Source organism: Paenibacillus sp. GYB004 (genome assembly GCF_036577605.1).
In the GTDB taxonomy this organism is placed as follows: Bacteria; Bacillota; Bacilli; order Paenibacillales; family NBRC-103111; genus Paenibacillus_AB; species Paenibacillus_AB oceani.
Map to the genome: position 1 here is coordinate 57,672 of NZ_JARBDB010000062.1, position 54,287 is coordinate 111,958.

The following is a 54,287-nucleotide window of genomic DNA, read 5'->3' on the forward strand; positions in this document are numbered from 1 at the left end:
CATGATCTGGTTGGCGGCCGCGCCCATCTTCTCGATCTCGTCGGAGTCGTACAGCGCGAGCCCATCCTCCAAATCCAGTCGTCCCCCCGCCAGCACTTTGTCTAATATGCGGTCGATCCGGCTCATCCTAATCACTCCTTCGCATGTAATTCTATCGTACCATATCGCCCACCGGAAAAACAGAATGAAACTTGGCAATTCATCGACAGGTGCGGACGCAAAAACGCGGCTTACGACGCAAAGAAGCCGCCCCGGATCGGGACGGCCTCCTTGCATGGGTTATGGGTTTGGATAGCTTTGCAAAGCACGTTTCGAATCAAAACACACTTTTTTTATTTGAACGGCTTCAATTGCTTGTCAGCCGGTCTTACTGAGTTGACTTGGTCGACATACGCTTGGAAGATCTCTTTTCCTTTGTACTTGGTCATCAGTTCTTCCCGGTATTTCGGCCAGTTCGATGCGTCCTTGTCGTCCATTAGAGAAACCATTTGCAGACGAGCCATTTCTTTACGATAGTCGCCGATATTCATGCCTTGAGGCGGAGCCAGAGTTACAGGCTCTCCCTTATGCTTCGGAATCTCTTGAACGAACTTGAGTACGGCACGGTCGCGGTCGGATACGCGCGGATCGATGATCTCGAGGCCATGAACCGTCGGATCGTCGAAGTTCGTGAAGAATCTCCAGATGTCCAGGAAGTTGCCGTTTTTCGTAACGTCGGCTTCGTAAGCGGCCGGGTCGATCGTAATTTTCTTGCCTTCTTTCTTATAGTGCTTGCCTTCTTGACCGTAGTGGGTCATCAGGTAGCCTTCTTCGCTGGCGAGCCAGTCGAGAATTTGAACGGAGCGTTGAACTTTTTCCGGGTTTTTGTCGGCTACAGCTTTCGAGAACAGGAACGGGCTTGCTCCCCCTGGAGTACCTTGCTTCCAGCCGTACGGCTGATCCTTGAACGGGAAGATCGGCTGCCAATCGGCTTTCGGGTCGATCAGCTTCGTACGCGCTTGAATGCTTGTAGGAACGGAGTCCAGAGCGATATTGCGGTCGGTTGCGAACACTACGCCGACTTTGCCTTGAGCCGCTTTGTCGAAATGCTGAGGCGTTTTGTTAACGAACCAGTCCGGATCGACTACGCCTGCTGCGATCATTTCTTTTATGTCCGTAATAACCTGCTGTACCTTCGCATCGCTTTGCACTTCTACGAATTCCAGGTTCTTCTCGTCGATCATAAAGTCGGCTACAAGTCCGTTTTTGATCCATGCCGGGAAGTCAAGCGGAATCCGGTTACCGGCAGCAGCCGCGCTGAATCCGTACGTATCTTTCTTGCCGTTGCCGTCCGGATCTTCGTGCGAGAACTTCTTCATCGCCGTCATCAGCTCGTCATACGACTTCGGAAGCTGCAGGCCGAACTTGTCGAGCCAGTCTTTCCGGATATAGAACGAACCATACGTCCCGCGTTGGAACGGCATTGGCGAACGGGAATGCGTGATGCCCTTCAACTGGTAGTTTTTAATTTCGTCTTCCGTAATCCATTTGAAATAGTTGGGCATCGTTTGCTTGGTTACGAATTTGCTCTGATCTGCCAGCAATCCGTCAACCGCGAACTTTTGGCTCGCTGCACCGTTAGCCAGGAACATGTCCGGATGATCTCCGCCGGTCATGATTACGTTGATTTTCGTATCATAGTCCGTACCGAACGGCAAATATTCTACTTTCAGATTGACATTGAACTTCTCTTCGATCGTCTTCTTGACGAAGTCTTTATCGGCCGAAGGCAAGTTCGCCGTTGCAGGCGCGAACAGGAACCAACGAAGATCCAGCTTCTGATTGTTAGTCGCGTTGCCAGCCGATGCGTTATCCCCGCCGGCAGCAGGCTTCTGCTCTTCTTTCGCACCGCAAGCGGTAAGTACCATCGTGCTGGCGATTACGACCGCCCCTAATACTTTCAAAGTTTTCATGGAATGGAATTCCTCCTCCGATATGATGCCGCAGCAGCTCCGGTATTTTGTAAAAAACGTTGGCGACTGATCCCCTTCATCGTGCCCATTCATTCAAATTCAGACGGTTTCCGGCCGTTAGGCCCATTCCGTGATCGACGGTCTCGCCTCACCTCCTGAATAGAATTCTCCACTAGTTTCCTTGGCATTCGACCAGCAAACGCTTCCACTTGAATTGTAAAGCGATGACAGGATCAAGATCAATTCCTGTCACGCTGGGAAAACTAGGCAATGACGTGAAGGTTCTGCAGGTTCACTTCGCCTTCAAGCGGCTGACCGGCGATAAAGCGCCGAATTTCTTCGACGGCGTGTCTCGCCATACGCTGCTTGCCATTGTTGACCGCGCCAGCGATATGCGGGATCAAGATGACGTTCGGCAGCTTGCGGAACGGGTGGTCCAGACTCGGCGGCTCCGGTTCGGTGACGTCGATGCATGCCGTGAACCGCCCTTTGGCCAGTTCGGCCGCCAACTCGTATTCGTGAACAAGGCTCCCGCGTGCGGTGTTAATCAGAACCGCATCGTCTTTCATAATCGAGAACGCCTTCGCATTGAACATATGGTTCGTCTCCGGGATCGACGGAGCATGGATTGAGATGACGTCGGATACTGCCAGCAGCTCTTCGAATTCGACCTTGCGGCAGCCCAGCTCTACGGCTTCCTGGACGGAAACGATCGGATCGTACAGAACGATATCGACCTCGAACTGTTGAAGCAGACGAATATAATGCCTTCCGGCTTTACCGGCGCCTACGACGCCGATCGTAATATCGAACATTTCCCGGATATGCTCCTTGCCTTCCTCCCAAGTCCCTTCCCGGGTACTTTGGGAAAGCTCCCACATCCGCTTGAGCGATGTGATCGTAAGTGCGAGCGCTGTTTCCGCTACGCCGACTCCGAGCGCATCATTGGCGCTGCTGACGCGTATGCCGCGTTCGATCAGCTCCGGGGTTACAATTCCTTTCACGGTACCGGCCGCATGAGCTACCAGCTTCAGACGTCCAGCGTCTCCCAGAACATCGGCATCAAAGGCGGGGCATCCCCAGGACGTGATCGCAAAGTCCGCATCGCGGATCAATTCGGCAACTCGTTCCTTCGAGGGCGCGCCGGGAAGCGTATTGACGACGAGTTCTCCCATTTGGCGAAGCTGATTTAAGTATTTTTCAGTTACAATACTTTCCCAGACGTCGGCACCGGGCAACAAGGCAATTCGATTCATGCTGTTCCCGCTTTCTAATGTCGTTTTTGACTCACAACTAACTCTGAATAACTTCATGATAACGGATCAAAAACGACTTTGTCAAGAAATAAATCGCTTCCAAGTGTTGATTGTAACTTATTCGTAACTCACAAAATTCGAATTAGAAGTTAGAATGTGTCTCTTATTATTCCGATTGTTTTAGTGAATGCAGACTGTCGAACGTTGTCGCCTGGCGCTTTACGTCGCTTTTGGCCCGCAAAAAAACCGGCCTGATCGAGGACCGGTTGTTTATGCTTCCTGCCGTTTTTTTCGGCGCAGCTCTTCCAGGGCTACGTCAATTTTGGCGCAAGCCGCCTGCTCGGATTCGAGTCCCGACCAGTACAGCTTCATCTCGTTGATGATCGTCACCAGCATCTCGAACGTTACGTTCAGATCGGTGTACATCCTGTAGGTCGGCACAATATCGCGGTGCATCGGATACCTGATCGGCCGGTACATCGTCTCCGGTCCCATCCACTCGGCTGCAGGCTTCAAGGCCGGGATGCTGAGCGTCCGCTGGCGGATCGACAGCTGGGCCTGGTAAGAGGTCATAAAGTCGATAAAGGTCTGGGACGCTTCCTTCTGCTCGGACTTGGCGTTGATCCCAAGACCGATCGAGACGAGCAGCGTTTTCGGATTTTCGAAGGCTGGAACCGGAGCGATGTCGTATTCGAAGTCGGCTTTCCTCAGCTCGTTCAAGCCGAAATAGGTCGTCATGATCATCGACACCTTCTGCTGCAGGAACAGCTTCTCCGCATCCGCCTCCTCGTAGAAAAACGGAAGGTTCGTCTGACTGAGCAGCGTGTCCCGGCACAGCCGAAGCGCCTCCATCCAAGGCGAGCCGTACAGCCGGATCGGTTCGTCTTCGGGCGGCAGCCGCATCCCGCTCTGGAGCAGAAATACCGGCCAACGGTTGCAGGACAGCAGGAAGAAGTAAAAACCGTAACGTTCGCTGGGGACCGACAGCTTCGCCGCGGCCTGCTTCAAATCGTCCCAGGTCCAGCTGCTGTCGGGCTCGTGCAGCTGACTTTCCTGAAAATGCTTCCGGTTATAGCACAATACGACCGGGGAGAACAGGAAAGGCTGCACGGATTGCCGTCCTTCATGCGTAAACGCTTTGTTCAGATACGGGTAGATGTCGCCGCTGGGCCGCTGGTCTTCCAGCAAATGCAAGGCGTCATGCTCGATCATCTCGTTAAAATTCGGAATATTCACCGTGACGACATCCATAATCCCGCTCTCAAGCGATTGGCGGATACTCACATAATGTTCCAGCATCATCGGCTGAACCCGGATACGCGGATACAGCTTGTGGAATTTGGAGATCAGGGTGCCCAGATCGGCTTCTTCGATCGTCGTCTGGTGGCAGCCGAAACGAATCGTTACGGAGTTGCCGTCCGATACGCCGGCGATCCGGTTGCCGACCTTCGGAATTTTCTCGATCAGGCCTTCGGACACGAGCGCGTCGAGACATTGGCGAACCGATTTGTTGCTGATGCAGTACACTTTTCCGAGCTCCCGCTCCGACGGCAAAAAATCGCCCACGTTCAGTTTGCCGGATACGATATCGTCGCGGATCGTTCGCACCATATCATCCATCCGTTTCGAAAGCGTGGCCCGGCTAGGCCTACTCGCCATACCCACCCCATCCTTTCCAAATATTTACACAAATCCTATAAAGAAAAACCCCGTCTCCATGAAGTTAGGCTTGCCGAGTACGCCTCCCATGGAATCCGGGGACTATGCCGTTGCCCTGTCGGACGTTAAGGTCAGGCGCTGCTCACTTGACGCTGGGTCATGATTTTCTCCTTCAGCCGCTGCAGGTGAAGCTGCTCCGAATCGTGCTGCAGCGGAGCCGGCTTGGCAAAATAATAGCCTTGTCCCATCCCAACCCTATGCTTGAACAGAACGTGAGCTTCTTCCTGCCGCTCTACGCCCTCCGCTATAACTTGACAGTTAATATGCTCCGCCATGTACAGGATCGTACGCAGCATCACTTGCTTGACAGCCACCGTATCGATGTCGCGGATCAGCGAACGGTCGATCTTGATCATATCAGGAATAATCTCAGAAATCGACTGTAAACTGGAAAACCCCGTTCCCGCGTCGTCCACGGCAAACCGGAATCCGAGCGCCCGGTACTCCCGCACCAGGCCGGAGAGATGGTCGTAGTCCTGAACTTTATACCGTTCGGTAATCTCCAGCACGATCTGTCCGGGCCGGACTGCCGGATACTGTTCCAGCGTGAGCAGCAGAGCGTCCAGAAAGGCGCGCTGGCCCAGCGAGACGGCCGTAATATTCAGAAAAACCGTTTCCTTCAGCGCTCTGCGCGTCAGTTCCTGAAACACCTTTTTGAACACAAGCTGCTCCAGCCTGGGAAGAAGTCCGGCCTGATAGGCGTACTCAAACAGATCGCCCGGGGAATGAAAAGGCGTATCGTGCGGTCCGCGCGTCAAAAATTCCCACCCGGAGACTTCGCCGTTCTCCAAATTCATAATCGGCTGTGCCAGCACGCGAATATTCTCATCGCGGGTCAGCGCGATCAGCTGCAGACGGGTGGCGCCGTAATCTTCCGGCAGACGTCCGCTCGCGGCCGAAGATGCGTATTGGTAGGCCGTTGACACAGCCGTTTCCGTATCGGGGATATCCGGGGAAAGTAACATGCAGCCCGCTACCAGACGAATTCGTCCGTTCCAGGCGCCGTCCGCCGCGTACAGCGAACCGATCCGGTGCTCCAGTTCCAGCCGGAACTGCCGGGTTGTTTTAAGCAAGCTGTCTTGCTGAACCGAATCCGGCAGCTGGACGAACAGCAGAAACTCGTCATGCCAATGCTTCGCGCCGATCATATCCGATTCCCGGAAAAACAGCGGCAGAACGGTAATCATCGTGTGCTGGACGGCTTGCTGCAAAGTGCGGAACCACTCGGTGGATACCGTCTCCAAAATCGGCAGGGCGCCTTCAAGCTTCACGAGGATCAGCGCACACCTTTTGTTTTTGCGGCGGGCTCCGCTTACCAGCGACAATACCGGGTCCCTGACGGTGAATGACGGGGGGAAATATTTCAACAGCCGATCGGGCAGCGGCAGACGGAGTGCGGCTTTGAGATGCTGCTTAACATTGTGCACGAAGGCCATGGGAACCCCCAAATGGTTGATCGCAAAATACCGGTCGATGGGTACAATACTGACATATTACCACACAATTTCGGCGAAATACAGGCCGTAACCGGACCAAAAAAGGAGCCCGATCCACGGGCCCCTCCGGTCTACAATTTACACAAGCTCGGCCTTGGCCGCATCGAACGCATTCGCCAAATCCCCGATCAGATCGTCCACATGCTCGATGCCCACGGAGAAGCGGAGAAGCCGGTCGTCCACGCCGACTTGTCTGCGGATTTCTTCAGGGATGTCCGCATGGGTCTGCACGGCCGGATACGTCATCAGCGATTCGACTCCGCCCAAACTTTCCGCGAAAGCGATCAGCCGGATATGGCGCAAAATCGGCTCGATCGTCCGGGCATCCTTCATCCGGAACGAAAAAATGCCGGTATTGCCGCTGGACTGTCTGCTTTGAACTTCATAGCCGGGATGCGACGGCAAAGCCGGGTAGTACACCTGCTCGACCATCGGATGAGCCTGCAAAAACTCGGCGATCTTCGTCGCGTTGTATTGATGGCGCTCCATCCGAAGCGCCAGCGTCTTCATGCCGCGCATGAGCAGCCACGAATCCTGCGGGTTGAGCACCGCCCCAATCGAGTTATGCAGGAACGCCACTTGCTCGGACAGCTCCTTGCCCTTGGTGACGATCAGACCGGCCAGCACGTCATTGTGCCCGCCCAAATATTTGGTCGCGCTGTGCACGATAATATCCGCCCCCAGCTCGATCGGACGCTGGAAAAACGGCGTAAGCAGCGTATTGTCGACGATCGCGATATACCCTTTGGCTTTCGCCCAGCCGCACACTTTCTCCAGATCGGTAATCATCATAAGCGGATTGGTCGGGGTCTCGATCAGCACCGCCTTCGTATTCGGCCGGCTGGCGCTTTCCAGTGCATCCAGGTCGTTCGTATCCACATAGGTGGCGGTCACGCCGAACCGCCCCATCACCTTCTCGATGAGCCGGTATGTACCTCCATACAGGTCGAGCGATACGATCAGATGGTCGCCTTGGCTGAACAAGGCGAATACGGTTTGCAGCGCGGCCATCCCGCTGGAACAGGCAAAGCCGGCGTCTCCCTGCTCCAGCTCCGCGATCGCTTGCTCCAGCACGGCCCGGGTCGGGTTTTTCGAACGCGAGTAATCAAAGCCCGTGCTTTGTCCCAGACGCGGGTGGCGGAACGCGGTCGCCTGATAAATCGGGAAGCTGACGGCACCGGTTCCAGGCTCCGACAACGAGCCGATTTGAGCCAAAACGCTTTCTATTTTCATACTCTATTATCCTCCTAGGCATAATGGGAATTATGGGCAAAAGAGAGGCGGTTCCGGGGTATCCCAGTTCCGTCTCGTTCGCGCCGTCTGTTGCGGCACAGCTATATGCCAAGCCGGCGAGGCTTACTTCTGGTTGGGTTGTTCCGTTCGTTCGGTGCGTCCGCTCTCGGCTTAGGCCCGGGAAGCGATCCGTTCCTCGTCCGAATGTCGGCCTTGGAGCGCGCTCAGGTCATACGGCGTTTCCTGGTACACGTAGTAGTTGAGCCAGTTCGAGAACAGCAGGTTGGCATGAGCTCTCCAGGTGACCAGCGGTTCGCGCGTCGGATCGTCTTTCGGGAAATAGTTTCTAGGCACCTCGATCTCCAGCCCTTTGGCCACGTCGCGGTCATACTCCCATTTTAACGTACAGGAGTCGTATTCGGAATGGCCCGTTACAAAAATATGTTTGCCGTCTTTGGTCGCGACCAGATAAATGCCCGCTTCCTCCGATTCGGACAAAATATCCAGCTCCGGCACCTTCTCGATATCTTCCTTGCGCACTTCCGTATGGCGCGATTGCGGTACGAAAAACAGCTCGTCGAAGCCGCGCAGCAGCTTCACATGTTTCGTACTGGTCGTATGCGGGAAAACACCGAACACCTTGTGGTCGACCGGATATTTCGGCACCCCGAAATGGTGGTACAACCCGGCTTGCGAAGCCCAACAAATATACATGGTCGAAGTGACGTTCGTCTTGGTCCATTCCATAATTTGCTGCAGCTCGGACCAGTAGTTCACCTCTTCGAAATCAAGCTGCTCGACCGGCGCGCCGGTAATAATCATGCCGTCGAAGTAATCGCCCTTCACGTCGTCGAACGTTTTGTAAAACGTCTCGAGATGTTCGGCGCTCGTATTTTTGGATGTATGGGTTTTCGGATGCAGCAGAACGAATTCGACCTGGAGCGGCGTGTTGCCGATCAACCGCAAAATTTGCGTTTCGGTCGTCTCCTTCGTCGGCATCAGATTGAGTATCGCTATTTTCAATGGCCGGATGTCCTGCTGAAACGCCACGCTTTCGTCCATCACGAATATGTTCTCCTCGATCAGCACTTCTTTAGCCGGCAGATGGTCAGGTATTTTGATGGGCATTCCGATCACTCCTTCATGAATAGTAAGTAACTTCCGATCGAGAGACGGGTGAACGAAGCAGCAATGGTCGATGTTTTGCGAAAGATCCGGATCGTCGGTAAAAGCGTAATTCCTCGCCATCCGGCTTGGCAAAGATTGCTTTCTCGCAACGATAAAAAGGCCTTTCTTCGTGATGAAGAAAGGCCACCGTTTCGCAAGTGCTCGCATGTCCTCTCTCATCTCCCAGAAACATCAAACATGTTCCCGCAAGAATTAGCACCGTGCGTCCCCGTCTGCTGACGGATCTGTCGGTTGCCGGGCTTCATAGGGCTGGTCCCTCCACCTACTCTTGATAAGAAAAGAAATATTTAATTGTATCTAATATTACCCGATATTCATCAAAAGTCAAGTTGAACCTGGGTGAGCATCGGATAAGTTTTTATCATGGTGTTATTAGTTTTTTCAGTGGACATCCAATTTTAATTCATGATTTTACGTGCCTCCGTGACCAATCCGTGACCAAGAAGAAGCCTAGACATGGATGTCTAGGAACTTGATTTTTCGAGATATTTAACAAGATTTGTCTTTGTTACTCGTAGTGATCCACCAATCTTGATCGCTCCGAGGTTAGGATCATTCATAGCCCTGTATGCAGCGGCGCGACCAATCCTGAGTATTTTACCAACATCCTCCACATCGAGAACTGGTGGGTACTCAGCCAGCAGCTCGGAAAAATTCATATCTTCCACCAACTTTCACCGTTGTTATGATTTTGGTACTGCTATATCCAAGATCAATGCAAGTTTGTAAAATGCTTTCCAACGTATTTTGGTATATGTGTCCTTGCTGATCGGGGGGTTAAATTTAAAATTGTAAACCTGATAATCCTTTACGTACTCCCCATTAAAGTCTTCTTTCATGTATCGTTCAGTGATCAACAGTCTCTCTTTTGGATGTAACCGACTGACCGCTCGCTCGATTCGTTCGCAATACATTCTTCGCTGTTTTTGTATGTCGACATTGTGAATTGCGATTTTAGCCGTCTGATCACTGGTCACATTCGTTGGACTCGGCACAAAGTCAGCGTAACTTTGCGTCGTTGACGCTTCTTTTTCTTCATAAGCCAAGTATTTGGCTACCCTGTAATTATCCAGGACAGACTCGACAGCCGCCTGGGTCTTCCTGCGATCAAGCTCTGGCAAAAAGTCAATGCCCAGATTCATTTGCACTTCGAGTTCTCCCCTTCCTGCTGGGATAAGCCCCGGAGAACCGGGGCGGCCGTTCAGTACCCGTTTGCTTGACGCTCGTGATTGGTCTTGTTTTTATCAAGGTAGGCTGCTGCGATCTGATCAAAGTCGAATCCGAGTCGCTGTTCGCCCAGGGCATAAAAGATGAACAATGCCGCTTTGAAATGTTCCCGCCTGTAGTTTTTTACGTCCTTTATGGGGATTTCAAGCATATTGTCGGCATGGATTAACCCGACGTTATGCAGCAATTCGGAGAAGAGTATTGTCGTATTCCCTTCTGCTATGTCCTCCCAGGCATACAGATCATCCGCAGGCAAATCAAGTTGCCGGGCTATCGAAAGGAAGAAATGCAAGCAGTCGACGTATTCCGTGAGCATCGGGTTCTCGCTATTGCAAATTGGACATAATCCGAAGACATCTGGCACATCGATACCGGAGCAAGCCAAGCAGGTTTTCACGCTTGTTCGCGGCTCCCGATCATTGCTCCAATGCTTAAACCCGCGCCACTCATTCGCCAACTCGCCGATCTCCACTTGCAGCGCCAGCACCGTGTTCGGCAGCAGATCGACGCCTTCGAGCCCCTTCTCCCGAATGATTCGGGCGTCCAGCTCCTTCTGCTTTTCGTACAGCTGCTCCAACGTTACACTCATGCCGGCTTACCCCCAAGGTTTTGATTTAATTGGCTCACGATCCTATCTACTTCCAGTTGATTCCGCGAACTGGGTGCGAGCTGCAGCACGGCTTTGCCGTTGTAATCGATTGATATCGCCAAGCCAGCTTCTCGACGAACCGTATATTTGGGCTGATTGTCCTCGCCGATAAGGCGAATCGTACGCGACGCTCCCGTATCCCAGTCGACCAGACCCTTATCCTGCAGTCGGAGCAGGCGCTCATAAACGACGGATCGAGATCTTAACCCGATGCCTCTTGCGATCTCGTCGAACGTCGGGGAATAGTTATGCTTGCCGATGAAATCTCGGATAAAATCAAGCGTCTTTTGTTGATTGGCCGTTAATGCCGGCATAGTAAGACCCCTCCAGTCCGGGGCGCGCGGCCCCGGGGATTTTGATTTATCAGTAATTAGAACGGCAAGCTGTCGTCAGGGTGGGTCATTTCCGGAATCTGTCCGTCATCGTCCACGCCACGCATCGGATCGTCGTCATCGCCGGTGACCGAGAGTTCTTCCCCGTAGCGTTCCTCTGGTTCGACAGAGTCCGGATCTACATCATCACTCGTCCGCTGGTCCTGAGGGGAGTCGCCTTCCGTTTCAGCTTCCTTGACTTTTTCACGGAATTGATCAGCTGCCTTCTCGTTGGCCTCGAATCTCAGCGCCTCATCGAGCGTGAGCTGTTTGCCTTCCGTCATTGCTTTCGCCAGCCGCTTCACATCCTCCATGATGATGCCGTGTCGCTTAACGACGTCGACGTAGGCCTCAATGTCATACGTGGCTGTCGTGAGCACCGGCCGGCCGTCTGCTGCGGTCTTGACGTCGCCGTCCTTTGTCGTGGCTGTATCCAACGCATACAGCGCATGATCGATAATATACTTGCGCTGCGGCTTGGACATTGCGGCCCACATATCGGCGTTGAGATGGATGGCAGCGTCTTTGGCAAGCGTGAGCCGCATATCGGCGCCGATAACCTTGGATTTGACGAATACGTGCTTGCCCTTGGACTGCCACCCGCCGTGCCGCATCAGGACCAAAAACTCTGTATCTTTGAGATGGTTGTGATTCGCCTCGACAACCTCATCCAGCAGCGCAACAACCTCCTCCGGCGCGTGACTGAAGAATTTTTCTTTTTTCGGTGCTCTGGCCATAATGAATCGTCTCCTTTGATTTCTTTATTTAAGCTGCAGCAGAGTCAAGCCGCGGCGTTTACTCTCCCCGATATGCCGCCATCCAGCAGCTTTGAAGCAACAACCTGGATTCGTACTCTTGATTTTGCTGGCATCAACATATGTGATAAGTCCGTCTTTCGGCGGCACGCCCCATTTTTCGATCGTCGCCGTCACAGCCGCGCGGATCATGTCACTGCTGAGATGATTCGACTCGTTGCGAAAATGCGTGCATTCCCACGCCTGCAGACCATCATCACGAATGCCGGACCACGTCACCCAAAGAGCATCGCCGGGAGCCGTACGCAACACCAAATTTTCACCAGGTCGGCAGAATTGGTTGGAGCCCGGCGTCTGCCTGCTGTAGTGTCGATCGGCTAGATACCGACATGCACGATCTCCTTTATGAGTCACGATCCACGGACCGTATTGACGGAAATCGATCATGATTTGGGTCATGTCGCCTCCGTTCCGGACCCGGCCAGACGCTCCAATCGTTCCAGCGACAGCCGCATATACTTGACCTCTTTGGATATGTCCCCAGCCACTCCCGCTGTCAGGCGCTCACGCAGGCGGTTCTGCCAGCCGTATGTCGTGGGTATGCCGCATTGCAGCATGATCTCTTTGACATCACCCTCAAACACTTTGTCGTTTTCGGCCCGTCGGAGTTTGTTTTGGAGCGTGACAATCTCATCCTGCAACTCCTTGATGAGCGCGCCGGTCTGCCCAGCCACCCAATAGCCGATGCTCTTGCGCTCTGACTCATCTTCGCGCAGCCGCTCGAAATACTCCCTGCGGCTGCTGAAAAACGGGTGCCTGTCGCTCTCCAGTCGGCTCATGATGACGTATTGCAGCAACTCCACCGGGATCGGTATTTTCCGATATAGCGCCTTTCGTTTGGTGACCATGCTCTGCTTCTCCGGGTTGTAGTAGATCAGTCCGACCTCCGGCGGTAGCTCATCGGCAGCGATCAGCCCGGTCGGGCAAACAAAACTGAATTGATTGCAGTATGCGAGATAGCCCGGCCATTTGTTGTCCCGCTGGAAGTCGCTTCGGCTCACCTTGACTTCGTAACCGCTGATGCAAGGATTCGCCCAACTCTTTTTGATTGCGAGAGCGTCGAAGATCAGCAGCTCGTTGTTGATGTGAGTCGGGCCGGTCTTGCACTCAGTCAGGAAAAAATCGTCTTTGTGCCGGATGGATAGGGCTTGCTTGAGATGGTCAGCGCGGATTTTTTGTTGTTTCAATCCCCAACCATCTCCCTAACCGTTTCATAATCGCTGTATAGACCGGCGTCCTGCTCCGCCGCCATGGCAAACAGCACATCATAATTGAACTTGCAATCCCGGAAAATCCGTCCGTCAAAACCCCAGCCCTCTCCGCAATGCTGGCTGATGTTGTTGTATATTTTCTGATCGATCTCTGTCTCGATCTCAAATCCATCGAGTCCGCGCCGTGCGTACCAATCGCCATCATTCCAGTCAGCCCTATTCCGATCCAGATAATGGCCGAGTCGCAGGTATTTGTTGCGCTCGATGATCGCATCCAGCACATCCGACCATTCGCTCTCAAGTGAAAGATCGTACTTGGCAAGCAGCAGCGCGAGTTTTTTGTTTGCAAGCCGATCCGCTTCCTCACGCTCCTTTTTCTGGCGCTCCTCTCGGACCTTGGATAACTCCTTGTTGTATATGTCTCCAAATTGCTTAAGCAGCAAATTTTTCTGCGACTCAATCGCATTCTCATCGTAATGAGTCGGGATCTGCCCACGGATTTCGGACGGATAATTGTACGCTTGCTCGGTCTGTCGGGTGGAACGCTTGGATGAGTAACCCGTAAACTTGGTTTGCAGTCCGATCCGGTAGAGCAGCGACATCAGACTTTGCTCAGTCTTGGTGTTGGTCGCTTTTTTGCGCAGGTTTTCTTCATGTGTTGGCTGGTCGAACTCTGTGAGTCGGGACAAGAAATGCTCAAACGTTGCCTTGTCATCCGCCTCCCGCGATTCTTTAATTGGAATGGTCCAATATGATCCGTAATGCGCACGGTTCATCCCTTTGACGATGGTCGAGTCCTTTTCGATCAGTTCCTGCGTCATGCGATCCACGTCAATTCGAACGTAGATGTTGCTGTCGTAGTACGAGCTAGACTGATACCTGCTGATCTGAACCCCTTTCAGGTGCAGCGAAGAGAATCGTTCTATTTTTTGAATGTCGCTCGCGCTCTCAAGCGACTTAATCTTTTGTTCGGCCGCGAGCTTGTAGCGCTCCAGTTCATCCATGAGTGTTTTAAACCGAAATTCAAGACTCACGCTTCCGCCGCCTCCCTCTTTTCCAATATCTCGCGCACAACCTCGAGCTGATAGGGCTGCCGATCTACCTCTTGCCGCAACTCTCTGCGCCTGAACAGGTTCCATGCGATCCTGGCGATGATGTAAGCATCCACGACGTTGTCGCTTTTGTGCGTATAGCCGAAATGTTCGAGGGTAGCGGCTTTCATTGCCTCTTTCTTTTCTTTGTCTTTCAACGGCCGGCTTTTCCCTTCTTCTTTAGTCCATCCAGAAACGCCGACGTATTTTTTGGTCCACGTCGGGTTGACCTCGTTAAAGGCCAACCCTTTACGATGAATCATCGACCGCAATCCGCCGTGAATCATCCCGGTTGTTATCCCCTTCTGCGTGCCTGCTGCTGCCTGCTCGATCGCGATCTCGTCACCAGGCTTGAGCAGCTTATACAGTTGATTTTCGAGCGATACGAGTTGTTCAATCGTGAGCCCGCCCTTTTCTGCCTTGCCTGCACCTTTCAGTTCAACCTCAAGCACGACGTTTCCGGCTTCATCCAGTGCAACGACCCCGGTCCGGGTCGCAGGGTCAATACCGACGAATCTCAAAACTCTCACCTCTCAACTTTTATATACAGGAACTGACGTTCCCCTAAATGGATGTAACGGCCCCTCAGACCGCCGAATTTGGCGTCTGCTGCGTTTATTTATATGGTCGAATCACTTTCTACCCCAAGGCGTTAAATGCTGAATCTTGCTGTAATGCACACGCTCAGATTGAACTATACGTTTCTCGTAATAGCGGACTGTTTCCCACCAGATATTCGCTTGATGAGCGCCGCATACTGGCACGAGTGCCCACGTCTTTGTCGCACGAAACCGACAGTCTGGATATTTGCATATTTCTTTCATTGGCCTACTCCTTTCCTACGCCGTTCCTTCGTTCGACGCAAAACTATCAGCGTGTCGAGCGGGATGTTTCGCTCTCTTGGAACGGGCGCCCGCTTCTTCGGCATCCGATCCTGCAACATTCGCTTTTGCTGTAATTGCCTGGCCGCTGCATAGCGGATATCTAAATCAAGCGCCATGTCCGTTGCAATCAGGTAAAGTTCGTCGTCGAGGTTCATTGGACTGCTTCAAAATCGAACAGGGTTGGCATGCCTACTTGCGCTACCGCCGATTTTAAATATCCGACTCCATCGCGGAAGTAATCCGTGTTTAGCTCAATTCCATACCCGCGGCGCCCCATCTTGACAGCTTGCATCGGGACCGTCATTAGCCCTCCAAACGGATCAAGCACAACGTCCCCTGGATTGCTGTACCGATTGATAATCCGCTCGACAATGTCCAGTTGCAGAGGGCAAACGTGCATTTGTTGCCGGCGCTGGCTTTGCGTTGTGTTGAGTGTCCGCATTCGGTTGATGTCGTCCCATACGTCATCTGTCCAAGATCCGGGGGCGACCACCATGAACGTCGCCGGCAATTTGCCGTCCACATCAAGCTTTTTGGCGAGGTTGACATGATCCTGATAGTTGTAGACCGTTCCGCCGCTGTATTTGCGATAAGCAGCCTGCAGCTTGTTGACTGGTGTGGCCGCGAGCTCATCTTTGGTCAACAGACGATCGCCCGAGCTTCGCCAGTACCCGTGCGCATCAATTTGCCATTGCGCCCGAGTGTATTGCTCTTTGGTCTTGCTGACCGGGTTATCGGCGTATGCCCGGCTCGTGTCGCTCGGCAGCTTACGAAACAGGAGAATATACTCCGGGCATCCGACGCCCATCTTGGTGCCGTCCTTACATTGCTCGCTCCACCCGAGCCGGTAGGTCTGGTTGTTTTCTCGCACCACATCCGTGACAACCGTAATCATGCCGAAGTACTGGAAGCCGTGCCGTGTATAGTGACTGATGCACATCGCATGAAACGGCTCGATCGTCGGCATGCCGGTACCCGTCGCATTTCCGAACAGCACCCGGTCCTTGACGTGAATCGCTGCGACTCTGCCAGGTCGAAGGATGCGCAGCAGCTGCGGCGTTAAAAAGTCCATCTGCTCGAAAAATCGGACCGTATCCTCGTTATGGCCAAAATCGTTGTAGCTCGGCGTATATTCATAATGATTGCTGAACGGGATCGACGTATGGATGAGATCAATGCTGTTGTCCGGCATGCTCGCCGTCTCCAGTACACAATCATTGTTGACGGCCGTATAGTGCTCTGTCTCGATCTTCACACGCTCCACCCCGATTGTACGGGCCAGCTTATCGATTACCGATGAGCTTGACAATCCGTATTTTTTGATGATTGCGATCATTTGTTCGGTTAGATGGTTGTGTTGCTCCCACTTCTGCAGCAACGTCTGCAAAATCTCCTGCTCGCTCTCCATGTAGATCACGTCAATGATGACCTGTTTCGTCTGGAGAAACCGATATATTCGGTGAATAGCCTGGATGAAATCATTGAATTGATAATCGATCCCGACAAAAATTGCCCTGTGACAGTGCCGCTGAAAGTTGCATCCAGATCCGGATAACTCCTTTTTCGTCGCAAACCGCTTGATCCTGCCATCCGCGAAATCCTTGACGCGCTGCTCTCGGAGTTCGAGGTCTTGGCTGCCGTAAATGTCCATGACATCGGGTACCGCAGCCTTGATTGCGTGCCTTTCGTCCTCGAGGTCGTGCCATAGGATAAAGTGATCCTCCGGATTGGATTCCACGATCTCCCGGGCCTTGGCGACGCGCACCGCGATGCTCTCGCGCTTTTCCCGGGCTGCGTCCTTGAGTCCGGCCGCGGCGTTTCGGAATAGCAGCAGTTGGCCGTCGCGTTCCATCTCGAGCGTCTGATCGTCGATCGTCAGTTTATGATAGCGGACGTCCAATTCCGGCAAATCATATCCAGCGTCGTCGTATCCAAGGTCGCTCGGCTTGGTAATAAACAATGCCCAGGTGGAAACCCATAGCCAGAACTCCTGCTCCTTATGCGGGTAAAGCGTCAGGTTGTTGGCCTTGGTGCTGTCTCGCTGGAAAAACCGCGTGAGCGCCTGGCCCGTGTCCATGACCTCGAGGTAGCCGGCATAATGGATCAGCTCTTTGTACTTGTTGGGCGATGGTGTCGCCGTGCATACGAGCTTATAGGCCACATTCCGGAATTTATCCAGAAACGTCTGGTAGGTCTTGCTGCCGTAGCTCCGGAGCACGCTGGCCTCATCCAGTACCGTAGCTGTAAAGTATGCCGGGTCGATGTCGCCATCCCGCACGCGCTCGTAGTTGGTCAAGAGGATCGGCCCCTCGGCCGTTTCCGTCTCTGCCATTGTCCGGACGTACTCCGGCTTTGCTAAGCCGAGTATATCGACCGCGTCACGCTGGAACTCGCCTTTGACGCCAAGCGGCATAACAATAAGGGCTTTTCCTCCCACTCGCGTCGTCACCAAACGGCAATACTCGAGAGCCTGCACACTCTTGCCGAGTCCGAAGGATTCGAACAGTGCTCGCCGACCACCCTGCACCGCCCAGCATACTGCGTCCCGCTGATGGGGCTTTAGAGCTGGATGCACATCCTTGGGATCGACTACAAACCCGGTTTCTGGAGCCGTTACGATCTTACTTTTGAGGAATCGCAGGTATTCGCTCATGTCGACCTCCTCAATGTAGCACCGCTGGCGACCGATGCTCGTCTTCTGGAGCCACCCATACCTCGGCCCAATCCATATGGAAATCCCCGATGTACGATGCCATCATGGCCGTAAGAATCACACTGCCCATTGCTGCGGCAGCCGCCCGGGGCACCGCGTTTCCGATATATTCCCGCGCCTTAGCGTCGGCGCATTGCTCCAACTGGAACGGCCTGCCGTCCGGAAGCGTCACCGGGAAGTCCTGAAGCATCGCGAGCTCGTACGTCGTGAGCGGCCTGTGCCAGGTTCCGTCCTCCGCAATGATCGTCCAGACGCCGCGGTCGGCATCCTCGGGCACCGGTCGGGGGTCGGCAATTGCTGCTGTCCCGGAATGAACATCCCCGCTGGCCGTTACCGTCTTCGCCGGCTCCTCCCAGCTTTGGACGCCATATGTGCCGGAGCGCGGTTCGCACCCTAGTCGAGCATCGGCGATCAACTGCGCCCCGCTCTGAACATCCGTTACTCCCGTTACCGTAGCTGCGGGGGCATCGGTCGATTGCATTCGGTACTGGTCCGTGTAACGTCCGGGCCGATCGGAGATTCGTGGATCGCTGATTGATTGCCCTCCGCTACCGAGTGAATCTTCGCCAGTTATCGTATAAGCCTGGCCGTCCCATGACCGTACCGGGTATCCATTACTACGCCGCTGGCCGTCCCGGTCGTTAAGCCTCGGGTCCGCAATACTACTCGCTGATTGCATGATTCGGGAGGCAGATCGTACGGTCTTGGCTGAATTGTCCCAATCTTGGATGCCGTAGCTGTCCGGCATCAGTTCCGTATTTACCCGAGGATCAGCAATTGCTATTGCTCCGCTGCCGAATCGCGTTCCAGTGATACAAGCAGCTGGTTCATCTGTCCGGATGATCCGGTACACTCCCGGGTGTCGCCCCTCCCGCTCTTTCAAACGCGGATCATTAATGCATGCAGCTCCGTTGCTCGGCCCGACCGCTCCGGTAATGCATGCTGCAGGTTCGTCGTCCCGCTGGATGCGATAGAGATTCGTTTTGCCGTCACCGTTGATTTCTAGCCTTGGATCGGATACCGCCGTCACACCATTCGACCGCCCCGGCCCCGCCGTGCTCGTAACTGCCCGGGTCGGTTCTTCCCATGGAGCGACTTCGAAGGCGCCGCGCCGCGGCTCATGTACAATGCGGTAATTCTCCCAATCGACTTTATTCAGATCCCGCCAGTCGCCACCTGCTGGAATCAACGCAAGACGTACCCACGTTTTCCATTCCAGTCGCGGGAGCCGGTGCAGCGGACCGCCGTTCACCGTGTCTCCCGGCATCGGTAGGCGTCCCAGCACTTGACCGATTGTCTTCAGCGGCTTGATGGCCGGACGGTATACGAAGCTGTTCATTTTCCGTTCGTTCCGCGCAATCAATAGATACCTCTTCCGGTGCTGCCCGAGCCCGCCGAGCTCCCCGCAGTCGTGATCGGCATCGTGAACTGCGAAGCCGTATCCTTTCAGCAAGTATTTGATCTCGTCCAGAATCTTCTTTCCGCGCGATTTGATCCGGGGTACGTTCTCCATTAAGATCACCCGGGGAAGATCGTCACCGTACTCGAGGCAGGTGTCGAGCGCCAGCTTCAGTCCGCGGATAGTCAGACGGTTCAGAGCCTGGTACTTGCTTGTCTTGGCCGACTTTTCCGGTAGAAGCCCGCTGAAACCTTTGCAAGGTGGCGAAGTAAAGAGTGTGTCGGGAACTTGTTCTTGAAACGCCTGCCACATGTCTGCTGTCGTAGCCTCCTGCCAGCTTTCTGGCGGCTGTTTACCGAAGAAGTCGACGTACTGCTTGCGGTCGAATAGATCCATCTGTACGGCCGTTTCCGTGCCTGTGATTAGGTCGTGATTGTGGCAGGCGACAGGATCGACGTCGATGGAACATAGAATTTTGTACTGACCGACATGGCCGGCGTATTCGCCTCGAGCTCCTTCGAGACCCGCTGTCGCCCCGCCAATGCCGCCGAACAGTATCGCTGCTGTCCATTCTGTTTTCATAGGCTCCCCCTTCATATCGTGATTAGCGGAAGCTCCATCACAATGCCTGATGCTGCAGCTTCTCTCCTCTTTTCGCGCTTCCGGTCCATCTTTTCGGCAATCAGGATTTCAGCCTTTCGAAAGTCCCCCGGTTCCATCTCTTGGTTGTCGATCAGCCACGGCCGTTCCTTCGCATCCTCTTCCCAGTGCTTCCGGATCAGCCCGATTTCGTATGAGTTTATGAGTTCAATTGGCGCCCGGTGTAGCGGGTTCGAGTCCATTACCCGCAACCGGTTCACGTCCTCCTGAGTTTGTATCAACGTTTCAAGAAGGTATCTTCGCGCCGATATGGCGAGGCACCCTTTACCATAGCCCATAGGCGTACGGTTTCGGCGGTAACCGCTACGGAATTGCGGGTTCTTCTTCGGGTTATGGACGTCCTTTAGGAGTTGACGCCACTCCGTTAACGGCTTCATCCAGTCATATATTTTCGCCATATTCTCGGTGCTCTTGTCTTTGGTGATTGGAGGGCATACCCAGCAGCCGAAGCGAGCTCCACAGAATTTCGCCGTCTTCTGCGCCCCATTAGGGTTGATCAACGCGCATTCCCCAGTGGCATCTTTGTAAAGCTTGCGGATTTCCTCCGAAGAGCCCCACGGTAACGGGTTAAGCAGGACTTGCCAGATTTCATCCGTTGTAAATTCCACGATTGGCATGTATATGCGACGTCCTTTGTTATATGGGCTCGTGCTGAACCGGCTTCCCTTTCCATCCCTGTACTTTTCGATAGTTCCGGACCGGCGGGCTGATTCATCAGTACGAGTTCCGATTAACAACAGGCAAGGATTGATGTCTTCGACCGCTTTATTCTGTGGATCAATCTTTAAGTGATGTGTGCAATACCGATCATCACCATTGTTCGGCAGTGTCCATCCCTTACCAATAATCCCAACAAAAAAGCTTTTCGAATCTTCCCGAGACACGACTCGTACCTCTATCGGCATTCCCGCACTATAGGCCCAATCGTTGACTGCGTCTACCTGACGGTGCATGTACTCCTCAAGAATCGGATTCTCCATCTTGGTGTCCGACATAACGACCCGAATATCTCTGGTCCGCTTCACTGCCGGTATCATTTGCAGGGCTCGACATACTAGCGCCAGTACGGTAGTGCTGTCTTTTCCGCCGGACCAAGCCAAAGCCCACGGCTGCCCTTCCGTTTCCTGGTCAAGGTATAGTTCTACGATTTCGGATACGGTGAGCATTACTTTCGTTTGCAAGTTCAAAGCCCTCACCCCTCAATCATCATCATCCAAAAATCCAGACACGCGCTTTGCCGGGGGCTCCGACGGAGAAGACTGCGTTTCCTGCTTGGGCGGTTCGAGCTCAGGCTGTTTCGGTTCGGACGCCTCCGCGGGCTCGTCGTAGCTCCATCCCAATTGAGCGTAAACCCTCCGAAGCCCGGGAAACTCCTTGACCAGTTGCCCGCGCCGGTACCGCTGCATTTCGCTGTCAACGTAATCGTAATGCCGGAGCAGCTTGGCTTTCTCGTCCTCATCGATCAACGGATCGCTGATCTGCTGGGCCTTATCAACAAGCCATTTTGCCGACCGGTCGTATGAATCATCATTTTCGATTCTTTTTCCAGTGGTCTTTGCGTTGCTCACTCTTCACCACTTCTTTCTTTTCAAGCTCTTTAAACCGCTGGAGCCATCCTTGGAAAAGATACCTGAACTTGTTTGTACCAACATTTCGACCCTTGGCAAAAACGGATTGAATGACTTTCCCGCCTTGCTCCGTGTCCTCCGGATCGTGCCAAAGGAATTCGACGACGTCGGCATCCTGCTCAATACTGCCGGATTCTTTCAGGTGCGAAAGCTTCGGTTCTTCGGAATTTTCGCTGTCCCGCGTCATTTGCGAAAGAAGGATGAAGCAGCAGTTCATTTGTCTTGCTATTTGCTTCGCCGCGGCCGTTACACGCCCGATCGCCTGATTTCGCTGCTCTCCCTTCCGCTGCGGGATATCCATGATCTGCAGGTAATCTACGAAAATAGCAGCAATCTTCCCATACTTCCTCTTAAAACGACGCGCGACTGCCCGAACCTCTTCAATTGTTATTCCCGGCTTATCCATGATCCGGATCGGCAGCCTCTCTAGCTCCGCATACGCCCGCTCTATGCGCTGCCACTCGTCGTCCGTAAATCCTTCCTCGCCGCCCTTGTTGATGATTCTGTTGTAGGAGACTCCGGACAGATTGGATATCATTCTATCGGTCAGCTCTTCCTCGCCCATTTCTTGAGAGAAGAACAGGACCAAGCCGGCATCCATCATATCCCGCATGATCATGTCGACCTCACGGCGTTGTCTGGCGATTCCGATCGCCAGCTGGAGCGATCTTGCGGTTTTACCAACGCTGGGACGGCCAGCGAGTATATACAGCCATCCACGCCACATTTGCGACCACTTGTCGAATTGTTCGAACCCCGATAGCATTTTTTCCGCCTTGCTCCGAAGGTGAGTAAAATACTCTTGTCTGGTGTCGGTAAAGCTCTTCATCTCTACGATTTTCCCAGGACGGAGCTCGTCGATTAGAGCCTCGGCAGCAGCGAAGTATTCCTCGTCACTGTCGAAATCCTCGCTTTGAAGGGCCGCAATTTTGTGTCCAGCCTCGGTGCCACGACGGCGAAGTGCTTGCGAACGAACTGAATTTGCGTAATGTGAAACGTTCGCAGCTGTCGGAACAGCGGATACAAGTTGCGAGAGATACGAGACCCCGCCCATGTCCTCGACCCTATTTCGCCTGTGGAAATGCTCCGTTATCGTCACAATATCGACTGGGTCGTTTTTCTCGTGAAGCCACCTCATGACTTTGAATATCAATTGGTGGCGAACGCTTACGAAGTCCCGCGGCTCCAAGAAGGTGATATCGTCAAGACAATCAGGGTTGAGAAGGATGGCACCGAGAACAGATTGTTCGGCATCAGCTCCAATCGAACTCATCCGGATCATTCCCTTCTTGTATCCATTGCTGGAACGCCACCTCTTTGTCCCTCGAGTCGATAAAAGGATCTTTTGTGGTCTCGATTTTCGGCTGCTGATTTAGATATTTGTCAAAGTTCGATGGTCTGAATAGTGTGTCAGGACGTAAGTACTCCACCATCTTAGGGTCTTCCAGCCAATGCGAGCACTTTGTATCAATTACCTGTATAAAATCATCTAAGGTGCGGCCTTCTGATACTCTTCCGTTAATGAGGGAACGATTCGACTGCGAAGCAGGCGAGTATCTTTTCCCTGTTTTTTCATTGAGATAATCGATGATCTCGACGTATATATTCTTTTCTTTTACTTTCTTTTCTTTTACTTTCTTTTGTGTAGTTTCTGTAGGCAATAACTCTAGTTGATCGGGATTATTGTTAGCAATAACTCCATCTTGCTTGGGAGTCTCGACTTCTAAAAGACTGTAATCCTGATGGACTTCGACTCCTTTTCTCCGGCCTGTAGCAAGTAAATACCGCTTCTGAAAGCCTTTCGATGTCAGAATCCTATGGCTCTCGAACTTGCCTTTGTGGAGGAACCCCCAGTTCATCAATTCATTAACTACAGCTTCGAGAGTTTCAATGCTCTCTCTGGTCTTGATCGAGAAGGAGTGTTGCTCCTTCTCTGACCAATTCAGAAAATATCCGTTTTTGTAAATTTCCATCATAAGGCGAATGATGATGCCAAATCCCTGCATGCCGAACTTTGAAATTGGAACCACTAGCTTGTCGTCCTGGTCAATGTCGACGTCCAGCGGGAAGTATTCGAGACCTTCTTTTGTTGGTCGTGCCATTTCACCTCACCCGCTCATCATTAATTGCTAGAATCTCCATTCCAGCTTCAACCGGAGTTCTTGCTCCTTTTTTGAGGTTACACGTATTGCAAGCAGTCATTAGGTTGTTTACCGTCGTTGCTCCACCCCGTGACTCGGGGGTTACATGGTCAGCAGTTAGATTCTCTTCAGAACCGCAGTACCTACACCTAAACCCATCTCGCGTAAATACAGCCATTCTGATACTTTTAGGGATTTTCTTTTTCTTACATTGGGTATTGGAGGGAATATGCTCCGGAAACAACTCTTTGTGGGCCTTAGATAAGCAGTTTGCACAAAGGGTGAAGTTCTTTTTCTCCCAGTGCAAGCATGCGCTTATCTCCTTTTGGCCGCATTGATCGCAGCGATACGCATCGACATAATCCCCCATCAAAAACATTTTGTTCTTCATCCTACTCATGTCGATCACCCGTTTCGATGGTGCTATTGTGCTGCATAGAAATCCTTGACAAATTCCGTAATCTGCTCGGATAATGACGCCCGATCCGCCTCGGCTGAACCGATGGATGGGGCCGATCCCCAGCGATCAACTATCTTTTTTATGCCATCTCCTAAGCGCTCATCCGGATTTATGGTGGCTTCTTCGATCCTGTATCCGTTGACAAGAGCCTTCAATATTTCATTTTTTTGACGGTAGTTGCTGATGATTTTCAAGTTTTTAATAGTTTCTTTCGAGTAATCACGGCCCAACATAGGAGTTTGACCTGAAAGTGCAACGATGAAGAAATCTTGAAAACCACTCCGCCGTAGCCAAGCGATGGCTTCCCCCAAGTCCCGCGGCAAAACAACCGCCTCCGGCTGCTCACCAGCAGCTTCCCGCTCAATCGTATCCAGCATCAGCTGTTTCTCGTACTTCAATTCTTTAATCTCACTCTTGAGTTTGCTGATTCTATACTGCTGCTGGCTGTACTCAGATTCGGTATAAGTTCGCTCAACCGGCAGTTCGATGCAATTTATAAACGGAATGACAACGCCCGAATGCTCCCCTTCAATACATTGATAGTCCCAGGACACCAGTCCAGAGATCCGCCGAGCCTCAAGAACGTCCCCAGCATTCAGATAACCGGTACCGCTATTTGGTCGAAATCCCTTGACGATCTTAATCTTCATCGCTCAACCACCTCGATTAAAGAGTAGAATCCTTAAAGTTGAAATGCCTTCTAGCTTCACCAACTACCCTTTCAGCTTCATGAATATCTGAAAAGAATCCAAGGCACATCCGTTTTCCATTAACTTTTATTTGAGCCACCCATTTCTTGTTCTGTTTGTGCCAACTCACACCTCGAATTCCGCTCTTAGAATTCTGCTGTGCGCCCTTTCTGTTCTGGCCATTCTCTGAACGCGTAACAAGCCTGAGATTAACTAGCCTGTTATCCATTGTGTCGTGATTGATATGATCGACCAGATATGACGATGGTGGATTTAATATGAACCTGTGCAACAAAAGTGTCTTTTTGCTAGAATTCCCTTCGGGCAAGGAGCCTGCGACATACAACGGACCCCCTAGTTTAGCTGGGTACCACATGCCACAAAATGAAGCGATTCTACCTAACATGCATGTATCTACAATCGTCTGAAAGCTTTCACCCTTCGTATTTGTCATGAAAATCACTGAAGTATCGCCACGTACTACGAAATCGTTTTTCAGACTATACCACCTCTATCGAATAAGAACTTCGTGATAATCCTTTGGCTGACAGAGTTGATGTGACAGTGATTTCGGCTAATTTGGGCAAGTTGTTTGTATCGGACAAATGTGTTAAAAATATCAGCTCTCCCCGGCCCCGTACGAGCTTTGCCAGCGCCTCGGCCGTCTGGTCATTGCTCAGATGTCCGCGGTACTTGTCGCTGATCCGATCCTTAAGGTAGTCGTCATACGGGCCTTCCCGCAGCATGTCAACGTCGTGGTTTGCTTCGATGATGTAGATGTTGCCTTCCATCATCTCGAGCATGTCGTCGTCAATGTGACCGGTATCGAAGACGATGCATGCGCGGTTCCCGCTGTCATCCTCCACCGAGTAGCCGACCGGCTCCAGCGCGTCATGATGGACTTTGAACGGGTATACCCGGAGTTTCCCGACTTCGACCGGATCGTACTTGCCGTAGGTCGTTTCTAGCGTCCGGCAGAGCTCGTCGTCCACGCCGGATATCTTTTTCCACTCGCCATCCGTCGCATACACGGGCAGCCGGTATTTGTTGGCGATCGTCAATCCGCGGATATGGTCGTTATGGCTGTGCGTGATGAAAATGGCTTGAATGTCGGTTGAGGCATTGACGCCTTTAGCCAGCAGCCGCTTTTCCAAGTCCCGTTTCCATTTGCCCGCATCGATCAGGATGCCGGTGTCCCCGCTCTGTAGATGAATGCAGTTGCCGTCCGATCCGGAGGCGATGATTGTTACTTTCATTTGCGGTTCACCTCATCCCGCCGGTCATTGTCCGCAAGCATCATTGCAAAATTAGCGATATTGGCGCAACGCAGGCGGTATTCCTCGTGAGACGTGCATGACAGCAGCTTTCTAGTGTTTTTATGGAGCTGATCGATGAAGTAGTCGGTTGAGGTGTTTTCCCAACCGCCCTTATGATCGTTTGCCCGCAATTGTTCCTCCATCTGGAGGGCAAACGCGTAAACCTCCTTGCGCATCGCGGGACAGCGGACAGTGACCTGCTGTGAAAACAATGCAACCTCTTCCCCAAACTCGTAAACCATGATGCAGTCCCGGTCGAGCCCGTACCGCAGGGCGATAAACTTCTTTTGATCGTTATAGTAGGTTTCGAGGCGAGGCGCTCCCTCAAACGCCCGCGCCGCCTCTTCTACAAACGCCAGATGTTCCGGTGTGATTTGGATCATGTGGACCGCTCCTTTTCGTCCCTGAACAGGACCGAGTTGAATGCTTGCCCTGGGAACTCTCTCAGGTAAACGTCGGTGTGACCGCCGCCGACTTCCGTCCTTTCGACGGTGTAAACCATTCCCTCAACCAAACCCTTTTCTCGAGCTTCTACCGGCTCCCAATCGTGACCATTCTTGTCAAGATAAACGACCAAATCGCCATTCTTAGCATGAATGTTCATTGTTGGAGTGGCTGCCTCGAATTCCTTGATCGCCTGATCGAGTGCTTGCCAGTTCATATCGACCGCTCCTCCTTCATTCGCCGCTGCCACTCTTTCGGCAGCTTGCAGCCCTTGGCCGGCTCCTCGTAATACCGCTCCCCCAGGTAGAACGAAACGAATTTGTCCGTAGCCCGTTCGTAGTAAAATCCTCTGAGAATGGGAGCCTGGGGAGGAGCCGCGGGCGCGGCCACCTCTTCCACGGTGCTTGCGAACATATCGAGCTGCTCCGGCCTCATTAGATCGGGTCACCGAGGATGTCGTCGTCGGCCTGTTGTTTCGCTGCCAAATCCATATCCATGATTTTGAGCAGACCTGTCATCTCCGCTAATGTTGGTTTAACGCCCTTAAATTTCGCATTTTTATTGATATAGGCGTCCATTCCGTCCGGATCGGTTATGCCGAGCTGCTGAAATTTCATTTTCATCTGCTGGCGAGCATCTTTCATCTTTGCGGCTTCGACGTCCTGAGATGGCTGCTCCGGCGGGGGTGTCTGGTTCTGTGTTGAACCATTAACCTCATCCGTGATATCGCGGCGCTCGTATGGGGCCGGGGGGCTGTCTGCTACCGGCGCATCGTCTTCGGCGATCTCAATGCCGTACTGACGCTTTGCCGCCCGCTTGACCACCGTCTTTTTGAAAAAGTCGTTGAAATACTTCTTCCAGTTTCCGGCGTTGTTTCCCGTCAGATGGTGCTGCACCTCTGCGGCTTTCATGTACTCATAGACCGCCGGGAATCCGTCCCGGTAGGCAAAGGCGTAGCATCCGATAACCTTGCCGTCCTGCGGTCCCATCTCGTGCTCAACGTCCCAAAAATACTTGCCGTCATCCCCCCGGATGCGCTTGGCCCGGAACTCGTCGCCATCGTAAACAAGCTGAACGTCAATGCCGGCGTAACCTTCGACCCGTTTGGCGAGGAACATGATCCCCTCGACGCTGATCTGGATGCTCAGCTTGCCCCCATAGACGATACAATAGATGTGGTTGAGCATCGGATTGAGGCCGGCGGCGACCGCCGTGCTCATGAAAAGGTTGAATTGTTCGGGAGTGGCGTCCTTCGCCAGCGTGTGCCGGATCGTATCGACCTGCTGCTGTTCGAACCCGGAAAATACGATTTGTGTATTGTTTGCCATGGATTATTTGTCCTCCTTAAGTTTGAGAATGCCTATGATCCGCTGAATTGCTTGCCGGGCTCCGGCGTCGTAATCGCTCTGGAGTTGGTAATCGTCCAGCAGCCCCCTGATCCGCGCTGCATCCGGAATATTGATGTTGCTGGGCGCCCAGTCGGACGCTACACAGTAACGGGGCTCAGGCTCTCCAAGCATCTTTACCGCCACAAGATCGTCGATCGCATTACGAATCGTTAGCGCCTCGGGGACCGTCAGCGTAAAATTCGGAGTATCCTCGTGGAACGGAAATGCGATTTCGATGTGCATTCCGGTCGGATAATTAGGGCGGCGTAGAACGACACAATCGTTCTGCTCTATACTTGGATAGCCGCGGAAGTTGTTGAATGGGACTGTTATGATCATGGACGCCCTCCTTCCTGAAACTTAGCTACGCCCTTGATGACCTGGGCCTTCGCAGCTGTCCAGGCTTTGTTGAAGGCCGCTTCTGGATCATCGCCTTCGCCGATCGCGATTACGAACCCGGCGTCGATCTTGATCGATTCGTAGTTGCCGAGATTCTTGGTGTATGTGAATCCGACAGAAATCTCCTTAACGCCCATCTTTATCGCCCTCCTGCATCGTCGTCTCAATCAAAAGATCCTGATCCAGAACCGCCCGGCCGGTGATCAGCTGGCCGTAAACCGCGACCTTGCCGGTATACTCGCCGATGCAATCGAGGAACGTCGGCGTTACAAGCTCCGACTGCTTGTAGAGCACGTTGATCAACTCCAACTGCGCCGTAACCCGCTCTCCCGTGGACAATTTCACGTAATCCTTGCCGTTCATCTGGATCGAGAAGTCTGGCTCATACTCTCCTGTCGTCTTTACAAATTTAAATAGCCGGATTGACAAGGTCGTAAAGAGCGACTGTACTTGCTCTGCTTGTAATTCCGCTTCCTTGGCGCGGTAGGATTTGATAGCGTCGAGGATAAACGTGGACTCCCGTAGATCGGTGAGTGTCTGCTCCTCGGCAGCCTTGGCCGCCGCGACCTGCTGATTCAGATCATCCCGCTGTTTATGGGCTTGCAGTTGCTCCTTGAGCGCGTCCCGCTCGGCGTACAGTGCGGACAGGTCCGGCTTTTCGGACTCCTCGGCTTCCGCTGCCGTAAGCCCCAACTGCGCCTCCTTGACCTGCGCGCGCAGCTCTTTGGCCTTTTGCAGTGCCTCATTACCCTTTGCCGCGATAGTCTTAAGCTCGGCAGCATGTGCGGCCTGTGCAGCCTCCCTCGTTTCGTCTTCCAGCGCCTGGCCGCAGGCTGTACAAGTATCATCCGGCTTTTTCGCGGATACCGTAGTATGCTGCTCCTTCGCGTCTTGGTACTGCGTCGCATAGCGGACATATTCGCTTTGCAACTGGTCTATTTTGGATCGAAGCGCGGGCAGCGGGCTGACGCTGTTGTCTTTGATCGCAGCCTCGATGTCGGCGAGCCGCTTCTCTGCAAGCACTACATTTGTCGGAGCTGGTGGTACCCGGAGCAATTGCTCCTGCAAGGTGCGAGTTTTGGACTGCGCCGCGATGTATTGCTTGTCGAGCTTGCTTTTGCGGCCGTTGGTTCCGCCGTGGATTTGCTGCAGGTCGACCAGCGTATGCTTTTTGACCAATTCCGCGAGTTTGGCGGCCGCCGAATTGAGCGGAATGTCCTTTGCTTTCTGCCCCGGATCGGTCCGGCTCATCTCGGAGAAAACCGTTCCCTGTAGCGGCTCCGGTGCGTACCGCATCACCTGTTCCCGCTGTTTGGTCCAGTGAAGCCCGAAAAAGTAGGCTGGATGGTACAAGGACAAAAACTCATCTTTGGGCAGCAACGCCTCGACAGCGGACTCGAACTCCTTGGCTTTGGTCGGCACCTCGTTGACGTAGTAGACCGCCGTCTTGCCCTTGGGAAGCTCTCTGGCGAACCGGTACTCGCTGCCATCAATCAAGAGCGTCAGGGAAGCGTACACGCGGTCAAACTCGTATGTTGTGGGCGACGGGTCAAACTTGCTGCCATACAAATCCGTACCGTACAGCACCCATATTGGAGCCGCGCCGATCGACGACTTGCCCTCGCCGTTTTTCCCGGACAGGCGAGTAATGTCGCCGTACTGTACCGCACGGCTGCGGTGGCTGGTGAAATTGACGAGCTCGAGCGATATAAATCGGATAACCTTGGGCATTCCCCAACCTCGCTATCTGTGGTAGAATAATTGCAATCGAATTTTTCTTAGCGGTCGTCCTCTTGGGCGACTCTTTTTTTTGGCCCTACATGCCGTTTTGGGCAAAAAAATAATAGGACTTCTCAATTTACTAGCGCCGCGACAGCAATGATGCCGGCTAAGACGATGATGATTGCGCCTATATCCCGGGCGGATTCCTCCGTCTTTGTTTCGTATCGGACGCGGTATCCCGCCCCATTCCGCTCCACCACGATATTACGATCCCCTGTCTCCATCGGCCGGCTCCCTCCCTTCTGCGTAATCTGATTGATCCGGCATAATCCGGTAATAAAGTGGATTGTACGAATCGGTTCGTTCGCCGCTGCGGACAATGATCTTCCCCTGCTCGATCCGTGCAACGGTGCCGATAATGGGCAGCTTTGCGGTCAGCATTTCGCGTGTTCACCCCCTTTCAAGGCCAAGGCTAAGTCTTATCGCCCGGTCCACATCGTTCATAATTTCGCCAGCTGATCCCGCCCACTTCCGCAATTTCGTTCTCTCGAGTGTTCGGATCTGCTCAAGCATGGCAACGGAATCTTTCCCGATCCCGCGCTCCCACGAGACCTTGACGTGCGTAGGCATGTAGCGCTTATTTCCATCAGTGATCGGTGCAACAATAACAGTCGGGCTGTAGAAGTTGCCCACATCGTTTTGAATGATCAGTACCGGACGAACTCCCCGTTGCTCCGATCCGCAATTGCGGGTCTGTACGCCTAGGTCCGCAATCCAGATATCTCCGCGGCGTATCATCACTTTGAATCCGCCGCCTTTGACCGGATAAAAGCAGCCATCGCCCGAACTTCATGGCCTTTCATAAGGTGGCTTACGTAGACCGGGCCGGATGTCATGCCAACGGATTGAAGCATCTTCGCAAAAACGTTCATATCATTTTCGCCTCCAATTCTTCGATTTGCTTACATATCTCATGCTGCCAATCTCGATCATCGACCGTGTATGCGATAAATGAGAGCTGTTTCAACTCATCCAGCCGGCGGACCAGCTGTCCATTAACAATCAGGCAATGCCGCAGCTCGACTTGATCTTCTTGTGTGAGTTGATCGTACCCGACCATTTCTGCTTTCATTTGGATTTGAGCTAGGCGGCGATGTATCGGGTGTATGCCGATCATGCGTTCCACCAGCCTTTCAAGCCTGCTTCTTCTCAGCAAGCTTCCTAATAAAGTCTAGACCCTTCTGATACACTAGAGTTTTTATATTGATGTGAGTGCTGCCATCTGGTTTGTTGTATTTCTGTTCTATCACTCGAAAGTGACCGGAATCGATATATCGCTGATACGGTTGATTGTTCGCCATCAATACGCTGGCATTGCGTAAAATTTCAAACAGGTTATTCCGCCCTACACCCGGGATTTTCAGAACCTTTGCGGCGGTTCCAATGTCAATGGCATCCTTGCTGTCGGCGACGGCGTCGAAAAACTCTGCTTTCGGTTGCATAATAGCGATCATGCGATCCTTACCCTCTATTATCTTCTGAGCCTCGACAAGAGCGAGGGCAATGAGTTGCTGAGGGTCATGGGTAATGTTGTATGAACCGGTCTTTCGGATGCTAGGGAGCACTTCGCTAGTTACCCATTTGCGGAATGCTTTTGCTTCAGGTTTCCGGCTCTCAAGAATCACATCATAAAGTCCGTCTTCGTTGATAATGATTGATTGCTGGATACCGCCTGGCGTTTGAAGGGGGTAAGTTGAACTTACATCCTCATTAAGCCGTTCTTTCACCATGCGGGCGTTCGTCAGTTCCAGGACATTGCATACATCCTTTAGTACAAACCAGACTTGCCCGTCTATTTCGATCGTGCGGACTTGTGCGTCACGATAAGTAAAAATTTGAGGAAGATTATTCACGCTTCTTCACCTCGCTCTGAATAATGACTTTCCTTTGTAAAAAACTTGAAACAGAACACTAGTTCGGTTGCGTCAATTAAACTAACGGTGTATAATCCAATTTGTGAGATGTGAATTATAGGCAAGCGTTAGTCGGCCAAGTCCTGGAATAAGTCATCAACTGTCGTTCCAAAATACTTGGCAAGAGCAAAGCCAAACTTCATTTCTGGGTTGCTTCGACCGCTTTCGATTTCACGTATGAAACTCTCAGTAACATCAAAGTCAAGCGCAACAGCACGTTGAGTTTTACCAAGTTGACCACGAAGTTCAACCATACGAACCCGTTTCACTATTGCACGGGTAATAGACTTACGTCTAGCCAATACGAAGACCTCCTTTCGTATTTGTTTTTATGCTATTCGCGTTACTCTGCGTCGCGCACATAAAATATAACACGTTACTTTAAGTCGCGTCAACGGCTATTTTTTATTTTATGGAGGTTAATTTTGTGGACAAAGCGCAATTGAAGGAATTGGGCAAACGAATTAAAGCCCTCCGAGAGAAACAAGGAATGTTCCAAACCCATCTTGCTGATAAGATTGGAAAGGATCGCGCGAGCGTATCAACCTATGAAAATGGTACTCGCGTTCCTCCAAGTGATGTGCTATCGCGAATTGCCGAAGTCCTTCACACATCAACTGACTACCTGCTTGGTAAAACAGACGACCCTCTATCTTTTGATTACCGATTTCAGAATGACTTCGATAAAGCGGTGGATGATTTAACTGAAAATGGTGAATTCAGAAAGGATTTAGTTAAAGAGGTTTCTTTCGTACTCGAAGAAAAGTTTAGTCCTGCAATTGATAAGGACTTCAAATTTTCACCTGGGGAAGTTAAGAAAATAGCGCGGGATAATTACAGTTTTTTCTTTAAAACTGAGCTACTTGGAGCATTATTTAGTATCGCAGAGAAATACGGTATTGCTCAATCTAAGAAGGACAGAAGCGCTTCAATAGCTGCGGAAAATAAAACTCCTCCACCCGATATACACCCGATGAAGGAGTTCGTTGATAACATCGACTTGTCTGACGACGAGTTGGCCAAGCAGTTCAAAATTACCGTTGATGGACGACCGTTGTCTGAGCAGGAGATGAAGAAGATAATTGCTTTTGTTCGCATGGAACGTTCTTTTGGTGATCAGACCTGATCACGTCACGGAGGTCTATTCCAAGCAGAGCCGATAGCTCGTCTAATTCAAATGTTTTCTGTTTTATGACCCTTCACCCTCGTTCTGTTAGGCTGAACCACTTTTATCGAAAAGGTGCTTAAATTTAATGGCTATTTCCCTCGAGAGGGAGAGATGCCGCTTACGTGAACTACTCGGTGATATATCCCCTGCTGAATTTGCACGCCGAATGGGTGTACATCGTTCAACTGTTACCCGATGGATGAATGGCGAACGGGATATGACATATGAAGATACCGTTCTTGCAGGGCGAATTTTGGGCCATCATGCAGAGGAGTTCTACACTTTCAAAGAAATTCCCCGAGATAGTAAGCGGCGAAAAGAGTAAACTTTACTCTTCTCCCCGGAGGGATTGTTGCCAATATAGGCAACAATTTTTATGGAACAACTGCTGAGAAAGCTTCGCAAAGAAAACCCAAATTTTACCCCACGTTTCCTCACAAGTCAACCACAATTCACTCGCCGAAACTTCAGTTTACTCAATGGCGTATGTAGCATATTCTTTTAGACAGAGATCTTTACTTTGCGGCAGGCGCCCCAAACGTCGTCCGTATATTTGTTTATGGACCACAGTGTGAATCTATCATCAATCATCCCTCCTTTATTCCAAGTTATGACTATTTTAGTACAATAACTGGAATTCAGGAAAGAACAATCGAGGTACCTCCGATTGCAGATGATTTTTCGACACAGAAAGACAAACATTTTATAAAACATGTGATATACTGTTCGATTGTAAAAACCCGCCCAAGGACATCAGGGCGGGTTTTGTAATAGACTCCTGAGCGGATGATCCGGGTCCCTCTCGATCGCTTTACACCTGCTCAAGGCAATTTGAGTCTTTGATCCATCTAAAAAATGAACCCATCCTGTCCTTGCCTCGATCCACTTGATCCTGCTGATTTTAACCAGGTTGACCGCATCCAGACGGATGTATCCTACCGGCTCCAACAGCCTCTCAAGCATATCCAGAGTGTTAATGGTCCCACAAGGCCCCTCTGTCGTGTAATAGACCGGGAGCTTCCCTTCCATCTGGATAAAGTTCACATCCGCGTTTAAGTCGAGTGTGCGCAGCTCTGGTTCTTCCCCGTTGCCCTTCCGTCCGAGCGATCTAGTTGTTATGCGAAAAATATCCATCACTCAACGTCATCAGATTTCGGGGAGCCGATCACGCCCTTGAACGATACCAAAAGGACGGCAGCCACCAAAGATAGAGCTTTCGAAGCCATAAGCGAAGCAGACTTTTTCATGTAGGTTCACCTCCCTTCGATGGGATAAGGAGAATTGCTTGTGCTGCGAAGGCCAGCGCGATTACTGCGGACCCGATAAACAAATTACTGCACACGACCATAATCGAAATCGCTTTGAGGAACGGGTATGATGCTGCCGGAATCCTGTTACTCTCGTGTGGTACCGGCGAGCGAATTGCCACAATGAGAGCAACCAGCACTGTAAGGAATGCTGTATATTTATCCGGGAACGGAACCATTGGAATGAGGACGAATAGGAGCGTCGAAACGATTACGCACAGCTCGAGCGACTTTACATGGTATCCTCCCGAGAACGTCCGAAGGAGCACGAATGCAGCCATGGCCGTAAGTGCTCCTGCAGCTGATCCGGTAATTGCGCCAAGTCCACCAGTTAATGCGAGGACAAGTCCGACATTGATCAGGCCAGCCAGTGCGTAGCGCATGCGCGGAATGCTGACATTAATATCCGGATTACTCTGTTTCAGGCTGGTGGCCATCTTTTCAGCAAACTGTTCTATAGTCATCATAGGCCGAAGTCCTTCCTGCGAGAAAGATAGATTAGAATATAGAGCGACGCGGCAACGGTCGGCAGTACAATTAAAATATGAGCGTTATGATTAAGAATCCAGTAAAGCGTCGAGAAGATCACGATCACGGCCGGAACGACGGCCCAAGCCATATACAAGTTAGTTCCGGTCATTTTGTCCTTTAGATCAAAGTCATGCGGGGGGCGAACAAAGCAGGCATAGCCGAGGTTGAAGTGATACATGAACCAGCAAACAATAAAACTGACCATATCACTCGTGATTTGGATTATGTAGGTGCCGGCGCCCTGAATCGCTTGTCCGTCATCCAGCGTTACGACCCCCGTCACGATCAGCAGCGGGTACACGATAAATTGTATGGCCGTGTAAGATAAGTACCCCACCGCCCCCACGAGCAAGGCGGGGAAGAATCGTACCTTGATGATAAACCTGAGCAATAACACGTACAGGGTATACTGGACAGCCATGTCCAGCGCCGGGACGCCAAGAACGACACGTACGACGTAAGACACTACTGAAGCGATGACAGCCATTAACAATATTTCTTTGAAGTACTCCCAAAATGGAAACCGGTATACCCGAAACATGAGAGATATTATTGCGATCGAATCGAGCACACTTAAGAGAAAATATATTACGGTTTCCATGTCTTCCTCCATTTATGAAAAGGCTATCATTAGTTCCTACTATACTTCACAATGGTTAATGTTTCTAGCGGAAAATCATTACCCGCGCTTCTTCGAAGCAATTATATTACGAACAAACGTTCCTACACAAAATTCGTCAAAAGTGTAAACCAAAAAATAAAATGCCGGCAGATTGGCCGGCATACATGGCGATGTTTATGATTTAGTGCTGCGAATAGCCTCAATCAGCTTTTGATTCCTCTTGTCTGCTTTATGCGAATTGACAACCAGTATCGCATGAATAACCCCAGGAACATATAAGCACAGCGTTAAGATTAGATTCAGTAAAGCCTGCCCGGGTTTTCCACAGAATAATACCGCGAGTGGAGGAATGAAACAAAGCAGATATAGCATTATGTACCCCGTCCTTTATTGGTTATTTATCCCTATATATTCTACCACTCCCATACGATGATGTGGCAAAAAAGTTTCATTATTTTTTGGGTGTAAATCAACCCGCCGAGCTCACTTTCATGATATCGAGAAATGGGATCTTGACCAATCCGTGGCTCTCCACATGCACCAGTCTGGTCCGCGCATCCAGTACTGTGATACGCCCAACCACCGGATCGGATTCACCCCACACCGACAAAGATACCTCTATCTCTTCATCCTTCGCTTCGGTTAGCTGGTTGCCCAGCTCCTCCAGCTCAAATTCATCTCGTGTCGGTCGCTTCTGCTTATGCTTTGCCATCAGTCTATCCATCTCGCTTTCATGTGTATGAGCCATTATTCGCGCCTTATGTTCAGGCAGCATCATTCGTGATGATTCAAATATACCATTACCTTCAAGCTTTTTCATATGTAGAATCCTCAACTCGATTGAAGCTCGGATTTTCCCAAAACAAAAGTAAAATCGTATATTTAGGATCTAAAACCCACGGCTTGGCATGCTTCGTCGATGGCTCGCCTAATAATCCAATTAAATACGAGAGCGAGCTCGCATTGGGATCAGGGCCAAGATCGACAATCGATATTATCAAGCGTTTTTCTTGGTACGTGACGAGATAACTAACCCCCTCGTCATCATTAAATTGCGACCTCGCTCCTCCGTTACATGCATAATCGATCGCCGCTCTGATTTTTGTCTTGGTGCTCGGCGGCATAGGGCGAATCTTTGCTCGAACTGCAATCAAATTCTTTGTCCGTTTCATCTTAATCGACCTCCAAACCAAAATAAGAACACTTGTTCCTATTTTATGCGAACAGATGCGAACATGCAATGTCAAAAAAAGAGCAGCGAGGTTATCCCTCCTGCTCCTTCTTGTGCTCGATTACATCGTTTGGCGTACAGCCGAAGTACGAGCAAATCTTATCGATTACCTCAAGCGACACATACTCGTTCTTTCCCATTTTTGCAAGCGTAGATGACGACAATCCTAAGGCTTCTCGCATTTCGGTTTTTGTCATCTCCCGATCCACCAACATTATCCAAAGTGGTTTGTATGAAAACATCTCTCGTTCACCCTTTATTAAATCATTTGTCTGTATAATAACAAATAATATTCGTGAAAGCAAATAAAACGTTTGACAATACGTTTATGTAATGATATATTATGTTTAGGAAGTCGAACAAATGATTTCCCGAAAGGGTGAGAAAATGCAAGATTGGGATTGGGACGGCATCTTGTCCTCGGCAATACAACTGGCCTCTGCCATACTGATTTACCGGGCCGCCAGAGCCGAGACAAAGAAAAAAGGAACCAAACGCCAGCGCAGACCACGCAAACGTAAATAGGTTCCCTGGAGGGGAGATTAGGGCCTCCCCTCCTCCCAATCTTAACATAACGCAAGTCAAATATACAGTAGGAGCGCGGTAATGGAGAAGAAACGAACCGGTATTTTCCGTGACGCCGAATGTACGTGCGTTTGCGGCAACAAACATGAGTTGTACGGAGGTAGCGGGTACACTACGACTCACTGTGACGCTCATTCAAACGGTCGTCCAGACGGTGGTTATTACATCCATATCGTGAGTTGCAAGCGATGCGGAGCAGTTAGTGAACTGGTCATTTAACACGGGGCCACATACCGCCCCCTATACATTACGCTGGGAGGTTATGACAGTGGAACGACTAAAGAGTTTAGAGTTTCGCCTTCGAATTATACGAAGTGCCTTGAAGCACGACGCTATAGCATTAGAGGAAAAAGGGTACATTCCCGGAATTGGAAACAAGTTTTTTAAGCGCCGGGAACACTTTGAAGAATTTTTACAGAAGCAGAAGGAACGCGAAGCAGAGATCATCCGCGAAATCAATGAAATCAAACGCCGAAACGAGGTGATGGCGTGAGAGAAGATTGGACGTTCCAGCACCAACACGACCACAGCGCACCAATTCCCACTCCGAAATACAAAGATGGTGACAGAGTTATTTGGGAAGGCGAGGAAGTGACGATCCACGGTACAGGTAGGCCATCGTCGTCAAGCTCCATCGCTTATGACATCAAGGAATATCCACATTTGTTTGTTTGGGAATCTGAAATTACGGGAGCTTAACAGCTCCCCTCAAAGGAGGCTGAACCTATGCTGGAGACGATTATAAAATTTGCGGGGCCGGTCGCGCTGCTGATCGCGGCTGTCTTTTACTACCGGGCGCGTCGTAAATAAACGGGAGGTGCGTGGTAGTTGAATACGGAGAAGCAAATACGAGATTACGCAGCCATGTACGATTTTACGCTTAGAAGAATTCCAAATGGTGGCGTAAAGGTCATCGACTCCGAAGGTAATGAACGTATATGCGCCGATATCTTTTCGGCACGGGATGTAGTGAGCCTCTACAAAAACGAACCCCTAACGTCACCGGTATATGAAGTAGGCAAGCAGAACGATCGGATGCGCCTCCGGATCGCGGCGAAGAACGCCGCCGCAGCCAAACGCAAGTTTTATGAAGGGCTGCGATTGGCTGTTACCGATCAGGCTGCGGTATTGGTTGCAAAGAAAATAAAGTAGACGTTGCAAGGGAGGGAACCGGAATTATTACGGGATGGATGTGGACAGCCGCTGCAACCGGCCAGCAGTTATACGCGCTAATTATTTTGCTGGTGATCGGGATATTGGGTTTCGGGGTTCTGACGGTTCTGGAGGTTCGTTATAGGCGCGCGAGAAGGCGGGAAGCCGAAGAGGAACGGCAGAGAGTAAAGAAGTATCCACCGTTTGATTGAGAGGAAGAACCCCGCCGGCGGACACTGGCGGGGCATTCATAGGTTTTTTAACACACTGTACTTCCATCGGGAAGCTTTATAGTTGTGCTGCCGCTTGTTATTTGGGGTCGGTAGATCCCTAACCATGGAACATATCCGGACGAATTCGGATTTACTTCGGGCGGTTTCATCGCCTGCTGATATGCCGCCAGTTCTTCCGGTGCACCTTCTAAACGGCCGTCTGGATGGATTATCATACCTGCACCCCTTTCTCCCGTGCAAACACAACCGTATTAAGCCAAGCCAGCTCCGTCTGCGTCAGTTTGCCCTCGTATGCCTTCTCAGCCCAGCCATAGTCGCCTAGTAGCCCTTTGTGATATAACCCGTCCAGCGAATCACCGAGCATCTTCCATTGCCATTGTTCCAGGTTCATCGTACCGCCGTCCTCCTCGTCCCCGTTCGCAACTCTTCGTTTAAACTCTTCCCACGCTTCCGGATCGTCAACGTACGGAGCCGGACAATGCTTGCCGGTTACATCGTAATGCCGGATCACGTCCCGTAGCGGATTCAACTCGTACCGCCTGCATAGCTCCGCAACGATCGCCACTGTTCGCCGGACTGTCTCCGGGTGGAACGATCCGTCTGGCTCGATGCACATTTCAACTCCGATACTGTACGGATTCGCTTGGCTGGCATGATAGGCTTGTTCGTCCAGCGGTATAATAAGTGCAGCGTCGCCGGGATCGACGAAATAATGAGCCGATGCGTAGCGTTCCTTGGATGCAGGGATCGTCCAGCCGAAGTACGTAACGTGATTAGCGGCCGACGCTCCGGGATTCGCTGTATAATGGATTACTAAATTACGAACAAGCCGGAGAGGTGTCCCCGGCCTTGTGAATGGGTTGATGGGTATCAGTTCTTCACGCCATAAAGTCGTCATCCCTTATCACCCTCACCCTTTTGCTTGAGCTGCTCTAAAAACTTGACCAGTCCCGGAGGCAACTGCACGCCCAGCGGGCCAAGATTCTCAACGACGCTCAGTCCTTCCCGGCCAGCATAAAAGTAAACGGCCAGTGTGCGGAAGATTGGAGCATTCGCCCCGACCCACTGGTCGCACATGGCCGCCAATGCGATAACCGCTAGCGTTATGCCCTTACGGATGCCGCCCCAAAACATAACCTCGCTGTTGACCGTTTTGGTCTTAAATGCGCCCAGGACGCCTGTTACGTAATCGGCTAGCATCAGGGCAACCAGAACCTTAAGCGCCGCATCCCAGCCGCCGAGGTACTGAGCAATCAAGCCAGACACAGCGGTCACTCCTCCAAATACAAACTCCTTACCAGTGCTGCCAGCAGCAGCCGTCCAAATCGTGGATACGATCAGCTTCGCGCTCATCCCGTTCCCCTCTCCACCCATATATGCGGGCAATAAAATAACCCCGATCGGCTCGGAGCTAGGCTTAAATCACGATTCGAATTGTCGGATTGCTTATCTTCATCTTCCCGGTCAAATTTGTGGCGACAACATAAAAGTCGATCTTCGTTGTACCGTCCGGGATAACCAACTGTGGTGTGCTATGGATCGCTTCCGGGAGCATCAGAGTAGGCCCGTCGAAATTACCCGTAAGGCTATACGTGTTTTGAGTACTCCCGACACAGTTGACCTTTACGGCAATCGAGTCCAAAGTCGTCATGTCTTCGAATTTTATACGCGCAAGACCTTCGATTTTCATCCCGGCGGCGAATCCTGTCGTGACAGATTGGTACATGCTCACGGTCGCTTTTGTCGCCACGTCGATAACCTGCTCGTTGTATGCAATAGTGCCGTCGTCGTAAAAATTCTTCGACCGGGTGCCGCCGCCCGCGAAACTCCAACTAGTTGCGCCGCCGGAGCTATCGCCGGTCAAAATACCGTTCGTAAGCAAATTGTTTGAATCGTTATACGACTTCGAGAGCATGTTTTCTTTCGAAAATCGAAGGGCCGCGTTCAGATCTTCATAAAGCTTCCGGCCCATCCTAGCCGCACCTGCTGCGTTAGGATGCGTGCCGTCGTCGCTAAGACCGGCGAGGATAAGGCGACCGCTAGAATCAACGAGAGCGCTAAACATATCGCAAAGAATCACGTCTTTGTTGGCGTACGCATAGTCTCGGATAAATTTATTGATCGCGTTGAGGTTAGCGACCCGCTGATCGGTGTTGCACTGGGTGGACGGCGGTACAGTGGCGATCACGAGCTTACTGCCATTGTCCCTAATCTTTTTGTAAATTGTGGTCAGATTGGCTACCGTCGTCGCCGATGCTGTATCGGTTAGGACATCGTTTGTGCCGCCGAGCACGTGGACGTAGTCAGATTTGTATTGCAGCACGTCGCTATCGATCCGGGCAAGCATCTGCGTTGTGGTGTTGCCGCCGATACCGGCTTGCTTTAGAATCTTGATATGTCCACCGGTCAGCAGCTGCGTCCAATAAAAAAATCCGGCAGGCTGCCAATAATAGTTAACCGTGCCGCTGAATGGGCCATTTTGGTTTGTAATGCTGTCACCAAACAAAACAAATGATGGCCAATCGTTTCTATTTATGGCACCCATCCCGCCTCCTCCGGTCAAGGCTGTGAGTATCCCTTCCAGCAACGTTGCCTCATTAACCACACTTCCGTCTTCTTTGATGATCCGCCCGCTTCGCGGTGAGTAATGTCTTATATCAGGCATCTTCATCGCCCCCTGATCTTCAAATAAAATAGCCCCGATTGCTCGGGGCATGGTGTTACGCTGCCGGTTCCGTCGGCAATGGCTTGCCATCGATACCAAGCTCCAATACAGCCAATTCAGCTTCAACTTGTGGTTGAAGGTTGACAGGCACCTGCGCAAACGTCTTATAGCCCTTAATGATCAGCGTGACGTATACGGTAACCATGGTCGTCCTCACCTCCTCTCCGAGCAAATAAAGAAGCAGCCATACGATGCATCGGCGCATCATTGGGCTGCTCCAAGTAGAGCTTCGACTTCGGCCCGCTTGTTGTCGGGCACATCATCGATCGTTTTCAATCCCTTTCGGATCAAGTTCGCGTATACCTGTGCCATCAGCTTGCACCCCCTTCCAACACATCAATGCGGGCCGTAAGCACCGCGATTTGTGTCATCAGGGTATCGATTGCAGTTTGCTGCTGGAGGATTGTTTCGTAAGCTTCTGTGAGTGCTAGCATCGTATCGACGCCCTCCTGCTCCCGCATGGCATCCTGCTCTGCCGTTGTCTCAAATACTTCGGTTAGCGCAAGCATCGTGTCGACGCTCTCCGTTTGGAGTTGCGTTACGTGATCATAGATAGTGGGCGGCTGCGGCGCGTTGCGGATCGCATCAATTTCGGCCTGCGTCAGCCCTTCCACCCAATAGGCTTGCAAGTCTACCGGCGCGGGCGGTCGTGGCGGCTCGTCTTCCGAATCCGGGTCGTAGGCGGCTAGCGCTGCCCGATAAGAGGCCATTGCATCGTCATAGGCTACAAGCGCCGCCTGGCAAGCTGCTATGTCGTAGCGCGGTTTGAACAATCCCGAAGGCCATACGCACGATATGCGGTAGCCTACAAGTTTAGCTTCCGGCTCCGGGATTTCGCTCGTCGGTACCGGTGTCTCAAATCGTTCGGTGACTTGCATCGGGCTTCCCGCAGGAATAGGTTCGGATTCATTCGTGTAAAACCCATCAAGATCAAGGTTGTATGCTTCTTTCATACTCAATCTCCTCCCCCCGGCAAAAAGCTAAAGTCCAGAATCAGCCATGTATTCGCGACATTATCAACACATTGTACAGAACCATCGGGATTTATGCTGATTGATGACACCTGAATTCCGCTACTATACGACGAAGAAGTCCGTCGGATTATCTCGCTCGGCCTGTACCCTCTCGGGAGATAAAATATAGGCGTATAAGTTGTGGTTATCCCGTTTTTCAGGAAAGCTCGTACAAATACCCTCCCTGAACTATCTTTGTAGTACCCTGCCGCTTCGCTGTCCCCTCCATAATTTTCCCACGCGTTTAGCAGCCCCGGCGCAATCCATTGCGGTAACTGCTTATCACTCTTGACGTTTTGTAACACGCTGACATCGCGCCGAAGCCCGGTTATCGCCTGCACCGTATCGTCTACCGTTTCCTTCATGTTTGGCGTCACAGCGCCGGTTATCAACGCCGGGGCGATTCCGAGTTTGTATGTGTCGAGTGCGAGATAGGTGACGCTGTAGGCTGCTGATGTGTCGTAAAAAGCTGGGTCAGCAAGTGCTCGCATTTTACCATAAGAGAATCCATCCGTAACTTTCCTCCATATGTTGTCTATCGTTTGATTGCGATATATATCCAATATCCTGTCAGCCCGATTTTTCAAACGTGACGGTATAAGTGTAGGAGAGTTCTCAGAATCATTAATAATTCGATAACCATTTGTATTAACGGGGTTTGCAGCTTCCCGCACCACGATGCCCGTTCCCATTTCGATCTGATTCGGGCCGTCATGCAGCAGTAATTCGCCTTCGTAAGTGACAGGTTCGTCGATGCTTTGGGCGAGTTCGTACATAAGACGATACGGATTATAGTTAATCGTCGGTCGTGTTGGAGTGACCGAAAGAAATGGTTCACTACCAACAATGCTTACCCATGCCTTTGTCCCACTGGTATACGGCACACCTTGAACGCCTTCCTGTTCCAGCCGCCAACCATAGAAATACGCCTTTATCTCGTCCGTTGTCGGCGTGTAAGAATCGCCCCAACCGGAATCGGGATCAGCTATAGAAATAAAAACGGTATCCGCGGGTGTCGAGGGGGTGTCTACGCAATCGGCGGCTGAGCCTGCTGCGATATTCCGCAGTATTTTGCCATCGTGTTTTACACTGACCTTATGCGGTGTTGCAGTTACTCCAGAAACCCCCGACACCTTCACAACCTTGAAGCCCGAACGGTCGGTATCGAAAACCCATCCCATCGAACCATCTAGCACCACTTCCCGGAATCGCCTAACAGCCCTCGGCTTGCCTTCCCCGTCCATATACAGCCGATCCGCAACGCTTCTGTCCACGTTCGAGCGTAGGTTGCAATCCGGCAGGAATACGTAAGACGGCTTTTGCGGTTCGAACGTTAGGACTGTGGAGCCGATGTTTAGTATTGGGTTCGTAACAGAAACTGGCCCTGTTACGCCATTCTTATTTACAAAGCGAATATAAAACCCTGTTTCCGTAGCGCTGAAAGTTCCTGAAGGTGTTGTGCTATCTAAAATAAGAATGTTTGCAGTTTTCGCTTTGTCTATGATTAGAATGAAAGCCCCCGGAGAAATGTTAGCCGATATAAAATAATTCTGCCCTACATAACATGCTATAAGCGGTGAATCGGATACTTGTAAATTCGCTGTAGCGAACAGCGTCATTTTATAAGATTCCGTGATTTCGGTGTTTGCATGTAACGTCCACTCCGAAAATGGAGGAAGCAGATTCTTACCCGGATTCTGGACAAATATATTCGACACGTGTTTCATATCGTCGACATACGGATACATTGCCGCTACCTGTTCAGGCGTCATCGAGTCGATAGCGTCGTATTCCGCTTGGGGGATTTCGTAGAGACGAATACCGCTAATGAATCCATATTGTCCACCCGAACCTTCTATCATTGGATCAATTACGAATCCTGTTGCAGTATCGTAGTCTGTTGGCGCTATTTTAATGTATTGAAATTGATAGTTAGTGGACGGGGCGTACGATGGGTACTCCATGGTCACCACATCACCTACCATCGTCATCCGAAATTTAATACCACCGGATAGATTCCCGTTTCTTACATCAGCACCAGCGATGTAATATTTCCCTTGCGATACTCGGTCAATCACATTTTTAAAAAAAGAGGCTAGAGTTTCTCCGGAGTCCATCGTCAATTTCACGGAGTTTGGACCGTAAATAGCATTATCGGGCACAAGAGCAGCCGTTAGCTTATTCCAAGCATATACGGATATATTCCCATTACCTTCTCGCCCTAAAATGTTAACCGTCGACCGTCCAATAACCTTTAATTCCTTAAACCGCGACTTACGGTCTGCATTGACGATGGATACGCCTTGCGGAATGGTGACCGGCTCCGTCGGAGCCGCGGATAGATCATCCTGGACGATGACGAGATCAGCTTTGATTAAGTCAATTCCATGCGCTCCCGGATCGTCGAAATGGGCAAGCAACTCCGCTTTCGTAGCGAATATTAGTGAATTATCGATCGTGGCAGTAACATTAGCCGCATTTCCCACAATAGTTACCGCGTCGATTGTCTTCTCAATGACGTCCTGCCCACCCGCAGCAGGTATAAACTCTGCATTCGCCCCCGCGTTGCCGTAACAAAAGAGAATCTCTCCTTCGTCCGGATCTTGCGCGAACACCCCGAGCTCCCGGAAATAAAACCCCGTTGTCACATCTTGATTCGTCAGCACAGTTCCAACAACGGCTTTCCCTCCGGTTAGTGTCTGCAGCTTCGTAATTGGGAGTGACTTTTTTTGACTGATCAAATTGTTCAGATTTGGTATCGACTGCCCGCCTAGATTACCATCACCGATGCCAATTCTGTTGTAATGAAGCGTCACTCCCGCTTGCGCCTTAGCTTGAAGCGCTCTTCCTTTGTTTGTTAAAAATAGCCCGCCAAATCCAGCCATTACACCACCTGCTTTACTGTCATTTTCTCGCCCATATGCAGAGCAAATCCAAGATAGAGGTTCATTTCGTCACCAGCCGTTATTTGGACCGCATCCAACCACGACCGCACATTTTTGACAGAATTGAGGGCATCGATAAAACGCTGAGCCTGTTCGTTGGTGGCTGAGCTATTGGAAGTAATGACGCGGAACGTATACGGGTCTCCCCCATACTGAAACCATTCTTGTACTTCACCGTCACCGAATATGGTTGCTATAAGCTCCTCGACGGCCGAAGGGGTTCCCTTTCGTTTGTGCCAGGCATAACTATTCTTCACGAGTTCCCGCCGCTGCTCGATCGGGAGGCTTGGATCATAGAAATCGACATGATACTGCCACGCCAATTCCTCGATCTCCTCTTCCGAGAGCGAATCCATTCTATCGAAATAAGATAGCTTCCGGATCTTGTCGTTTAAAGCTTGGATCTCGCCGTCTATGGACTGAGCTGCTGCCGCGATATTCGGATCCGCCCGCAAATTAGGCGGTAACATATCAAGAAGGCTGACCGTTTGGATATCAATCATCGGTCAGCCCTCCGTAAGTAGCATTAATCGTTCCCGCGATGGCCACCTCTGTCAAAGCGACTTCATCGAACACCGGAGTAACGACGTCTACCCGGTAAGCCCCGGCCATTGTCACCCTTCGGATCAGTTCGGACGGATTCACATCTCTTCCGAGCTTTGACTTCTGCCAAAGCGCATAGTCGTTCACTGCCTGATTCACAGCGGTTTGTATGGCCGCGACATCGGTCGATCGTTCGCTGCTTATCCAGTAAGTAAATGCAATGTTGTAGGAAACCGTCGTTGGAGCTGCAACAGTTACCCGGTCCGTCAGCGGACGAACTCGTTTACTGCTGCAGATGTCTTCGACAGCATCCATGATCTCCTGGCTGGGAATCTCCCCGCCCTTTAACAACGGCACGATCAGGACGTCTCCGGCCGTCGGCGAGCTTACCGATACATCGATAATCGCCGGGCTTGCTGTCTTCGCCCAATAGCGATAGGCTCCGTCTGGTCCGGCTACACTAAACGATTCTGGAGCCGTATAAATGCGCTGCCGATAGGCGTCGTCGCTCTCAACGTCAGACCCGCCCGCACTTTCAGTTGTATTCGAACCCGTTTGTACAAAGGCGATCGGATCGACAATCTGATTAATTTGGCCCGGTAAATACCCGTTTCCCATCGTTCCGGCCTCCGTGCATTCGGCAGTAACATCGATCAGAGTTTGGCCAGATAGGATTTCGGCATGTTCCATCGTTATAAAATACCGTTTGGGGTCGCCCCCAGTACTGATTCGCGTACCGGCTGGAATCGCGACAACAGATAACTGTGGCGCGGAAAGGGTAAAGCGTACCGTCGTTCTTGCGGCCGACGCCGGCAAACGAGTTGTTTCCGAAAACGCCCCTAGATGATCCAAGATCGGTCCCCAAGCGTACCGAAGAAGGTTCGCCTTCGCTGTCTTGTCAATCAGCACCCTTTGCTGGACAATAATCGCGCATAGTGACTGTAAAAACAGCCTCTCCGGATCGCCAGGAGCTAACGTCCGGCCGGTAATCGCCGCATGAATTTGCAGTACGTTATTGAGCGTGGACGTCACGTCCGTGTCAACGAATTGCATATCGGGCAATTCTAAAAGGCTCATAATCCCCCACCTCCCGCCAATTCAAAATGCACGATCGGCATGAGCCTGCCATTTATTTCATCGGCAAACTTAACCTGTATTACTTTAATTCGCGGCTCGTATTGCTGCAGCTTCGTGATGATCTCTCCGGTTAACCGGGCCCTTGCGATCGGGATCGGTTCGTCTATGATGGAACTATCCATGCCAAAACCACGATTCAGTGGCACGGTGCCTTGCATGGTCGACAATATCGTTCGTATGTTTTGCTCGATCTCCTCGATACCGGAGAGTCCGAAGCGAATCGGTATTTGATCCAGCATATTCACGATCATGAGATCACCACATATTCTTCAAGTGATATGTTCGCCGTTCCAACAAGCACGTTCCCAAGGTTGTCCAGATGGTCATATGTTTGTTCAAGCGAGGTGATGATCCACATCCCGACGCCAAGCCCCTTACCGCCGATAGTCAACGCTGCAGCTGTTCCGGACCGCTCAAGCTCGATCAATGCGTCCATCTCTTTTCGTGGGTTAAGGCCGTATTGTGCATCAAAACGCATCGAAAACGAGATCGTATCCAGCCCAGGACCGATAAACTGAGTTAAGGGTTTACGCCCGATAATCTCATGTTTCGCCCAGCGTCCGGCGCTTGATCGGCTAAACTCGTCAAATGTACGAATCGTATCGGCAGTGGCGATGAAGACGATAGGACCGAATGATCCGATCATGGACCAACACCCCCACCGTGCAACGTCCCGTTGATCGTGACATCTCCATTTACCAAGAGGTCGCCGTCGATCTTTACCTCACCAGAATTACCGCTGCCGTACGTACCGAGGAAGAATCCTGCACGCAGTCCATTTCCGAGGAATAAACAGACGGCATTGTCACCGACGCTGGGCATTGCTAATGTCCCCCCAAGCCGAAGCACAGGGAGCTCGCCGCTAACACTGTCGTCCTTATCCGGAAATACGACGCGAACCGTCCCGTTCGCGGCATTCACGGTCGATACTTTGCCGATCCGGATCAAGTTCTTAAGTTCTGCCGACATCTCACCACCCCAATACTTTCCGAATCTCAATGTCCGTTGAATAGCCGCTTCCGCTGACATCGTGCTTCGCACTCTCGATGATGTATTTGCCGTCAAAGTGATGCCAACCACTCAGTTCAACGGTCAAACCTGCTGCCATGCCCACATTGCCGGGTAAAGAAAGACTGCCTCGCCCAAAGTTCTTGTTTTGCTCTCGCAGCCTTAACCGCGCAAGGCGTAACGCCTCCGCTTCGGAATCGACGCTTTCGTTTATTTTCAGTACCGGTCCAGTTTCCGGCGCGCCTGGAGGAACAAATACGGCCTTAATGGGCTCCTCGCTCCCCGGCTTGGTATATACGATCTCACAAGCACGAAATGCGGCATTAAGCGTACTCCAATTAAAAGAGTACGAGCTGACATCCGTTCTGCCAATCACCGAAACGGGGTCCGCAGCCTCATATACCGCTTCGTCAAACAGCACGAGATTGCCGCCGGATACCTTGATCGCGGCCCCTTCTTTCGTAGCAAGATCAACCAAAAAAGAAAGGTCCGATTGTTCGGTTTGCTCGATACGGTCATAGATGGGGTTGTCCTCGATCTCATAGAGCAAAGTTAGTCCGGCATTTGCGGCGACGTCCGCAGCCAAGGTCTGCAACCGCACGTTTTCCCAAGCTCGGGAACGTTGTTCCCCTCTAACACTTGAGCCAACAGGGAGAGATAATGCCTTGATCTGTACGGTGTCAGGCGGCCCACTAAACTCTACCGTATCTACCTCGAACGATCCACACGGTAGCTCGACTGTACGACCGTCCCCGTTCCAATTGATAAGGCGGATCCTTGCATCCACCGTATCCCCTACAGCGGGGCTCCATTCCCCTTGCCAAAGCTGCTGGCTGTCCTCCAGCGTGATCTGCAGGTCATCCAGCTGCCCGGACGGATTGTCGCTGTAGCTTAGAGACAACAACGATTCCGAAAGCCACCGCGTAATATCGACGCCATCGTATACGAGTGCGATTTCAACCCGGCGTGCTGCTGTGGATTCCATCCTATTGCCTCCGTTTCCAAGGCGGCAAGTTTTCCGATGACTCTGCCGTTGCTGGCGGAACAATCAGTTGCACGCCGCCAGAAAAAATGACTGTATCCGCATGCCCCGGATTCGCTTGAAGCAGTATCGTCATGTGATCCTCGTGGCCGTAAACCTTATACGCGATTACATCCCAGGTATCGCCCTGAACTGTCGTATATGTCATCGCATCTCCACCCGCCTTTGGTTTCGCGCAATGGCCTTGAGTCTACGTTCTAAATCATTGTTGTTGCGCTGTTGTGCTGCCTCGACTTGCCCGCGATCTGTTGGGCCGCTGAAGTAGTTTTGCGGTTCGTAGTAAACGATGATATCCCCACCCCCTGACGAGTCGCCCATGATCCTGTTCGCCGTGTCAAGCAATGCATGAGATCGGGGCGCATTGTTTAGAGGGATCGCGATTTCCGGTCCTGCTTCGCCAAAAATGGAAGGCCGGGTTGCAATACCACCTTTTGCGAACGCCTGCAGCTCCGGAATCTGAGGAATGTTCAGACCGAAAGACTTTCCGCCGATGCCCGGGATCCAGTCTGGAATATCCACCTTGATTTTGTTAATACCGCTGATTGCGCTGTTTACGAGTTTGATAACCGCATTTAAAGGCGTAGCAACGATAGCCCGCAGGCCGGCAAACACCCCTGCAAAAACATCCTTTATACCCTGCCATGCTTTGGACCAATTGCCGGTAAATACTCCGGTTATAAAGTCGAGGACACCGCCCAGCGACGTCATAAGCCCTTTAAAGACACCAGTCACGGACTGTATTGCACTCGTAACGATGTATTGGATCGCAGGAAAGGCGAAATTAAACGCTCCGACTAAACCGTCGATAACCGGCTTCGCTATGTTAAATACGGCAGTTATCGCCTCACCTAGTTTACCGAATACGCTCGTGACCACCGGAAGCACAACGGAAAAAGATCGGGATATGATGGGGGCGACATCGTTCGCCAGGAAGCCGAAGACCTTTGAAACAATCGGATAAAGCTTGTTTGCCATATACAACCCGATCGGCATGATCGCCTTGGCGATAGCGGCCCCCGCTTGAAATAAAGAAGCACCGACCTTTTGAAAGACGGGCGCTATTTGCTGGACAATCTTACCGATCGATCCGAATATCGATTTTACGTGAGGCAGCAGCGGTTGCAACGTACTGATAAATCTGTCTTTTATGCTGGATAATACCGGTCCTGCGGAGGTCCATAGCTTTTCCGTAAATCCAGAAATCTCGCTTCCGACCTTACCGAAGAACGTTTTAATACTGGGTATCGATTTGTTAAACCAGTTACCAAACTGCTGCAAATAGGGAAGCGCTTTGTCGCCAAGTGGCATGATAAAAGTCGTCAGAAGTTGTCGGCCGATCCCGCGGAAAGCCATGCCGATTGTGTCGTATTTGATCGATGTTATCTCTTCCATCGTGTTCTTCGTCATGTCAAACTGCTTTCGTGCACTGCCTAATGACTGAATAACCCGAGCTTCCAAGTCTTCAGCTTGCGTTCCGAACAATTGAACCGACACTGCGTTCTTTTGTACTGGATCGTTCAACTCGTCAATCGCCTTAACAGTTGCCATAAATGCTTTCTGCGCTTCTTCACCGCCCGCGGCAAATTGTGCAGTCATTTGTTCGCCACTCAGGCCGATAGTTTGATAAGCCTCCATCGAAGCTTTGGAACCATCCTTTGTCCGGATACCGAACTCTTTGATTCCGTCCCCAACCTTGTCCAAATTAAAAGCGCCGGCATCGAGGCCAGCGCTAAATATATCGAACATTTCATTGGCAGAGAAACCAAGCTTACTGAAATATGGCGTATACTCATTTGCGGTGTCCAATAACTCCCCGGATTTGTCCAATCCTCTCTGGGCGCCTTGGGCCAACAGATTATATGCTTCATTACTTGTGATGCCGAAGTTTTTAACCATAGTATCTACGGCTTTAATAGATTCCTTCATATCCTCGCCGAACACGTCACGGTAAACGATCGCATGCTTCGTCGTTGCCTCGAGCGCATCCCCTTGAAGTTGCGTTACTTGCCTTGCTGTGCTGATTGCAGAAGCAAGGTCGTCGAAATCTTCGCCAAGGTTTTGGTTATACAATGACCGGGACATGGACTGTATTTCAGACATTTCCGCCGCAGTCATACCGGTCGATGCCTGCACCTGCTTCATCGAACTTTGAAACGCCCCAACCGATCCAGCAATGCTCGATAACGAATCAGAAACGCCGGAAATAAGTGCGAATGCACCGGTGTACTGAGCAACTTTGTACAGGGCATTGCCGAAATCGCCTGTCGCCTTCGATAGCTTGCCAAACACTCCCGAAGCCGCTTTCCCGTCTTTTTGCACCTGCTGCAAAGCTTCTGAAACGCCGTCAGCTCCTTGCTCTACTTGTTTCGTGGCTTTTTTAAACGTAGGGCTCAGCTGTCCGCCAAATTGGAACGTTGATTCATAAACTTTTTTGGCCACTATTTACGCCGCCCCTTTCCCCGCCCTTTTCGTACACTTGGTGAAGGCTTTTGCTTTCGTTTTTCGACGGTTTCGAAAGCTTCCAGCCAATCATGAAGTTCTAGAACAGGGCGCGAAAGCCAAAATTCTAACGTTGATCCAGGAATAGGAGAAAGGGCAAGCGCCGTCTCACGTATGCCCTGATCGATGCGATCTCCTAGCCCTGTCCGATTAAAAAATTCTGAACTCGCTGGGTAACCTGAGTAAAATCCTTTGCTCCGAGTGCTTTGATTTGCTCGGCAGGTACGCCGGCGGCTTTCGCGGCCACAGCAACCTGATATGGCAAGGATAGGGCTTTTACGTGAGCTACTTCGTTTGGATCGATTGTTTGAGCATGTCTCGCGCAAAGTAACAAATCTTGACCCGTCAGGTCGTCGAGATTCAATGAGAGTTCCGTAATTTGCTTACCTTCAAAATGAAAAGGCCGAGCGAGCTTATAAATTCGCTCTTCGGCCACAACTCCGGGATTAGTATTCTTTTGCTGCTCTTCCATCGTATTTTATCCTCCTACATTCCGAGATTGGCACGTACTTTCGCCAGATAATCGACGCCATCGATCACGCAAATAAAATTGAACTTATCGATTTCCACGACGTTCTGGCCATCATAAAGGATTTTGATATATATCACTTCGAGTTCATTCGAATTATCCATAGTACTGCCTGCGGCCAGGCTGCCAAGAGGGGTATTTTTGGGAAGTCCGCGAATCGTGACTTTGACCGGAATCTGCTGATAGGTTCCGGCAACGTTGTCGAACGTTTGAATGGATCCACGAAAGTCAATCTGTTGCGCTTCTTGTCGGGCAAGTCGGAAGTTGGATCGCTCTAATACACGCCAGTTGATTGTGGTGGACATGGACGCGAAATGACCGATTGTTGGCGAGTCGACTTCCCCCGCAATGCCGGCGCCGCTGACGGTCTCGCTCATCATTTCCAGATCGGGCAAATCTACGTCGGCGACTCCAAGGTAATCGACGCCATTCAAATAAGCCGTAAAGCTGTTCAGCTTCTCAGGTATTTGTTTCATGTGATCCTCCTTTACGCCGTCAGTGCCGCGAGATACGACGCATCATATTCAAGCAGGAAAATAATCTCTTGCGCCGGGGATGGAGGCGTAATGTACAGATGAAACCTCATCTTGCCCGCCATCAGATCGGTAACTGGGTTCTCCGATGCATTAAATTCAACGCGTCCCCCAAGCAGAGCCCCACTCGCGGTAAGGCCGTTCAGCCAAATGTTTATACTGTCCGTTACCGCCTCGACAAGTCGCTTGTTCATCGGCTCATCTACCTTTTGCATATAGGTCAAAATGATCGAGTTGCTGATCCAGTTAAACATTCGGCGGACCGGGATAAAGCTATCCTTCGGGTCCGTCGTCCCCGGAAACGCCCCGGTATTGTTCCCCCACAATCTCCAACCATTCCCGAAATTGAGAGGCGTTACGATTCCCTGGCTGTTGAGGTAGTTGGCCTGATCGATGCCGAGAAACACTTCCGTTCCATCGGCGAGAACAGCACCGTTAGCCTTAAGTGCTTTATTGGACGGAGAAGCGTACGGAACGCCGCCTCTACCTGCATCCGTCGTCCCGATTACACCAGCGATCTGCGTCGAGCCGTGAAACAGTTGATCCCCCAGTTTAATCATAGGCCACGTCGGAATCTGTTGGGTGGACGTATAGCTATTGTCTGATTTCCAAGCTGGGACATCGCCGTAGAGCGTAACGGTGTCAGTGGGGATATCCGTAAGCGCCATTGCCTTGAAGTTGCCGTTGATGTTTCCTGCCTTGGCCGTCATCACTGCAGCGACCGTTGGATCCTGCGAATACCCCGGAGCGAGTACCAGACCCGGGACAAGACCAAAGCGAGGGAACGCCTCATTGATCAATTCGAGTCCGGTCAATGCGCCGCTTGTTCCGTCTACGCCGCCGATCACGTCGGCTGCCACAACTCCGGAAGGCTTGAGTTTGTCATATCCAACCTGCAGCGCAGTGACATTGGCTGGAATCGTTCCGGCCGCCTTACGAGTAATCACAACATGACCCTTGTCATCAAATGCTGCTGAGTAGTCGGCGGCAGTATACGTTGTAGTCCCGTCGCTCGATTTGACGACGACGCTCGACAATACAATCCCTTCTACGCCAATTGTTACAACTCCATCTGTGACCGGTACCGAAGCAGGAACGACCGTCTCTTTGTGATCGGTGTCGGCCGGATCCAGCACATTAACCAGGATTACTGGCGATAGACCATACAAAGCAAAATGCGAGTAAATAAACTCGCAAAGCGTGTAAGACGCCCAATCGTCGCTGTAACCAAGTGCTTCGACTGCCTCTTTGTACGTATACGCCAAAATCGGCTTATTAACCGGCACCTCAGCCAGCTTGGATAAATTGATCGGTGCGGTCCCCACAACAAACGGGATCGCGCTATTCGCTTCCACCGGCGCGAGTATAGATGTCGGTTGCTCTGTTACATAAACGCCATGTTTAAAGGCCATTATTCTCCGTCCTTTCTGCTTAGACGCTCGAGCGCTTGATAAGCCTGA

The 54,287-nt window shown here is 51.4% G+C and carries 69 protein-coding genes and 1 riboswitch (2 of these 70 cut by a window edge); of the genes, 5 read left to right on the top strand and 64 right to left on the bottom strand.

The window, feature by feature from the left end; genetic code table 11:
• The 38 genes from mqnC to PV433_RS27245 form a co-directional block, all read right to left on the bottom strand.
• Nucleotides 1–126, bottom strand: the 5' portion of a protein-coding gene (mqnC, locus tag PV433_RS27070) for a cyclic dehypoxanthinyl futalosine synthase (RefSeq protein WP_332075144.1). The gene continues 1,014 nt to the left of window position 1, outside the view; the window shows 126 of its 1,140 coding nt (coding positions 1–126); the start codon lies at nt 124–126; its stop codon lies off the left edge, out of view.
• 206 nt (nt 127–332) lie between these two features.
• A complete protein-coding gene (locus PV433_RS27075) occupies nt 333–1,952 on the bottom strand; it encodes a hypothetical protein (RefSeq protein ID WP_332075145.1) in 1,620 nt (539 codons plus the stop codon).
• Nucleotides 1,953–2,215: 263 nt separating this feature from the next.
• Nucleotides 2,216–3,208 (bottom strand): hydroxyacid dehydrogenase, encoded by a 993-nt coding sequence (locus PV433_RS27080; RefSeq protein WP_332075146.1) that lies wholly within the window; start codon nt 3,206–3,208, stop codon nt 2,216–2,218.
• A gap of 270 nt (nt 3,209–3,478) precedes the next feature.
• Nucleotides 3,479–4,867, bottom strand: coding sequence for an extracellular solute-binding protein (locus PV433_RS27085; protein ID WP_332075147.1), 1,389 nt, complete (start codon nt 4,865–4,867; stop codon nt 3,479–3,481).
• 131 nt (nt 4,868–4,998) lie between these two features.
• Nucleotides 4,999–6,363 (bottom strand): EAL domain-containing protein, encoded by a 1,365-nt coding sequence (locus tag PV433_RS27090; protein ID WP_332075148.1) that lies wholly within the window; start codon nt 6,361–6,363, stop codon nt 4,999–5,001.
• Between the two features lie 138 nt (nt 6,364–6,501).
• Nucleotides 6,502–7,656: an aminotransferase class I/II-fold pyridoxal phosphate-dependent enzyme gene (locus PV433_RS27095; protein WP_332075149.1), complete on the bottom strand. Its 1,155-nt coding sequence runs from the start codon at nt 7,654–7,656 to the stop codon at nt 6,502–6,504.
• Nucleotides 7,657–7,827: 171 nt separating this feature from the next.
• Nucleotides 7,828–8,784 (bottom strand): homoserine O-acetyltransferase MetA, encoded by a 957-nt coding sequence (gene metA / locus PV433_RS27100; protein WP_332075150.1) that lies wholly within the window; start codon nt 8,782–8,784, stop codon nt 7,828–7,830.
• Between the two features lie 212 nt (nt 8,785–8,996).
• Nucleotides 8,997–9,122, bottom strand: a riboswitch (SAM riboswitch).
• A gap of 186 nt (nt 9,123–9,308) precedes the next feature.
• Complete coding sequence (locus PV433_RS27105) at nt 9,309–9,503, bottom strand: helix-turn-helix domain-containing protein (protein WP_332075238.1); 195 nt, start codon at nt 9,501–9,503, stop codon at nt 9,309–9,311.
• 24 nt (nt 9,504–9,527) lie between these two features.
• Entirely contained in the window at nt 9,528–9,986 is a 459-nt protein-coding gene (locus tag PV433_RS27110; RefSeq protein WP_332075240.1) for an ArpU family phage packaging/lysis transcriptional regulator, read from the bottom strand.
• 59 nt (nt 9,987–10,045) lie between these two features.
• Nucleotides 10,046–10,660: a dUTP diphosphatase gene (locus tag PV433_RS27115; protein WP_332075151.1), complete on the bottom strand. Its 615-nt coding sequence runs from the start codon at nt 10,658–10,660 to the stop codon at nt 10,046–10,048.
• Entirely contained in the window at nt 10,657–11,034 is a 378-nt protein-coding gene (locus tag PV433_RS27120) for a hypothetical protein (RefSeq protein ID WP_332075152.1), read from the bottom strand. The genes PV433_RS27115 and PV433_RS27120 overlap by 4 nt, the downstream gene beginning before the upstream one ends.
• Before the next feature lie 56 nt (nt 11,035–11,090).
• Entirely contained in the window at nt 11,091–11,828 is a 738-nt protein-coding gene (locus tag PV433_RS27125; protein WP_332075153.1) for a putative metallopeptidase, read from the bottom strand.
• 24 nt (nt 11,829–11,852) lie between these two features.
• Nucleotides 11,853–12,305, bottom strand: a complete 453-nt coding sequence (locus PV433_RS27130) for a hypothetical protein (RefSeq protein WP_332075154.1) — start codon at nt 12,303–12,305, stop codon at nt 11,853–11,855.
• Entirely contained in the window at nt 12,302–13,093 is a 792-nt protein-coding gene (locus PV433_RS27135; RefSeq protein WP_332075155.1) for an MmcB family DNA repair protein, read from the bottom strand. Before PV433_RS27135 ends, PV433_RS27130 begins: the two co-directional genes overlap by 4 nt.
• Nucleotides 13,090–14,121, bottom strand: a complete 1,032-nt coding sequence (locus tag PV433_RS27140) for a hypothetical protein (RefSeq protein WP_332075156.1) — start codon at nt 14,119–14,121, stop codon at nt 13,090–13,092. The genes PV433_RS27135 and PV433_RS27140 overlap by 4 nt, the downstream gene beginning before the upstream one ends.
• A gap of 26 nt (nt 14,122–14,147) precedes the next feature.
• Complete coding sequence (locus PV433_RS27145; RefSeq protein WP_332075157.1) at nt 14,148–14,729, bottom strand: hypothetical protein; 582 nt, start codon at nt 14,727–14,729, stop codon at nt 14,148–14,150.
• A 514-nt stretch (nt 14,730–15,243) separates the two neighbouring features.
• Nucleotides 15,244–17,745: a DNA methyltransferase gene (locus tag PV433_RS27150; RefSeq protein ID WP_332075158.1), complete on the bottom strand. Its 2,502-nt coding sequence runs from the start codon at nt 17,743–17,745 to the stop codon at nt 15,244–15,246.
• A 10-nt stretch (nt 17,746–17,755) separates the two neighbouring features.
• Complete coding sequence (locus tag PV433_RS27155; RefSeq protein WP_332075159.1) at nt 17,756–19,786, bottom strand: DNA cytosine methyltransferase; 2,031 nt, start codon at nt 19,784–19,786, stop codon at nt 17,756–17,758.
• An 11-nt stretch (nt 19,787–19,797) separates the two neighbouring features.
• The gene (locus PV433_RS27160; protein ID WP_332075160.1) at nt 19,798–21,051 is read right to left on the bottom strand and encodes a phosphoadenosine phosphosulfate reductase domain-containing protein; all 1,254 of its coding nucleotides are present in this window, start codon (nt 21,049–21,051) and stop codon (nt 19,798–19,800) included.
• A gap of 12 nt (nt 21,052–21,063) precedes the next feature.
• On the bottom strand, nt 21,064–21,432 hold the full coding sequence (locus PV433_RS27165; RefSeq protein ID WP_332075161.1) for a hypothetical protein: 369 nt from the start codon (nt 21,430–21,432) through the stop codon (nt 21,064–21,066).
• The gene (locus PV433_RS27170; RefSeq protein ID WP_332075162.1) at nt 21,392–22,765 is read right to left on the bottom strand and encodes a replicative DNA helicase; all 1,374 of its coding nucleotides are present in this window, start codon (nt 22,763–22,765) and stop codon (nt 21,392–21,394) included. Before PV433_RS27170 ends, PV433_RS27165 begins: the two co-directional genes overlap by 41 nt.
• On the bottom strand, nt 22,746–23,594 hold the full coding sequence (locus PV433_RS27175) for a conserved phage C-terminal domain-containing protein (protein WP_332075163.1): 849 nt from the start codon (nt 23,592–23,594) through the stop codon (nt 22,746–22,748). Before PV433_RS27175 ends, PV433_RS27170 begins: the two co-directional genes overlap by 20 nt.
• Before the next feature lies 1 nt (nt 23,595).
• The gene (locus PV433_RS34235; RefSeq protein ID WP_442951578.1) at nt 23,596–24,033 is read right to left on the bottom strand and encodes an HNH endonuclease; all 438 of its coding nucleotides are present in this window, start codon (nt 24,031–24,033) and stop codon (nt 23,596–23,598) included.
• A 23-nt stretch (nt 24,034–24,056) separates the two neighbouring features.
• Entirely contained in the window at nt 24,057–24,743 is a 687-nt protein-coding gene (locus tag PV433_RS27180; protein ID WP_332075164.1) for a hypothetical protein, read from the bottom strand.
• A 16-nt stretch (nt 24,744–24,759) separates the two neighbouring features.
• Nucleotides 24,760–25,236 (bottom strand): HNH endonuclease, encoded by a 477-nt coding sequence (locus tag PV433_RS34240; protein WP_442951582.1) that lies wholly within the window; start codon nt 25,234–25,236, stop codon nt 24,760–24,762.
• Nucleotides 25,237–25,282: 46 nt separating this feature from the next.
• The gene (locus PV433_RS27185; RefSeq protein ID WP_332075165.1) at nt 25,283–26,038 is read right to left on the bottom strand and encodes an MBL fold metallo-hydrolase; all 756 of its coding nucleotides are present in this window, start codon (nt 26,036–26,038) and stop codon (nt 25,283–25,285) included.
• Complete coding sequence (locus tag PV433_RS27190) at nt 26,035–26,481, bottom strand: hypothetical protein (protein ID WP_332075166.1); 447 nt, start codon at nt 26,479–26,481, stop codon at nt 26,035–26,037. The genes PV433_RS27185 and PV433_RS27190 overlap by 4 nt, the downstream gene beginning before the upstream one ends.
• Nucleotides 26,478–26,759 carry a hypothetical protein gene (locus PV433_RS27195; protein WP_332075167.1) on the bottom strand — a complete coding sequence of 94 codons (282 nt, stop codon included), beginning with the start codon at nt 26,757–26,759 and terminating at the stop codon, nt 26,478–26,480. The genes PV433_RS27190 and PV433_RS27195 overlap by 4 nt, the downstream gene beginning before the upstream one ends.
• Nucleotides 26,756–26,977 carry a hypothetical protein gene (locus PV433_RS27200; protein WP_332075168.1) on the bottom strand — a complete coding sequence of 74 codons (222 nt, stop codon included), beginning with the start codon at nt 26,975–26,977 and terminating at the stop codon, nt 26,756–26,758. Before PV433_RS27200 ends, PV433_RS27195 begins: the two co-directional genes overlap by 4 nt.
• The gene (locus tag PV433_RS27205) at nt 26,977–27,870 is read right to left on the bottom strand and encodes a RecT family recombinase (protein WP_332075169.1); all 894 of its coding nucleotides are present in this window, start codon (nt 27,868–27,870) and stop codon (nt 26,977–26,979) included. The genes PV433_RS27200 and PV433_RS27205 overlap by 1 nt, the downstream gene beginning before the upstream one ends.
• Before the next feature lie 3 nt (nt 27,871–27,873).
• Complete coding sequence (locus tag PV433_RS27210) at nt 27,874–28,269, bottom strand: hypothetical protein (RefSeq protein WP_332075170.1); 396 nt, start codon at nt 28,267–28,269, stop codon at nt 27,874–27,876.
• Nucleotides 28,266–28,466 (bottom strand): hypothetical protein, encoded by a 201-nt coding sequence (locus tag PV433_RS27215; RefSeq protein WP_332075171.1) that lies wholly within the window; start codon nt 28,464–28,466, stop codon nt 28,266–28,268. Before PV433_RS27215 ends, PV433_RS27210 begins: the two co-directional genes overlap by 4 nt.
• Nucleotides 28,456–30,060 carry an ATPase gene (locus PV433_RS27220; RefSeq protein ID WP_332075172.1) on the bottom strand — a complete coding sequence of 535 codons (1,605 nt, stop codon included), beginning with the start codon at nt 30,058–30,060 and terminating at the stop codon, nt 28,456–28,458. The genes PV433_RS27215 and PV433_RS27220 overlap by 11 nt, the downstream gene beginning before the upstream one ends.
• A gap of 122 nt (nt 30,061–30,182) precedes the next feature.
• Entirely contained in the window at nt 30,183–30,431 is a 249-nt protein-coding gene (locus PV433_RS27225) for a hypothetical protein (protein ID WP_332075173.1), read from the bottom strand.
• 70 nt (nt 30,432–30,501) lie between these two features.
• Entirely contained in the window at nt 30,502–30,849 is a 348-nt protein-coding gene (locus PV433_RS27230) for a type II toxin-antitoxin system PemK/MazF family toxin (protein ID WP_332075242.1), read from the bottom strand.
• A gap of 130 nt (nt 30,850–30,979) precedes the next feature.
• On the bottom strand, nt 30,980–31,228 hold the full coding sequence (locus PV433_RS27235) for a DUF7667 family protein (RefSeq protein WP_332075243.1): 249 nt from the start codon (nt 31,226–31,228) through the stop codon (nt 30,980–30,982).
• Between the two features lie 16 nt (nt 31,229–31,244).
• Nucleotides 31,245–31,964, bottom strand: coding sequence for a phage antirepressor (locus PV433_RS27240; protein WP_332075174.1), 720 nt, complete (start codon nt 31,962–31,964; stop codon nt 31,245–31,247).
• Between the two features lie 128 nt (nt 31,965–32,092).
• The gene (locus PV433_RS27245) at nt 32,093–32,326 is read right to left on the bottom strand and encodes a helix-turn-helix transcriptional regulator (RefSeq protein WP_332075175.1); all 234 of its coding nucleotides are present in this window, start codon (nt 32,324–32,326) and stop codon (nt 32,093–32,095) included.
• 125 nt (nt 32,327–32,451) lie between these two features.
• Between PV433_RS27245 and PV433_RS27250 the strand changes: the two genes are divergently transcribed.
• Together PV433_RS27250 and PV433_RS34245 are read left to right on the top strand one after the other, a co-directional pair.
• Complete coding sequence (locus PV433_RS27250) at nt 32,452–33,150, top strand: helix-turn-helix domain-containing protein (RefSeq protein ID WP_332075176.1); 699 nt, start codon at nt 32,452–32,454, stop codon at nt 33,148–33,150.
• Between the two features lie 127 nt (nt 33,151–33,277).
• Complete coding sequence (locus PV433_RS34245; protein WP_442951579.1) at nt 33,278–33,517, top strand: helix-turn-helix domain-containing protein; 240 nt, start codon at nt 33,278–33,280, stop codon at nt 33,515–33,517.
• Between the two features lie 428 nt (nt 33,518–33,945).
• On the opposite strand, the gene PV433_RS34250 is transcribed toward PV433_RS34245, so the two are convergent.
• From PV433_RS34250 to PV433_RS27280, 7 genes are all read right to left on the bottom strand, one after another.
• Complete coding sequence (locus PV433_RS34250) at nt 33,946–34,326, bottom strand: LytTR family transcriptional regulator DNA-binding domain-containing protein (protein ID WP_442951580.1); 381 nt, start codon at nt 34,324–34,326, stop codon at nt 33,946–33,948.
• A gap of 109 nt (nt 34,327–34,435) precedes the next feature.
• Nucleotides 34,436–34,966, bottom strand: coding sequence for an accessory gene regulator ArgB-like protein (locus PV433_RS27255; RefSeq protein WP_332075177.1), 531 nt, complete (start codon nt 34,964–34,966; stop codon nt 34,436–34,438).
• Entirely contained in the window at nt 34,963–35,631 is a 669-nt protein-coding gene (locus PV433_RS27260) for a hypothetical protein (protein ID WP_332075178.1), read from the bottom strand. The genes PV433_RS27255 and PV433_RS27260 overlap by 4 nt, the downstream gene beginning before the upstream one ends.
• A gap of 195 nt (nt 35,632–35,826) precedes the next feature.
• Nucleotides 35,827–36,024, bottom strand: a complete 198-nt coding sequence (locus PV433_RS27265; RefSeq protein ID WP_332075179.1) for a YqaE/Pmp3 family membrane protein — start codon at nt 36,022–36,024, stop codon at nt 35,827–35,829.
• A gap of 97 nt (nt 36,025–36,121) precedes the next feature.
• Nucleotides 36,122–36,376, bottom strand: coding sequence for a YolD-like family protein (locus tag PV433_RS27270; protein WP_442951583.1), 255 nt, complete (start codon nt 36,374–36,376; stop codon nt 36,122–36,124).
• An 82-nt stretch (nt 36,377–36,458) separates the two neighbouring features.
• Nucleotides 36,459–36,824, bottom strand: coding sequence for a hypothetical protein (locus tag PV433_RS27275; protein WP_332075181.1), 366 nt, complete (start codon nt 36,822–36,824; stop codon nt 36,459–36,461).
• 91 nt (nt 36,825–36,915) lie between these two features.
• On the bottom strand, nt 36,916–37,125 hold the full coding sequence (locus PV433_RS27280) for a helix-turn-helix domain-containing protein (RefSeq protein ID WP_332075182.1): 210 nt from the start codon (nt 37,123–37,125) through the stop codon (nt 36,916–36,918).
• A 611-nt stretch (nt 37,126–37,736) separates the two neighbouring features.
• On the opposite strand from PV433_RS27280, the gene PV433_RS27285 reads away from it, so the two are divergent.
• The 3 genes from PV433_RS27285 (at nt 37,737) to PV433_RS27295 (ending at nt 38,620) form a co-directional block, all read left to right on the top strand.
• Nucleotides 37,737–37,961 carry a hypothetical protein gene (locus PV433_RS27285; protein ID WP_332075183.1) on the top strand — a complete coding sequence of 75 codons (225 nt, stop codon included), beginning with the start codon at nt 37,737–37,739 and terminating at the stop codon, nt 37,959–37,961.
• Complete coding sequence (locus PV433_RS27290) at nt 37,958–38,167, top strand: hypothetical protein (RefSeq protein ID WP_332075184.1); 210 nt, start codon at nt 37,958–37,960, stop codon at nt 38,165–38,167. Before PV433_RS27285 ends, PV433_RS27290 begins: the two co-directional genes overlap by 4 nt.
• A 129-nt stretch (nt 38,168–38,296) precedes the next feature.
• The gene (locus PV433_RS27295) at nt 38,297–38,620 is read left to right on the top strand and encodes a hypothetical protein (RefSeq protein WP_332075185.1); all 324 of its coding nucleotides are present in this window, start codon (nt 38,297–38,299) and stop codon (nt 38,618–38,620) included.
• A 444-nt stretch (nt 38,621–39,064) separates the two neighbouring features.
• Here PV433_RS27295 and PV433_RS27300 read toward each other — a convergent pair whose 3' ends face one another.
• The 19 genes from PV433_RS27300 to PV433_RS27390 all read right to left on the bottom strand — a co-directional run.
• A complete protein-coding gene (locus PV433_RS27300) occupies nt 39,065–39,751 on the bottom strand; it encodes a peptidoglycan recognition protein family protein (RefSeq protein ID WP_332075186.1) in 687 nt (228 codons plus the stop codon).
• Nucleotides 39,748–40,206 carry a phage holin family protein gene (locus tag PV433_RS27305; protein WP_332075187.1) on the bottom strand — a complete coding sequence of 153 codons (459 nt, stop codon included), beginning with the start codon at nt 40,204–40,206 and terminating at the stop codon, nt 39,748–39,750. The genes PV433_RS27300 and PV433_RS27305 overlap by 4 nt, the downstream gene beginning before the upstream one ends.
• 64 nt (nt 40,207–40,270) lie before the next feature.
• Nucleotides 40,271–41,518 carry an SGNH/GDSL hydrolase family protein gene (locus tag PV433_RS27310; protein ID WP_332075188.1) on the bottom strand — a complete coding sequence of 416 codons (1,248 nt, stop codon included), beginning with the start codon at nt 41,516–41,518 and terminating at the stop codon, nt 40,271–40,273.
• A 55-nt stretch (nt 41,519–41,573) separates the two neighbouring features.
• Complete coding sequence (locus PV433_RS27315) at nt 41,574–41,786, bottom strand: CD1375 family protein (protein ID WP_332075189.1); 213 nt, start codon at nt 41,784–41,786, stop codon at nt 41,574–41,576.
• The gene (locus tag PV433_RS27320; RefSeq protein WP_332075190.1) at nt 41,783–41,890 is read right to left on the bottom strand and encodes a CD1375 family protein; all 108 of its coding nucleotides are present in this window, start codon (nt 41,888–41,890) and stop codon (nt 41,783–41,785) included. The genes PV433_RS27315 and PV433_RS27320 overlap by 4 nt, the downstream gene beginning before the upstream one ends.
• The gene (locus PV433_RS27325; RefSeq protein ID WP_332075191.1) at nt 41,890–42,531 is read right to left on the bottom strand and encodes a hypothetical protein; all 642 of its coding nucleotides are present in this window, start codon (nt 42,529–42,531) and stop codon (nt 41,890–41,892) included. The genes PV433_RS27320 and PV433_RS27325 overlap by 1 nt, the downstream gene beginning before the upstream one ends.
• 2 nt (nt 42,532–42,533) lie before the next feature.
• Nucleotides 42,534–45,476, bottom strand: a complete 2,943-nt coding sequence (locus tag PV433_RS27330; protein WP_332075192.1) for a phage tail-collar fiber domain-containing protein — start codon at nt 45,474–45,476, stop codon at nt 42,534–42,536.
• Nucleotides 45,476–46,039 (bottom strand): phage tail protein I, encoded by a 564-nt coding sequence (locus PV433_RS27335; protein WP_332075193.1) that lies wholly within the window; start codon nt 46,037–46,039, stop codon nt 45,476–45,478. The genes PV433_RS27330 and PV433_RS27335 overlap by 1 nt, the downstream gene beginning before the upstream one ends.
• Nucleotides 46,032–47,156 (bottom strand): baseplate assembly protein, encoded by a 1,125-nt coding sequence (locus tag PV433_RS27340; protein ID WP_332075194.1) that lies wholly within the window; start codon nt 47,154–47,156, stop codon nt 46,032–46,034. Before PV433_RS27340 ends, PV433_RS27335 begins: the two co-directional genes overlap by 8 nt.
• Nucleotides 47,153–47,467 (bottom strand): GPW/gp25 family protein, encoded by a 315-nt coding sequence (locus PV433_RS27345; protein ID WP_332075195.1) that lies wholly within the window; start codon nt 47,465–47,467, stop codon nt 47,153–47,155. The genes PV433_RS27340 and PV433_RS27345 overlap by 4 nt, the downstream gene beginning before the upstream one ends.
• Nucleotides 47,464–47,862, bottom strand: coding sequence for a phage tail protein (locus PV433_RS27350; protein ID WP_332075196.1), 399 nt, complete (start codon nt 47,860–47,862; stop codon nt 47,464–47,466). The genes PV433_RS27345 and PV433_RS27350 overlap by 4 nt, the downstream gene beginning before the upstream one ends.
• Nucleotides 47,859–48,185, bottom strand: coding sequence for a hypothetical protein (locus PV433_RS27355; RefSeq protein WP_332075197.1), 327 nt, complete (start codon nt 48,183–48,185; stop codon nt 47,859–47,861). Before PV433_RS27355 ends, PV433_RS27350 begins: the two co-directional genes overlap by 4 nt.
• A gap of 1 nt (nt 48,186) precedes the next feature.
• A complete protein-coding gene (locus tag PV433_RS27360; RefSeq protein ID WP_332075198.1) occupies nt 48,187–49,209 on the bottom strand; it encodes a phage late control D family protein in 1,023 nt (340 codons plus the stop codon).
• 1 nt (nt 49,210) lies between these two features.
• Nucleotides 49,211–49,414, bottom strand: a complete 204-nt coding sequence (locus PV433_RS27365; RefSeq protein WP_332075199.1) for a tail protein X — start codon at nt 49,412–49,414, stop codon at nt 49,211–49,213.
• Nucleotides 49,411–51,705 carry a phage tail tape measure protein gene (locus PV433_RS27370; RefSeq protein ID WP_332075200.1) on the bottom strand — a complete coding sequence of 765 codons (2,295 nt, stop codon included), beginning with the start codon at nt 51,703–51,705 and terminating at the stop codon, nt 49,411–49,413. The genes PV433_RS27365 and PV433_RS27370 overlap by 4 nt, the downstream gene beginning before the upstream one ends.
• A gap of 196 nt (nt 51,706–51,901) precedes the next feature.
• Nucleotides 51,902–52,237, bottom strand: coding sequence for a phage tail assembly protein (locus PV433_RS27375; RefSeq protein ID WP_332075201.1), 336 nt, complete (start codon nt 52,235–52,237; stop codon nt 51,902–51,904).
• A gap of 14 nt (nt 52,238–52,251) precedes the next feature.
• Entirely contained in the window at nt 52,252–52,770 is a 519-nt protein-coding gene (locus tag PV433_RS27380) for a phage major tail tube protein (protein ID WP_332075202.1), read from the bottom strand.
• Nucleotides 52,771–52,781: 11 nt separating this feature from the next.
• Nucleotides 52,782–54,239, bottom strand: a complete 1,458-nt coding sequence (locus tag PV433_RS27385; protein ID WP_332075203.1) for a phage tail sheath family protein — start codon at nt 54,237–54,239, stop codon at nt 52,782–52,784.
• Nucleotides 54,239–54,287: the 3' portion of a hypothetical protein gene (locus PV433_RS27390; protein ID WP_332075204.1), read on the bottom strand. Its footprint extends 227 nt past the window's final position; only the last 49 of its 276 coding nucleotides appear in the window; the start codon falls outside the window, past its right edge; its stop codon occupies nt 54,239–54,241. The genes PV433_RS27385 and PV433_RS27390 overlap by 1 nt, the downstream gene beginning before the upstream one ends.

Excerpts from the sequence above, each read along its gene's own strand:
- PV433_RS34245 (WP_442951579.1), top strand. The coding sequence starts at position 33,278 with ATGGCTATTTCCCTCGAGAGGGAGAGATGCCGCTTACGTGAACTACTC.
- PV433_RS27345 (WP_332075195.1), bottom strand. The coding sequence starts at position 47,467 with ATGATCGTGAATATGCTGGATCAAATACCGATTCGCTTCGGACTCTCC.
- PV433_RS27200 (WP_332075168.1), bottom strand. The coding sequence starts at position 26,977 with ATGAGGCCGGAGCAGCTCGATATGTTCGCAAGCACCGTGGAAGAGGTG.
- PV433_RS27305 (WP_332075187.1), bottom strand. The coding sequence starts at position 40,206 with ATGAGCGCGAAGCTGATCGTATCCACGATTTGGACGGCTGCTGCTGGC.
- PV433_RS27075 (WP_332075145.1), bottom strand. The coding sequence starts at position 1,952 with ATGAAAACTTTGAAAGTATTAGGGGCGGTCGTAATCGCCAGCACGATG.
- PV433_RS27210 (WP_332075170.1), bottom strand. The coding sequence starts at position 28,269 with ATGATCATAACAGTCCCATTCAACAACTTCCGCGGCTATCCAAGTATA.
- PV433_RS27380 (WP_332075202.1), bottom strand. The coding sequence starts at position 52,770 with ATGAAACAAATACCTGAGAAGCTGAACAGCTTTACGGCTTATTTGAAT.
- PV433_RS27205 (WP_332075169.1), bottom strand. The coding sequence starts at position 27,870 with ATGGCAAACAATACACAAATCGTATTTTCCGGGTTCGAACAGCAGCAG.
- PV433_RS27080 (WP_332075146.1), bottom strand. The coding sequence starts at position 3,208 with ATGAATCGAATTGCCTTGTTGCCCGGTGCCGACGTCTGGGAAAGTATT.
- PV433_RS27085 (WP_332075147.1), bottom strand. The coding sequence starts at position 4,867 with ATGGCGAGTAGGCCTAGCCGGGCCACGCTTTCGAAACGGATGGATGAT.
- PV433_RS27115 (WP_332075151.1), bottom strand. The coding sequence starts at position 10,660 with ATGAGTGTAACGTTGGAGCAGCTGTACGAAAAGCAGAAGGAGCTGGAC.
- PV433_RS27375 (WP_332075201.1), bottom strand. The coding sequence starts at position 52,237 with ATGGAAGAGCAGCAAAAGAATACTAATCCCGGAGTTGTGGCCGAAGAG.
- PV433_RS27105 (WP_332075238.1), bottom strand. The coding sequence starts at position 9,503 with ATGAATTTTTCCGAGCTGCTGGCTGAGTACCCACCAGTTCTCGATGTG.
- PV433_RS27360 (WP_332075198.1), bottom strand. The coding sequence starts at position 49,209 with ATGGAATCCACAGCAGCACGCCGGGTTGAAATCGCACTCGTATACGAT.
- PV433_RS27190 (WP_332075166.1), bottom strand. The coding sequence starts at position 26,481 with ATGATCCAAATCACACCGGAACATCTGGCGTTTGTAGAAGAGGCGGCG.
- PV433_RS27195 (WP_332075167.1), bottom strand. The coding sequence starts at position 26,759 with ATGAACTGGCAAGCACTCGATCAGGCGATCAAGGAATTCGAGGCAGCC.
- PV433_RS27260 (WP_332075178.1), bottom strand. The coding sequence starts at position 35,631 with ATGGAAACCGTAATATATTTTCTCTTAAGTGTGCTCGATTCGATCGCA.
- PV433_RS27150 (WP_332075158.1), bottom strand. The coding sequence starts at position 17,745 with ATGAGCGAATACCTGCGATTCCTCAAAAGTAAGATCGTAACGGCTCCA.
- metA (WP_332075150.1), bottom strand. The coding sequence starts at position 8,784 with ATGCCCATCAAAATACCTGACCATCTGCCGGCTAAAGAAGTGCTGATC.
- PV433_RS27090 (WP_332075148.1), bottom strand. The coding sequence starts at position 6,363 with ATGGCCTTCGTGCACAATGTTAAGCAGCATCTCAAAGCCGCACTCCGT.
- PV433_RS27300 (WP_332075186.1), bottom strand. The coding sequence starts at position 39,751 with ATGACGACTTTATGGCGTGAAGAACTGATACCCATCAACCCATTCACA.
- PV433_RS27235 (WP_332075243.1), bottom strand. The coding sequence starts at position 31,228 with ATGATCGGCATACACCCGATACATCGCCGCCTAGCTCAAATCCAAATG.
- PV433_RS34235 (WP_442951578.1), bottom strand. The coding sequence starts at position 24,033 with ATGAGTAGGATGAAGAACAAAATGTTTTTGATGGGGGATTATGTCGAT.
- PV433_RS27175 (WP_332075163.1), bottom strand. The coding sequence starts at position 23,594 with ATGGCACGACCAACAAAAGAAGGTCTCGAATACTTCCCGCTGGACGTC.
- PV433_RS27230 (WP_332075242.1), bottom strand. The coding sequence starts at position 30,849 with ATGATACGCCGCGGAGATATCTGGATTGCGGACCTAGGCGTACAGACC.
- PV433_RS27310 (WP_332075188.1), bottom strand. The coding sequence starts at position 41,518 with ATGCCTGATATAAGACATTACTCACCGCGAAGCGGGCGGATCATCAAA.
- PV433_RS27155 (WP_332075159.1), bottom strand. The coding sequence starts at position 19,786 with ATGAAAACAGAATGGACAGCAGCGATACTGTTCGGCGGCATTGGCGGG.
- PV433_RS27125 (WP_332075153.1), bottom strand. The coding sequence starts at position 11,828 with ATGGCCAGAGCACCGAAAAAAGAAAAATTCTTCAGTCACGCGCCGGAG.
- PV433_RS27270 (WP_442951583.1), bottom strand. The coding sequence starts at position 36,376 with ATGGATAGACTGATGGCAAAGCATAAGCAGAAGCGACCGACACGAGAT.
- PV433_RS27185 (WP_332075165.1), bottom strand. The coding sequence starts at position 26,038 with ATGAAAGTAACAATCATCGCCTCCGGATCGGACGGCAACTGCATTCAT.
- PV433_RS27355 (WP_332075197.1), bottom strand. The coding sequence starts at position 48,185 with ATGTCGGCAGAACTTAAGAACTTGATCCGGATCGGCAAAGTATCGACC.
- PV433_RS27140 (WP_332075156.1), bottom strand. The coding sequence starts at position 14,121 with ATGGATGAACTGGAGCGCTACAAGCTCGCGGCCGAACAAAAGATTAAG.
- PV433_RS27220 (WP_332075172.1), bottom strand. The coding sequence starts at position 30,060 with ATGCCCAAGGTTATCCGATTTATATCGCTCGAGCTCGTCAATTTCACC.
- PV433_RS27265 (WP_332075179.1), bottom strand. The coding sequence starts at position 36,024 with ATGCTATATCTGCTTTGTTTCATTCCTCCACTCGCGGTATTATTCTGT.
- PV433_RS27130 (WP_332075154.1), bottom strand. The coding sequence starts at position 12,305 with ATGACCCAAATCATGATCGATTTCCGTCAATACGGTCCGTGGATCGTG.
- PV433_RS34240 (WP_442951582.1), bottom strand. The coding sequence starts at position 25,236 with ATGACAAATACGAAGGGTGAAAGCTTTCAGACGATTGTAGATACATGC.
- PV433_RS27320 (WP_332075190.1), bottom strand. The coding sequence starts at position 41,890 with ATGGCACAGGTATACGCGAACTTGATCCGAAAGGGATTGAAAACGATC.
- PV433_RS27315 (WP_332075189.1), bottom strand. The coding sequence starts at position 41,786 with ATGATGCGCCGATGCATCGTATGGCTGCTTCTTTATTTGCTCGGAGAG.
- PV433_RS27350 (WP_332075196.1), bottom strand. The coding sequence starts at position 47,862 with ATGATCGGATCATTCGGTCCTATCGTCTTCATCGCCACTGCCGATACG.
- PV433_RS27280 (WP_332075182.1), bottom strand. The coding sequence starts at position 37,125 with ATGTTTTCATACAAACCACTTTGGATAATGTTGGTGGATCGGGAGATG.
- PV433_RS27095 (WP_332075149.1), bottom strand. The coding sequence starts at position 7,656 with ATGAAAATAGAAAGCGTTTTGGCTCAAATCGGCTCGTTGTCGGAGCCT.
- PV433_RS27275 (WP_332075181.1), bottom strand. The coding sequence starts at position 36,824 with ATGAAACGGACAAAGAATTTGATTGCAGTTCGAGCAAAGATTCGCCCT.
- PV433_RS27170 (WP_332075162.1), bottom strand. The coding sequence starts at position 22,765 with ATGAGTTCGATTGGAGCTGATGCCGAACAATCTGTTCTCGGTGCCATC.
- PV433_RS27120 (WP_332075152.1), bottom strand. The coding sequence starts at position 11,034 with ATGCCGGCATTAACGGCCAATCAACAAAAGACGCTTGATTTTATCCGA.
- PV433_RS27180 (WP_332075164.1), bottom strand. The coding sequence starts at position 24,743 with ATGAAGATTAAGATCGTCAAGGGATTTCGACCAAATAGCGGTACCGGT.
- PV433_RS27335 (WP_332075193.1), bottom strand. The coding sequence starts at position 46,039 with ATGATTGATATCCAAACGGTCAGCCTTCTTGATATGTTACCGCCTAAT.
- PV433_RS27215 (WP_332075171.1), bottom strand. The coding sequence starts at position 28,466 with ATGGGCGTTAAGGAGATTTCTGTCGGATTCACATACACCAAGAATCTC.
- PV433_RS34250 (WP_442951580.1), bottom strand. The coding sequence starts at position 34,326 with ATGGATATTTTTCGCATAACAACTAGATCGCTCGGACGGAAGGGCAAC.
- PV433_RS27340 (WP_332075194.1), bottom strand. The coding sequence starts at position 47,156 with ATGAGCCTTTTAGAATTGCCCGATATGCAATTCGTTGACACGGACGTG.
- PV433_RS27110 (WP_332075240.1), bottom strand. The coding sequence starts at position 9,986 with ATGAATCTGGGCATTGACTTTTTGCCAGAGCTTGATCGCAGGAAGACC.
- PV433_RS27325 (WP_332075191.1), bottom strand. The coding sequence starts at position 42,531 with ATGAAAGAAGCATACAACCTTGATCTTGATGGGTTTTACACGAATGAA.
- PV433_RS27365 (WP_332075199.1), bottom strand. The coding sequence starts at position 49,414 with ATGACATATACGACAGTTCAGGGCGATACCTGGGATGTAATCGCGTAT.
- PV433_RS27255 (WP_332075177.1), bottom strand. The coding sequence starts at position 34,966 with ATGATGACTATAGAACAGTTTGCTGAAAAGATGGCCACCAGCCTGAAA.
- PV433_RS27330 (WP_332075192.1), bottom strand. The coding sequence starts at position 45,476 with ATGGCTGGATTTGGCGGGCTATTTTTAACAAACAAAGGAAGAGCGCTT.
- PV433_RS27385 (WP_332075203.1), bottom strand. The coding sequence starts at position 54,239 with ATGGCCTTTAAACATGGCGTTTATGTAACAGAGCAACCGACATCTATA.